Here is a 55889-nt window from a genome sequence, read left to right as displayed (position 1 = left end):
TGGACCTGGTTCTGGGCGTCGCGCTGCTCGGCGGTCTGATCGGCCGGGAAGACCGCCTCCATCGGCACGACGCTGCGGCTCGGGTCGAGCCAGGCGGACACGACCGCGAACCAGTCGGGGCGCTGCGCGGGGTTGCCGACGACGCTGACGGTGAGCATGTCGAGGCTGCCGTCGGTGGGGTACGTCGTGCGGTCGGGGATGGAGATGAGGGGGCGTTCCGTGCCCTCGTGGTCGCTCGTGCCGAGGGTGTCGAACACGGGGCCGGGCTGCTCGATGACGTACGGCGACGGCATGAGGCCGAGCGCGAGGGCGAGCACGGCGCCGACGCCGGCGAGCACGCGGCCGACGCGGCGGCGGCGCGGGGGCCGGGGTGCGCGGGGGGCGTGCTGGGCGAACAGGCTCATCCGGATGTCCTCGGTGTCGGGGCGCGTCGGGCCGGGAAGCGGCCGGGCGACGGGTGTCGGGGCGGCCCTCACGGCCGCTGTTCGCGGCGGGCGGAAGCCGCGAGGGCTCAGCCTAGGCGAATGCGGATGGGTTTCCCGTGGGCGCGGGCTAGCGTGGATCCACCGGCCGCGGCACCGCGATCCGGACCCCTCGACCCCACGGGAGACCCTCCATGGCCGACGAGCCCACCCCGAACCCCGAGGACGAGTTCCGGCGCATGCTGGAGCGGTTCCTCGGCGCCGACGGGCAGATCGACCCGGACAAGCTCGCGGGTGCCGCGGGCCTCCCGCAGGATCCGGAGATGGTGCGCCAGCTCCTCGCGCAGCTCCAGGGCGCGCTCGCCAACACCGGCGACGGCGTCGACTGGAAGGTGGCCCGCGAGGGCGCCCGACAGCTCGCCGCGGCCGAGCAGACGCAGGTCACCGCCGCCGCGTCCGCGCCCCTGGACCAGGCGTTCCAGGTCGCCGCGCTGTGGCTCGACGAGGTCACCTACGTCAGCCAGCTCACGGTCGCGCCGCGCCTCATCACGCGCGCGCAGTGGACGGAGCTCACGATGCCGGTGTGGACGCAGCTCGCCGAGCCCGTCGCGCTCAGCATCGCCGACTCGCTCACCGAGGTCCTGCAGCAGAACGCGCCCGAGGAGATGCAGGGCATGGTCGCGGGCGCCGGGCGCATGATGCGGAACCTCGGCGGCACGCTCTTCGCCATGCAGCTCGGCCAGGTGGTCGGGCAGCTGTCCACCGAGGTCGTCTCCGGCGGCGACGTCGGCATCCCGCTGCTCGACGACCAGCAGGCCGCGCTCCTGCCGCAGAACGTCCAGGCGTTCGGCGAGGGGATCGACGTCTCCGACGACCAGGTGCAGATCTACCTCGCCGTCCGCGAGCTCGCCCACGCGCGCCTGTTCCGCCACGCGCGCTGGCTGCGCCTGCAGCTCATCTCCTCCATCACGGAGTTCGCGAAGGGCGTGCACATCGACACCGACCGGCTCGAGTCGCTCGCGGAGGGCTTCGACCCGTCGAACCCCGAGGAGCTCCGCCAGGCCATGGTCGACGGATCCCTCATCCCGCCGAAGACGGACGCGCAGCTCGCCGCCCTCGCCCGCCTCGAGACCATGCTCGCGCTCATCGAGGGCTGGGTGGACGTGGTGACCGCCGCCGCGACCGTGCGGCTCCCCCGGGCGTCCGCCATCGCCGAGACGGTGCGCCGCCGGCGCGCGACGGGCGGTCCCGCCGAGTCCGCCTTCGCGACGCTCGTGGGCCTCGAGCTCCGGCCGCGCCGCCTGCGCGAGGCCGCGGCGATGTGGCAGGCGGTCACCGACGGCGTGGGCGCGGAGCAGCGCGACGCGCTGTGGTCGCACCCCGACGTCCTGCCCACCTCCGAGGACATCGACGCCCCGCACGCGCTCGTCGCGCGCCTCACGCAGGGCGAGCCCGAGCCCGACGAGGTCGACCAGGCGCTCGAGGACCTGCTCAGCGGGTCCGACGCCGGCCGGCCCGTGGAGGACGGCCAGGGCCGCGCGACCGAGCCGGGCGAGACGCCCGACGACGGTCCCGACGACGCGCCCGGCACGGATCCGCGGCCCGTCTGACGCAGGACCCGCTCCCCCGCCGGGCCGGCGTCGCCTCCGCGACGTCGGCCCGGCGCCTGTGGAGACGCCCCGCGGGCGGACGACGCGTCGGGCACTGTGCGCGCCCATGGCCATCCGACTCGATCCCCGTCTCCCGCTCGTCTGGCGCACGCCGGACTCCCTCCAGCTCGGCGTCGACCGCCCGCCCGTGGTGCTCAGCGCGGTCTCGCGCCTCGACGAACGGCTGCTCGACGCGCTCCGGCGTGGCATCAGCCGCGGCGGCCTCGACATGATCGCCGCGACGGAGGGCGCCGGCCCCGCGCACGTCACGCAGCTGCTCGACCTGGTGCGGCCGGCCCTCCTCCCGCCGCGGGACGCGGGCCCCTCGTCCGGCGCCGACGCCGACGCCGGCCTCCGCGGGCGCTCGCGTTCCCGCACCGGGCCGGTCGCCCTCGTCGGCGTCGGACCGACCGCCGACCGCATCGCGGACGCCCTGTCCCGCGCCGGACACGACGCGACGTCGCGGCCGATGTCCGCCGACGCGGATCCGCGCACGGCCCTCGCCGTCATCGTCGCGCACTTCGCCATCGCCCCCGCCGTCTACGGACGCTGGTCCCGGGAGGACGTGCCGCACCTGCCGGTGGTCATCGGCGACCGGCACGCCGTCGTCGGTCCGCTGGTCGAGCCCGGACGGACGGCGTGCTGCTACTGCCTCGACCTCGGGCGACGGGATGCGGATCCGGCCTGGCCCGCCATCGCGGCCCAGCTGCTCGGGCGCGACAGCGGATCCGAGGCCGGGCTCGTGCCCGCCGAGCTCGCGGCCCTCGCCGCGCGGCCCGTCGACCGGCTGCTCGCGACGGGCGAGAACGCGCTCGCGACCCACCAGGTGGTGCTGGACGTGCGGACGGGCCGGGTCACGCGCCGCGCTTCGCGCCCCCACCCGCGATGCGGGTGTCGAGCTCTGCCAGGAACCGCGACGGCTCCCGCTGCCCCGATCGATGCGGTCCGCTCCGGCTCCAGGAGAGCCGCAGCCCGGATCGCGCGCGCGTGATCCCGACGTAGAGGAGGCGCCGCTCCTCGTCCACCGCCTCGAGCGTCTGCGCGTAGCTGATGGGCACGAGCCCCTCGCTCAGCCCCATCAGGTAGACGTGCTCCCACTCGAGGCCCTTGGCGGAGTGCAGCGTCGCGAGCGTGACGGCGGACACCGTCGGCTCGTGCTGGCCGGCCTGGCGCTCGAGCAGCTCGTCGGTGAAGGCGCGGAAGGTGCTGCCCGCGGGCATGCGCTCGGCGAGGCCCATGATCGCGTCGAGGGACTCCCACCGGTCGCGCACGGCGCCCGGCTGCTCGGGCGGTGCCTGGCTCCAGCCGAGGCCGCGGAGCACGTCGCTCACCGACTTGAACAGCGGCTCGCCCGAGATGGAGACGGACGCACCGCGGAGCGCGAGGAGCGCCTGCTTGATCTCGGGGCGGTCGAAGAAGCGCTGGGATCCGCGCACCTGGTAGCTGACGCCCGCGTCGCCGAGCGCCTGCTCGAGCACCGCCGACTGGCCGTTCATGCGGTAGAGGACGGCGATGTCCTCGGGCGCGATGCCCGAGGCGATCTGCTGCGCGATGGCACCGGCGATCGCGCGCGCCTCGGCGCCGTCGGACGGGAACGCGCTCACCTGCGGCGCCCGGAAGCCCTCGCCGCGGCCGGGCACCGCGGCGGATCCGCGGCCCGTCGCGGCGCGGGCGGATGCGGTGCCGGTGCCGTCGCCGTCCGGATCCGCGTCCGCCGACACGAGCGTGAGCGCACCAGGGCGGCCGCGCATCAGCCGGTTCGCCGCCTCCGTGATGCCCGAGGTCGACCGGTAGTTCCGCTCGAGCCGCACGACCGTCGCCTCGGGGAAGCGCGACGCGAAGTCGAGGAGGTAGGCGCTCTTGGCGCCCGCGAACGAGTAGATGGTCTGGCTGGCGTCGCCGACCACGCAGAGGTCGCGGCGGTCGCCCATCCAGAGGTCGAGGATCGTCTGCTGCAGCGGCGAGACGTCCTGGTACTCGTCGACCACGAAGAAGCGGTACTGCTCGCGCACCTGCTGCGCGACCCACGGCTCGGCCTCGATCATGCCCGCGGTGGCGAGCAGCACGTCCTCGAAGTCGAGCTGGCGGCGCTGGTCCTTGATGTCCTCGTAGGCCTGGAGGAGCGCGACGGCCTGGTCGGCGTCGAGCTGCGGCGGCAGCGTGCGGGTGGTGCGCGCGGCGAGGCCGTACTGCTCGATCGAGATCATCGAGACCTTCCGCCACTCGACCTCGGCGGCCATGTCGCGGAGCGCGGCCGTGTCGAGGCGGAGGCGCAGCGACTCGGCGGCGTGGCCGAGCATCCGCCCCTTGCTCTCGATGAGGCGCGGCATGGTGCCGCCGACCACCTGCGGCCAGAAGAAGTTGAGCTGCTTGAGGGCAGCCGCGTGGAAGGTGCGCGCGGCCACGGGTCCGGCGCCGAGCTCGCGGAGGCGTCCGCGCAGCTCGGCCGCGGCGCGCGAGGTGAAGGTGAGCGCCATGACGCGGTTGGGCGGGTACACGCCGGCCTGGATCCCGTACGCGATGCGGTGCGTGATGGCGCGCGTCTTGCCCGTGCCCGCACCCGCCAGCACGACGACCGGGCCGAGGAGCGCCTCCGCGGCGAGGCGCTGCTGGTCGTCGAGGGCCTCGAGAAGCGACTCGGCGGTGCGGACGTCCTCCACGGGCTCGTCCGCGGTGACGGGGCCGAGGGCGACGGGTGCCGGGAGGGCGCCGGGCGCGGTGGACCCGTAGGGGTCGCGCCCGGGGGTGCCGGGGACGAGCTGGTCGGTCACGATCGGCGGATCACCACTCCCGCTCGCCGTCCTCGAGGGGGCCGCCGTACCACTCCTCGATGATGGCGCGCGCGATGGACGACGGGCCGGGGAGCGCGATCTCGCCGAGCGACGCCCGCAGCTCCTCGCGGCTGAACCAGCGCAGGTCGACGATCTCGACGCCGTCGGGCGTCGCGGGCCCGCTCGAGGCGGAGACGCGCGCGAGGAAGCCGACCATGACGGAGGCCGGGAACGGCCACGGCTGGCTGCCCAGGTAGCGGGGATCCTCGACGGTGACGCCGGACTCCTCGAGCACCTCGCGCTTCACGGCCGCCTCGAACGACTCCCCCGGCTCGACGAAGCCCGCGAGCAGCGAGTAGCGGTCGCCGCCCCACATGGCGTTGGCGCCGAGGAGCAGGCGGTCGTCCTGGTCGACGACGCCCATGATCACGGCCGCGTCGGTGCGCGGGAAGACCTGCGAGCCGTCGGAGGGGGCGCGGCGCACCCAGCCGCCCTGCTCGACGACGGTGGGCTCGCCCGTCTTGGGCGAGAACGGGTGGGAGGCGTGCCAGTTGGCGGTGGCGAGAGCGCCCGTGAAGAGCGCGGCGTCGCGGTCGTCGAGCTGCGTGGCGGTCGTGCGCAGCTCCAGCCAGCGATCGTCGCCGGGCTCGAGCTCGGCGGCCGCGGCGTCGGTGAGGACCGCGGCGACGACGGGCGTGCCGACCGGCTCGCCCTCGTGCGCGACGGTCGTGCGGCCGAGGTAGATCCGGACGGTCGCGGCGGTGACGCGGTCGACCGGCAGCAGGTCGAGGGCGGCGCGGCCGTCGGAGGCTGCCCCCAGCGCGCGGTGGCCGTGCAGCGCGAGGACGCGCGTGGCCGGATCCGCCCACAGCTCGTCGAAGAGGGCGGGTGAGTCGCGGCGCAGGCCGTCGCGGTCGACGCCCTCACGGGACAGGGGCAGGCGGGAGAGGAAGCTGTCGAGCACGGGGGACCAATCGACTTCGAGGACGGACGGGCCGAGGGGCGGGACGTCTTCCGTCGTGGTCCGCCCACGGTGCACGTGTGGGGCCGGAAGCGCGTGGCGCGGTGAGACGGAGGGCTCCCAGCGACCTAACCTGTAAGGCATGGCCAGATCCCACCTCACTCTAGCCGCGTTGGCGACCTCGGCCGTCTCGGGGCTCGACGTGGTCCGCAGCACCCCGTTCACGGCCGGCGGCGCGGGCGACTTCGACTCCGCGCTCCTCTCCACGCGGGACGGCCGCGCGCTCCTCGTGCGCGTCCCGACCACGCAGGCCGCCGAGTCCGAGCAGTCCGCCGACCTCGTGGCGCTGCGGGCGTTGAGCACCGGGATCCGCTCCCGCCTGCCGTTCCAGGTGCCCGAGTTCCTGGGGCAGGCGCCCATCAAGCCGACCCGCGGCTTCGTCTACGGGCACGTGCCCGGCCGCGTCATCTCGCTGGATGAGATCCCCGCGGGCGACGGCCTCGCGCGCTCCATCGGCGCCGCCGTCTCGGCCGTGCACAGCCTGCCGACCGGGTTCGTCGCCGACGCGGGGCTGCCCGTGCTCTCGGCCGCCGAGATCCACAGCCAGACCGCCGCGCTCATCGACCGGGCGGCGGCCACCGCGCTCGTGCCGAGCCTCCTGCTGTCGCGCTGGGAGGAGGCGCTCGACGACGCGTCGCTCTGGCAGTTCCAGCCCGCGGTCGTCAACGGCGCCGTGCAGGCGTCCTCGTTCCTCGTCGACGGCGACGACGTGACCGGGATGATCGGCTGGTCGGAGCTCCGCGTCGCCGACCCCGCGCACGACCTGCACTGGGTGCTGGGGGCGCGCGCCGAGCACGTCGCCGAGAGCGTCTTCCGCGCCTACAACCAGGCGCACCACGTGACGGTCGACCGCCAGCTCAAGCAGCGTGCGCTCCTCTACGCCGAGCTCGAGATCGCCCGCTGGCTGCTGCACGGCACGGAGACGCGCAACCCGGGCATCGTCGACGACGCCGTGAACATGCTCAGCGCGCTCGTGGACACGGTGCGCGCCGACGAGGGCCAGCGCATCGCGCACGAGACGCTGCCCGTGATGGACGTCGACCAGGTCGAGGAGATGCTCGACTCCCGGCCTCAGCCCACCGTCTCCCCCGACGGCGCGCGCGACGCGTCGGGCGTGCGCGCGCCCGACCAGAGCGCCACGAGGTCGTCCTCCGAGTAGAGCCGTTCCGGCTTCAGCGACCGGTCGTCCGCCACGAAGTAGAACTCGGCGTCGATGAGCTCGGGGGCGATGCCGCGCCACTTGGCGAACGCGAGGCGGTAGAGCGCGAGCTGGAGCTGCTTGAGCTCGAGGTCGGCGGCGTCCTTCGGGGTGCGGCCGGTCTTCCAGTCGACGACGCGGTAGCGGCCGTCGATGAGGAACACCGCGTCGATCTTGCAGATGACGACCTGGCCGGCGAGCTCCATGTGGATCTCGACCTCGACCTCCTCCGGCTTCCGGCTCGCCCACTCGCTCGCCTCGAAGATCGTCCGCAGACGGTCGAGGTCCTCTGTCTCCACGGGCGGCTCGGTCGGATCCGCATCCAGCTCCACGCCGGACGCGTCGATGACGTCGGCCGTGCCCGCGGGCCCGTAGCGCGCCTCGACCCAGCCGTGGAAGAGCGTGCCGAGGCGGGTCTGCCGGTAGGGGCGCTCCGGCATGGGGCGGCGCAGGCGCGCGGCGACGCCGGCGGGGTCGCTCACGAAGTCCTTGAAGCGCGACGCGGGGATGCGCGTGGGCAGGTCGACGAGCTCGGCGTCCCGCGCGCGGGCGTCGCGCTCGGCGAGGAGCAGGTCGATGTCGCGGGTCCAGACGGTCTCCGCGTCCGGATCCGCATCGGCCACCGCCTCGGCGGCCGCGCGCACCCGGGCCTCGCGCGGCCCGAGCGGGGGCAGCGGCCAGGCGACGCGCGCGGATCCGGGCTCGAGCGGGTTCTCCTCCAGCTCAGGGGCCTCGGGCAGGGCGTCGGGGGCGATGAGCCCCACCTGCTGGATCTCGCGGAGGAACGCCCCGGGCCCGCGCGGCTTCTGCTGCGTGGACCAGAACGAGCCGCTGAGCAGCAGATCGGATCGCGTGCGCGTGATGGCGACGTAGGCGAGGCGCCGCTGCTCGGCCGCGTTGCGCTCCTCGAGCTCCTCGCCGAACGCCTCCATCGCCTCCGCGAACTCCTTCTGCGACTCGACGCCGCGCCAGGCGAGCGACGGCAGCTCGGCGGAGTCGCCGCGGAACTCGAACGGCAGCGCGCCGAACGCGACCCATCCCCGCTTCTCCCGGAGCGTGCCGGGCAGCTCGCCGTCGACCATGCGCGGCACGGCCACGACGTCCCACTCGAGGCCCTTCGAGCCGTGGATGGTGAGGATCTGCACGGTGCCGGGCTCCGGCTCCTCCGTGCGCGGGGCGAGGTTGTCGCGTCGTTCCGCCTCCGCGAGCCAGGCGAGGAACGGTCCGAGCGTGCCCGCGGAGTCGCCCTGGAGGTAGCCGGCCACCTGCTCGGTGAAGGCCTCGAGGCTCGCGCGGCCGAGCGGATCCGTCTCGTTGGCGGCGACCTCGATGTCGAGCAGCAGCTCCTGCTGGACGACCGTGACGAGATCGACGAGGTCGAGCCCGACGCGGGAGCGCAGCACCTGCAGCTGGCGGCCGGCGGCCCGGAGGCGCGCGAGGCCCTCCGCGCTGAACCCGGCGAGCGCGGTGTGGCCCTCGCGGGCGTCGACGACGAAGTCGAGGGCGTCGACCACCGATCCCACCTCGTCCGGCACCACGGAGGCCCGGAGGCCGTCGCGCACCTCGTCGGCGAGCGGCTTCTGCGCGTGATCCCTGGACATCAGCCAGGAGGCGACGCGGGACAGCGCGTGCACGTCCTTCGTGCCGATGCGCCAGCGCGCGCCCGTGAGGAGCCGCACGAGCTCGCTGCCCGCGGTGGGGTCGTGCAGCACGCGGAGGACGCACACCAGGTCGACCACGGCGGGCTGGTCGAGGAGGCCCCCGAGGCCGAGCACGCGGAACGGCACGCCGCGGTCGGCGAGCGCCGTCGTGAACGGCTCGATGGTCTTGAGCGACCGGCAGAGCATCGCAGCCGAGCGCGGTCGACCGTCCGGCCCCCGCTGCCGCAGCCGGTCCGCGAACCACGCGGCGACGCTCGCGGCCTCGTCCGCGATGGTCTCCTCGTAGGCGACGTCGAGCCGCCCGTCGCCCGCGTCGGGGCGGGGCTCCAGGCGCGCGACGGGGATCCGCGACGCGGCGGTGAGCGGCTCGACGATGCGGTTCGCGGCGCCGAGCACCGCGCCCGGGTTCCGCCAGCTGGTGGACAGCGCGTAGACGGGCACGTCGGCGGCGGCAGCGCCGGCCGGCGCGAAGTCGGCGCCGAAGCGCGCGAGGTTCGCCGCGCTCGCGCCGCGCCAGCCGTAGATGGACTGGTGCGGGTCCCCGACCGCCATGACGGGCGTGCCGCCGAAGAGCGTGGCGAGGAGCCGGGTCTGCACCACGGAGGTGTCCTGGTACTCGTCGAGGAGAACCACGCGGAAGCGCTTCCGGTGCTCGGCGACGACCTGCGGCACCCGCTCGCAGATCGCGAGCGCGAAGGCGACCTGGTCGCTGTACTCCACGAGCCCGCGCCGGGTCTTCTCCTCCTGGAAGCGCACCGCGAGGTCGACGAGCGGCGGCAGCGCGCCGACGGCGGCGACCGCCTCGGCGGCCGGCGCCTTCCTGATGCGGGCGGATCCGAACGGCAGCTCGGCGAGGCCCGTGAACGCCCCGGCGAGGCGCACGACCTCGGCCGGGTCGGCGACGTTCTCGCTCATGGCCCGGCTGAGGGAGATGACGGCCTGCGTGATGGGATCCACCCCGCGGCCCAGCTCGAGCAGCCACGGGTCGGTGCTCTCGACCACGAGCCGGCGCGCGAGCTGCCACGCCGACGCCTCCGTGAGCACGACCGACTCCGCCTCGCGGCCGATGAGCGTGGCGCTGTCGCGGAAGATGCCGTTCGCGAACGCGTTGTAGGTCTGCACGGTGGGCGTCGCGAACGCGTCCGCGGGCACGGCCGCGAGCCCGGCCTGCTGCAGCTGCTCGATGCGCGCGCGGATCCGCACCCCGAGCTCGCCCGCGGCCTTCCGCGTGAAGGTGAGGCCGAGGATCTCCTCGACGCCCACGTGCCCGTTGGCGAGCAGCCAGACGACGCGGCTCGCCATGGTCTCGGTCTTGCCGCTGCCGGCGCCCGCCACGACGAGGCCGGGCTCGAGCGGCGACTCGATGACGCGACGCTGCTGCTCCGTGGGCCGCGGCAGGCCGAGCGTCTCCGCGATCCGCTGCGCGCTGACCATGCCGTCGGCCGCCAGACCGCTCGTCCCGACGCCGCTCACGCGGACACCGCCCGCACGAGGTGGATGCGGTACCGCCTGGCCGATCCCGGATCCCGCTCCCCCAGGTCCGGCGTGCCGTCGAAGGTCGCGCCCGCCATGCCCGTCGCGGCATCCGCGATGCGCGCGCGGAACCCGTCGAGCTCCTCGCGGGTCAGCGGCTCCTGCGGCAGCTCGCGGTAGGGCAGGCCGCGCGTGCCGCCCGAGACGTACAGCAGCTTCGCGCCGCCGGACGGGGCGCCCGCGGGCACGTCCTCGAGCGAGCCCTCCACGAAGGCGAGCTGGTAGGAGCCGAGCTGCGCGTGCCCGGGGATCTCGGCGCGGGTCGGGAAGTGCCGGCCGGTCTTGAGGTCGACGATGACCACCCGGCCCTCCTCCGTCAGCTCGATGCGGTCGATCTTCCCGCGGAGGCGGGCGACGCCCACCTCGAGCTCGAAGCCGCCCTCGGCCGCGAGCATGCGCCCGCCGTCGGCGGCGAAGTCGCGGAGGTACCCGCTGACGCCCGCGATGAGCTCGCCGGCCTGCCGCCGCTCCCGCTCGCCCACCCAGGGCGACTCGAAGGGCAGCTCGCCCCAGCGCGCGTCGAGGCGGGCCTCGAGGGCCGGCGGGCGGAGGTCGGCATCGGGATCGAGGCTCGCCTCCTCCATGACCGCGTGCACGATGGTGCCGATGCCCATGGCCGTGCTCGTGGATCCGCCGGACGCCTGGTCGATGAACCAGTTGAGCGGCGAGCGCTCGAACGCCTCGAGCCGCGACGGGGACACGGGCACGCGGGCCTCCGGGTCGGTGAGGTCGACGACGGGCTCGGTGGTGGACGGCGCGCGGAGGCCGTACCACTCGGCGGGGTCCGCGCCCGTCACGCCCTCCGCCGCGAGGCGCGCGAGGGCGGACGCGGCGGCGAGGCCGCGCTCGCGGGTGGCGTCGGCCGGCCGGCGCGCGGTGCGGTCGCCGGAGACGACGCGGCCGTCCTCCAGGAGCACCGCGTCGCGGTGCACGACCGCGAGCTCGCGGCGGAGCGCGCCGACGAGCCCGCGCAGCGACAGGGGGTGGTCCGGGCGGATCCGCAGCGCGGCGGGCGCGTCCTCCGCCACCCGGCCCGCCTCGGCGCCGGCCTCCGCCTCCGCGAGGCCGGGCGCGGGCGGCACCAGGCGCAGGAACGGCGACGGCGCCTCCTCGTCGTTGGCGGTGGCGCTGAGCACCACGACGCGCGACGCCCGGGAGACGGCGAGCGCGAGCATCCGCAGCTCGTCGCCCAGGACCTCGGCGCGCTCGTCGACGTCGGCCCGGTCGAGCCCGCGCGCCACGGCGGAGAGGCGCTGCGGGTGCAGCAGGGATCCGCGCAGCCGCAGATTCGGCCACACGCCCTCCTGGAGCGCGGCGACCGCGACGACCTCGTACCCGGCGCCCACGACGGCGGACGGCGTGGCGACGAGGACCGTGTCGGCGAGCGGCTGGGGCGAGAGCGTGTCCTCGGGCACCTCCGCGCCGAGCAGCTCCTCGACGAAGTCGGACGCGGGGCGGCCCGGGTTCCGCTCGACGAACCGCCGGGCCGCCGTGAACAGCGCGACGACGCCGTCGAGGTCGCGGTTGGCCTGGTCGGCGACGATGCCGGTCTGCAGCGCCTGCTCGAACCACGGCGTCGCCAGCTTCGAGCCCTCCCACAGGTGCCAGAGCAGCTCCTCGATCGTGCCGTCGGCGGATGACAGCTCGCGGGCCCCCTGCAGCGTGCGGGCGAGGCGGGCCAGGCGACGCGCGGGCGCGAGGTCGAGCGTCTCGAGCCGGCCGGGCGCGGCCAGCGCCTCCACCAGCAGCTCGTCGCTCGACCGGTGGCCGTCGCCCGCGAGCTCCTCCTGGCGCATCGCGAGGCGGAGGCGGCGCAGCTGGACCCCGTCGAGGCCGCCGAGCGGACCCGTGGCGAGCTGGGCCGCGATGTCCGGCGTGAGCGGGACGCGGCCGAGCACGACGTCGACGGCGCGGATGAGGGCGAGCGCGGCGAGGTCGTCGCGGAGCGCGCGCCCGGCGACGGCCGTGCGCGTGGGCACCTCGGCGGTCGCGAGGCTGCGGGCGACCTGGGGCACGAGGGATCCGGAGCGCACGAGCACGACCATGCGCGCCCACGGCACGCCGCCCAGCAGGTGCTCCTCGCGGAGCCGGCGCGCGAGGCGGGCGAGCTCCAGGGCGCGCGTCGGCGCCTCGATGACCTGGATCGGGTCGGCGTCGTCGACGAGGCCCGGCGCGGATCCCGCCTGCCGCTGCCGCCCCGCGCCGGCCGCGCCGATGCGCGCCGTGACCGCGGAGGTGAGCGCCCGGAGCGCGGGCGGCTGCCGGTGCACCCGGTCGAGCACGAGCGTGCGGAGCCCGGGCAGGCCGAGCACGGTGGAGAGGCGGCCGAGCGCGGACGCCTCCGCCCCGCGGAAGGTGGCCGCCGCGACGTCCGGGTCGCCGAACGCGATCACGTCCGCGCCGCGCGCTGCGAGCGCCCGGAGGAGCGAGAGGGTCGCCACGGTGGCCTCGTGCAGGTCGTCGGCGACGACCAGCCGGATCCCCGTGAGCGCGTCCCCCCGCGACACGAGCAGCACGGCCTCCGCGAGCAGCTCCGCGCTGTCGAGGTGGTCGCCGCGGAAGGAGTCGACGACGTCCTCGTACTCGCGGGCGAACTCCGCCACGGCGATCCACTCGGGCACGTCGTGCGCGCGGCCGAGCTCCGCCAGGGCGTCCGGCCGCACGCCCTCCTCCGTCGCGCGCATGAGCAGCTCGCGGAGCTCGGTGCGGAAGGCGCGAAGCCGCCGGACCTCGACGCCGAGCGGATCCGGCCACGCGGGCCCGGTGCCCCGCTCCTCGTGCCCGGCGAGGAGGTCGGCGATGATCTGGTCCTGCTCGGCGCCCGTGAGCAGCCGGGGCGGCTCGGTGCCCGTCTCGGCGGCGCGGCGCGCGAGCACCTCGAACGCGACGGACGTGGCGGTGCGCGCGAGGGGGCCGAGCGTGGGCACCCCGACCCGGAGCGCGAGCTCGTCGCGCAGGCGCGTGGCGGCGGCGCGGGACGGGGCGAGCACGAGCACCTGGGCGGGGTCGAGCCCCGCGGCGAGGATCCGGTCGGCGACGAGCTCCCGCAGCGTCGTGGTGCGGCCCGACCCCGGCGCGCCGATGACGGCGGCGCTCACGCCGACGGGCAGCTCCACGACGGCGCGCTGCGACGGGTCGAGCGTCACCGCGGGGGCGCCGCCGTCGGCGTCGGAGACGAGCGGCTGGCGGAATCCCCTGATGGTCACGCGCCCACGCTACCGGCGGCCCCCGACGACGGCGGATCCGCGGATCGGCCGCCGCCGCCCGCCCGTCCGTCCGCCCTCAGTGAACGCCACGGGGCCGCGCATCCGGGTGCCCTAGCCTGAGGGGGCACCGTCGCATCCGACGCATCGAAAGGCACCTCCCGTGGAAATCCGTATCGGCCTCGTCAACACCGCCCGCGAGCTCTCCTTCAGCACCAAGCAGACGCCCGAGGAGGTCCAGCGGACCGTCACGGACGCCGTCCGCGACTCCTCCCCCTTCCTCTCCTTCACGGACGACAAGGGCGCCACGCACCTCGCCGTCACCGCCCACCTCGCCTACGTGGAGCTCGGCAGCGCCGACGCCCCGCGCATCGGCTTCGTCCGCTAGCCCGACGCCCGTGGAGCTCATGTTCGTCGCGCTGTTCGGCGCCCTGATCGGCCTCGTCGCGCGCTACGCGCTCCCCCACCGCGCCACGCACGGCGCGCTGCTGATCCCGGCGGTCGGCACGACGGCCGCCATGGTCGCGTGGGTCGTCCTCACGTGGGCCGGCCTCCGCTGGGACCAGGGCGTCATCTGGATCGCGACGCTCGCGGTCTCGGCGCTCGTCGCGGCCGGGGCCGACCTGCTGGTGGGGCGTCGACGCTCCTCCGCCGACGCCCGCGACCTGGCCGCCATCGGCGGCTGACGACCCCACCCGCACGTCACGATGCCCGGTCCCGCGATGGACCGGGCATCGTCGCATCCCGGGCCGAGCCGCGGTGCGTCAGGCCGTGAGGCCGAGCGCGTCCATCCGCCGGGTGTGCGCAGTGATGATCCCGGCGAACACGGGCTCGAGGTGCACGCGCGCGTCGTCCGGGTCGGCGAGGGACGCGCGCATGGCCGTCCCCGCGACGAGCAGCGTGTCGCCGACGAGGCGGCGGCCCCACATGGCCAGGCGCGAGGCGAGGCGCGGGTCGCGGCGGATCCCGGCTCGCACGGCGTCGACGATGCCCTGCTGCCCCACGCCCGACGACAGCAGCACGACGACGCGCTGGCGCTGGTCCGACGGGAGCCCGGAGGCGAGGCGGACGAAGAAGTCGTCGAGCAGCCCCGTGGTGATGTAGGCGGAGAGCAGGCACTCGTACCAGTCGGCGCCCGCGACGGTGGCGGTGAACCGGTCGAACGCGGCGCGGTGCGGCTCCATGACGACGCTCGGGTCGCCGTCCTGGCGCTTGATCTCGGCCGCGAGCGCCTGGTGCTTGCCGAGCGCGATGCCGGCGGCCGTCGAGACGGCCTCCTTGCCGGCGAGGTCCGGCGCCTCGGCGACCGCGCGCGACAGGGTCTCGAAGACCGTCAGCTGCAGGTAGGCGACGGCGCCGAGGAAGCGGAGGGTGTCGGGCGAGAAGTCGTCCACGCTCACGGTCGTCGCCGCGGATCGCCTCTTCGACTCGCCGCGGGACCTGACCCGGGGCGCCTCGATCGTCGTCGACCGGCGTCCGAACATCTTGAGCACGTGGCCAGCGTATAGGGCGGCGGAGGCGGCCATCGGGCGCCCGCCCGCTAAACTCGCCCGTGGTCCCTCAACGGAAGGGCCCCATCGCGCCCGCAGAGCAGCAGTCCGGGCGTGGACCGCACCGCTAGACAGGGCACAACGTGACTTTCACCGAACTGAACATCGACGAGGACATGGTGCAGGCGCTCGCCGACCACGGGATCCTCGAACCCTTCCCCATCCAGGAGCAGACCATCCCCCTGGCGCTCGCCGGCCAGGACATCATCGGCCAGGCCAAGACGGGCACCGGCAAGACCTTCGGCTTCGGCCTCCCGCTCATCCAGCGGCTCGGCCTCACCCCGGAGCCCGGCGTGCAGGCGCTCGTGGTCGTCCCGACGCGCGAGCTCGCCGTCCAGGTCACCGAGGACCTCCAGATCGCCACCGCGAACCGCGCCACCACCGTCGTCTCCATCTACGGCGGCAAGGCGTACGAGGGCCAGATCGAGCAGCTCAAGGCCGGCGCGCAGATCGTCGTCGGCACCCCGGGTCGTCTCCTCGACCTCGTGGGCCAGCGCCTGCTCTCGCTCCAGAACGTGCGCGAGATGGTGCTCGACGAGGCCGACAAGATGCTCGACCTCGGCTTCCTCTCGGACATCGAGAGGCTGTTCGCGCAGACCCCCGCCGTGCGCCACACGATGCTGTTCTCGGCCACCATGCCGGGCCCGATCGTGGCGCTCGCCCGCCGCTTCATGACGAAGCCGATCCACATCCGCGCGACGGATCCGGACGAGGGCCTCATGCAGGCGAACATCCGCCACCTCGTGTACCGCGCGCACAACATGGACAAGGACGAGGTGATCGGCCGCATCCTCCAGGCCGATGGCCGCGGCAAGACCGTGATCTTCACGCGCACCAAGCGCGCCGCCGCCCGCCTCGTCGAGGAGCTCAACGACCGCGGCTTCAACGCCGCCGCCGTGCACGGCGACCTCAACCAGGAGCAGCGCGAGCGCGCGATGGCCGCGTTCAAGGCCGGCAAGAAGGACATCCTCATCGCCACCGACGTGGCGGCGCGCGGCATCGACGTGCTCGACGTCACCCACGTGATCAACCACACCATCCCCGAGGACGACAAGGCGTACCTGCACCGCGTCGGCCGCACGGGCCGCGCGGGCAAGACCGGCATCGCGGTCACGTTCGTCGACTGGGACGACCTGCACAAGTGGGCGCTCATCAACCGCGCCCTCGAGTTCGGCCAGCCGGAGCCCACCGAGACGTACTCGTCCTCGCCGCACCTCTACACCGACCTCGACATCCCGGCCGGGTCCACGGGCCGCCTCCGCGCGACCCCCACGGTGAACCCCGACGGCACCCCGCGCGAGCGTCCGGGCAGCCGCGGATCCGACTCGGGTCGCGACGGCGGCCGCGGCGGCAGCCGGGACGGCGGACGCGGCGGCGACCGCGGCGGCGACCGCTCGGGCAGCCGCACATCCTCCACCGGCGGAGACCGCGACCGGTCGCGCAGCCGCAGCACCTCGACCGCGTCCGCCACCGCCTCCGCGTCCGCGGAGGCGACCGCCAGGATCGGCAGCGAGCAGCCCAACACGGCCGGCGGCCACGACGCGCCCCACCCCGACGGCCAGACCCGTCCGCGCTCGCGCAACCGCCGTCGCCGCTCGGGGGGCGATCGCCCCACCGCGACGTCCTAGCGCCCCGCTGCACGGATCGCACGACGAGGGGCCGCATCCACCGGATGCGGCCCCTCCGTCGTGACCGGCCCGTGCGACGTCGGTCGGGCCGCCGGTCAGGCGGCGGGAACGGGCACGACGGGCGCCCATCCCGACGCGCGCTCGATGATGCGGGCGAGCACCGCGGGCTCCGTGGTGTTCTCGGCGAGCCGGTTCGGCTTGCCCGCGCCGTGGTAGTCGCTGGATCCCGTGACCTCGAGCCCGAACCGCTCCGCCAGCTCCGTGAGGCGCACGCGCGACGCGGGCGGGTTGTCGCGGTGCCGGACCTCGACGCCGAAGAGCCCGGCGGCGACGAGCGCGGTCATGCGCGAGTCCGACAGCACGCGCTCGGGCCCGCGGGCGCCCGGGTGCGCGAGCACGGCCAGGCCGCCGGCCGCCGTGATCAGCTCGACGCCGAGGATCGGATCCGGCGCGTAGTGCGGGCGGTAGTAGCCGCCCTGCCAGTGCAGGATGCTCTCGAACGCGGCCGTGCGCGTCGGCACGTGGCCGCGGGCGACGAGCGCGTCGGCGATGTGCGGCCGGCCGATGGTGCTGCCGGGCGTCGTCTGCGCCAGGACGTCGGCCCAGGTGAGGTCGTAGTCGCGGGAGATGCGGCCCACCATCGCCTCGGCGCGGGTCATGCGCTCCGAGCGGACGCGCGCGGTCATCGCCGCGAGGTCGGCGTCCTCGGGATCGAAGAGGTACGCGAGCACGTGGACGCTGGCGTACTCGAGCTGCGTGCTCATCTCCATGCCGGGGACGAGCGTGATGCCGTGCACGAGCGCGGCGGCCGAGGCGTCGGCCCAGCCCGCGGTGGAGTCGTGGTCGGTGAGCGCCACGGCCGAGAGGCCCTGCGACGCGGCCTGCGCGACGAGCTCGACGGGCGTCTCGGTGCCGTCCGAGACGGAGCTGTGCGTGTGCAGGTCGATGGGACCTGGCTGCTCCTCCGGCATCCCTCCATCCTAGGTGGCGGCCCGTGGAGGGCCGGCCGGCCGGGCCCCGCGGCGGCGCTCTCCCAGAGAGCCGCCATAGTGTGGGGGACGTCATGGGTCGGGTCGTCGGAGCAGCAGTCATCCTCGTCACGGCCGCGGGATTCCTCGTCGTCACCTGGCCGCAGCTGCTGGGGCTGGAGCAGACGTACCTCGTCGCCCACGCCGTCGCCATCCGCGGCGGCCTCGTCGCCGCGGCGGCCGCCGTGCTGGTGCTCACCCTCGTCCTCGGCCTCGTGATCCGCCCCGGCCGTCGCCTGCTCGGCAGCATCGCCGTGCTGCTCGTGCTGTTCATCGGCGCCAACTCGGCCGTGCTCGCCACGCGCGGGCTCGGCGACACGGCGTTCCAGGAGGCGCAGGCCGACGACGTCACCGTGCTGTCGTGGAACACGCTCGGCGGCGCGACGGGAGCGCGCGCGGTCGCCGACCTGGCCATCGAGTCCGGGGCCGACGTCATCACGCTCCCCGAGACCCGCGAGGAGACCGGCGCCGAGATCGCCGTCCTCATGCGCGATGCCGGCCGGCCGATGTGGGTGCGCACCGCGGCCTTCGACGACGTGGCCGCCGCCCGCTCCACCACCATCCTCATCAGCGCGGCCTACGGCGACTACCGCATGGACGAGTCGCGCGGCACCACGAGCGTGCTGCCCACCGTCATCATGGAGCCCGTCGACGGGAACGGGCCCGTCATCATGGCCGTGCACCCCGTCTCCCCCATCCCCGAGCAGATGGACAACTGGCGGGCCGACCTCGCCTGGCTGGGGAAGCGCTGCGACGAGGGCAACGTGATCATCGCGGGCGACTTCAACGCGACGCTCGACCACATGAGCCGGTACGGCGGCACGCCCACCGAGCGCGACCAGGTCACCGACCTCGGGCAGTGCGTCGACGCGGCGCGCGCCTCCGGCAACGGCGCGGTCGGCACCTGGCCCACGGGGCTCCCCGCGCTCCTCGGCACGCCCATCGACCACATCATGGCCACGCCCGGGTGGGCGGTCACGGGCTTCCGCGTCGTCGAGGACCGCGACGGCGCGGGGAGCGACCACCGGCCGGTGATCGCGCAGCTCACGCCGCTCCGCTGAGCCGCCCCCGCCCCCGCCTCCCCGCCCCGGCGCCGCGCGCAGGTGGGATGATCGTCGGATGGCCGAGAACACCGACACCGCGTCCGAGACCGTCCCCGCCGAGATCGCCGCCGATCCGGCCGCGCCCCTGGCGACGACCGAGACCGCGAGCCCCGTGACATCCGCCCCCTCCGGGACGCCCGCGCCCGGATCCGGCGACGCGCCCGTCCCGCGCGCCACCTCGAACCGCAGCACCACGCCCGCGAGCACCGCGTTCAGCGACTTCGTCTCCACGAACTGGGCTGACCGCGAGGAGGTCGACCCCCCGGCCCGCGCGCAGGCGCCCTTCGCCGCCGACCGCCGCCGCCGCCTCTCCGCCCTCCACGTCGGCGCACGCCTCGTGATCCCCGCGGGCCGCCTCGCGCAGCGCAGCAACGACACCGACTACCCGTTCCGCGCCCACTCGGCCTTCGCCCACCTCACCGGCTGGGGCGCCGACAGCGAGCCCGGCGCGGTCCTGGTGCTCGAGCCCGTGGCCGAGGGATCCGCCGCCGACGGATCCGCGCACGGGGCCACCCTCTACTTCCGCGAGCGCGCCGGCCGCGACAGCGACGAGTTCTACGCCAACGCCGAGATCGGCGAGTTCTGGATCGGCCCGCGCCCCTCCCTCCGTCAGGTCGCGGCCGACCTGGGACTGGCCACCGCGCCCCTCGCCGACGTCGACGCCGCCATCGCCGCCGGGGGTCCCGTGCGAGTGATCCGCGAGGCCGACGCCGCCCTCGCCGCGCGCGTGGACGAGGCCCGCGCCGCCGGGGACGCCGCGTCCGACGACGCGCCGGCGGACCCCGCCGACGGCGACGCCCTCCTCGCGCGCGACGTGTCCGAGCTCCGCCTCGTCAAGGACGACTACGAGATCGCCCAGATGCGCGAGGCGGTGGACACCACGGGCCGCGGGTTCTCCGACGTCATCTCCGACATGCCCGCCGTGATCGCGCACGCGCGCGGCGAGCGCGTCGTCGAGGGCGTCTTCAACGCGCGCGCCCGGGCCGACGGCAACGCGGTCGGGTACGACACGATCGCGGCGTCCGGTCCGCACGCCTGCATCCTGCACTGGACCCGCAACGACGGCCGCGTGATGCCGGGCGACCTGATCCTCATCGACGCCGGCGTGGAGCTCGACAGCTACTACACGGCCGACATCACCCGCACGCTCCCCGTCTCGGGCACCTTCACCGACGTGCAGCGCGAGGTCTACGAGGCCGTGCGCGAGGCGGCCGACGCGGCGCTCGCGATCGTCCGCCCGGGCATCCGCTTCCGCGAGGTGCACGCCGCCGCCATGCAGGTCATCGCCCGGAAGGCCGCCGACTGGGGCATGCTCCCGGTCAGCGCGGAGGAGGCGCTCGCGGCCGACAACCAGCACCACCGCCGCTACATGGTCCACGGCACGAGCCACCACCTCGGGCTGGACGTGCACGACTGCGCGCAGGCGCGCCGCGACATGTACATCGACGGGATCGTCGAGGCCGGCATGGTCTTCACGATCGAGCCGGGCCTGTACTTCCAGCCCGACGACCTCACGGTGCCGGAGCGCTTCCGCGGGATCGGCGTCCGCATCGAGGACGACATCCTCGTGACGCGGGACGGCGCCGAGAACCTGTCGGCGGGGATCCCGCGCACGGCCGACGAGGTCGAGGCCTGGATGGCCGGGCGGGCCTAGCCGCCGACGCGGGCGGGCGGGCGGGGCTCAGGCCCCGGTCGCGCCCTGCTCGCCCACGGGCCGGTCGGTCGACGTCGGGGGCGCGGTGGGCTCGGGGGCGTCGGATGCGCCCGGCTCGGGCACGCGCTCCCCGTAGGGGCCCGCGGGACCGGAGACGGGCGCCGGGGCGGGCGGCGGCGTGGTGACCACGGGCTCGCCGTAGACCGAGGTGCCGACTCCCCCGATGCCCAGCACGTTGCGCGCGCGGTGCAGGGAGTCCGGCTCGACGACCACGGAGTAGCTCGTGGCGGTGACCTGCATCACCGAGGTGAAGTCGCGGCGTCGGCGCGTGACGCTGTAGCTGACGATCCCGTAGATGGCCCCGAAGCCGACGCCGATGATGACCGCGCCGACGACGAACGAGATGTTCGGGACCGGCGAGAACAGGAACGTCACGAGGCCGAGGAAGAGGCCGAGCCAGGCGCCGCTCGCCGCGCCGGCGATCGCGGCCCGGGCGGAGGTGAGCTTCCCCGTGACCCGCTCGACGCTCGTCAGCTCGTTCCCCACGATGCTCACCTGCGTCACCGGGAAGTCGGCCTCGGCGAGCATGACGACGGCCTTCTGGGCCTCGTCGTACGTCTCGTAGGTGGCGACGGGCTCCCCCTTCGGCAGCTTCGGCATGCGGGCACGGGACGGGCGTCCGAGGAGCGGGTTGGTCACCTCGCCAGTCTTCCACGGGGTGCCGGGCGGGCGCTGGGCGAGCGACTAGATTGACTCTGTGAGCGCCTCCCGAGTCTTCGTCGCCCGGCTCGCCGGGTGCAGTGTGTTCGACCCCGCAGGAGACCGCGTCGGGCGCGTCCGCGACGTCCTCGTCGTGTACCGCAAGGACGATCCGCCGCGCGTCGTGGGCCTCATCGTCGAGATCCCCGGCAAGCGCCGCGTGTTCCTCTCCATCGGGCGCGTCACGAGCATCGGGTCGGGGCAGATCATCACCACCGGCCTCATCAACCTGCGCCGCTTCGAGCAGCGCGGCGGCGAGGTGCGCGTCATCGCCGAGATCCTCGGGCGGCGCGTGAGCATGCGCGACGGATCCGGCACAGCCGTCATCGAGGACGTCGCCATCGAGGAGTCCGGCCAGGCCGAGTGGGAGGTCTCGCAGCTCTTCTGCCGCCGTCCGCGCACGAGCCCCTCCCCGTTCGCCAAGGGCGCCACCATCTTCGCCACGTGGGAGGAGGTGGCGGAGCTCCAGGACGACGGCGTCGCCCAGTCGGCGTCCCAGTTCCTCGCCGCCTACTCCGACCTGCTGCCCGCCGACCTCGCCAACACCCTCCTCGACCTGCCGCAGGCGCGCCGCCTCGAGGTCGCCGAGGAGCTGCCGGACGCGCGGCTCGCCGACGTGCTCGAGGAGATGCCGGAGGCCGAGCAGGTCGAGATCATGGCCACGCTCGACGACGACCGCGCGGCCGACGTGCTCGACCAGATGCAGCCCGACGACGCGGCCGACCTCATCGCGCAGCTGTCGGACGAGCGCGGCGAGACCCTCCTCGAGCTCATGCAGCCGGAGGAGGCGGACGACGTCCGCATGCTCCTCAGCTACGCGCCGGACACCGCGGGCGGCCTCATGACCACGGATCCCGTCATCGTCTCGGGCGACGCCACGGTCGCGGAGGGCCTCGCGCTCATCCGCCGCCACGAGCTCGCGCCCACGTTGGGCGCCGCGGTCTGCGTCACGCTGCCGCCGTACGAGCCGCCCACGGGCCGCTTCCTCGGCATGGTGCACTTCCAGCGGATGCTGCGCTACCCGCCGCACGAGCGCCTCGGCACGCTGCTCGACCAGGGCCTGGAACCCGTGCGCGCGGACACGAGCGCGGCCGAGGTGTCGCGCATCATGGCCAGCTACAACCTGGTGTCGGTGCCCGTGGTGGACGAGAACCACCGCCTGGTCGGCGTCGTCACCATCGACGACGTCCTCGACCACCTCCTGCCCGACGACTGGCGGAGCGCCGACGCGGAGCGCGAGACCCGCAAGCGCGCCACGGCCCGCTTCCACGGCACGGCCACGGCTGCCATCCCCACCGCAGGACCCGTACGAGGACGGAGGATCCCCCGTGGCACGGCAGAGTAACCGCGATGTCCGGCTGGACGCGCCCAAGGGCCTCCGCACGACCGTCCTCCCGATGCGCAACCGCGCGAGCCGCGACCGGTTCGGCCGCTTCACCGAGTCCATCGCCCGCGGCATGGGCACGCCGTGGTTCCTGGTCGGCCTCACGCTCTTCTGCGTCGCGTGGATCGGCTACAACACCTACGGGCCCGAGTCCGCGCGCTTCGACTCCGCCGCGCTCGGCTTCACCGCGCTCACGCTGATCCTGTCGCTGCAGGCCTCGTACGCCGCCCCGCTCATCCTGCTCGCGCAGAACCGGCAGGACGACCGCGACCGGGTGCAGATCGAGCAGGACCGCCAGCGCGCGGAGCGCAACGTGGCCGACGTCGAGTACCTCGCCCGCGAGGTCGTGTCCCTGCGGCTGCAGATGAAGGACGTGGCGTCGAAGGATTTCATCCGCGCCGAGCTCCGCCAGCTCCTCGAGGAGCTGGACCGCCGCGACGACCCGGAGGCGGACGACGCCGAGGGCGCAGGTGCCGGCGGCCGCAGGACGCATGGCCGCTGAGCCCGCCGGCCCCGGGACGGTGACGGCGGACGACGTCCGGCGGGCGCTCGCGCGCGTGGTGGATCCCGAGATCCGCCGCCCGATCACCGAGCTCGACATGGTCTCCGACGTCCGCATCGCCGACGGCGGCGTGGCGCACGTGGACATCGCGCTGACGATCGTCGGCTGCCCGGCGGCGACGTCCATCGAGCGCGACGTGCGCGAGACCGTGGAGGCCGTGCCCGGGGTCGCGCGCCTCGAGCTGACGGTCGGCGTGATGAGCCCCGAGCGGCGCCGCGCGCTCACCGAACGGCTCCGCGGTCCCGCGGCGCAGCGGGGCATCCCCTTCGGCCCGGACAGCCTCACGCGCGTCTACGCCGTCACGAGCGGCAAGGGCGGTGTGGGCAAGTCCACGCTCACAGCCAACCTCGCGGTCGCCCTCGCGGCGAAGGGCCTCGCGGTGGGCCTCGTCGACGCCGACGTGCACGGCTTCTCGATCCCGGGGATCCTCGGCCTGGTCGACGCCGACGGACGCACGGCCCAGCCCACGCGCGTCGGCGACATGATCCTGCCGCCCGTCGCGCACGGCGTGAAGGTCATCTCCATCGGCATGTTCCTCGACCCCGACGCGACCGGCGGGACCGCGGTCTCCTGGCGCGGGCCGATGCTGCACCGCACCATCCAGCAGTTCCTCACCGACGTCTTCTTCGGCGACCTCGACGTGCTGCTGCTCGACCTGCCGCCCGGCACCGGCGACGTCGCGATCACGGTCGGCCAGCTGCTGCCGCACGCGGAGGTGCTCGTGGTCACGACCCCGCAGCCGGCCGCCGCCGACGTGGCCGAGCGTAGCGGCCTGGTCGCCCGGCAGACGGGCCAGCGCGTCGCCGGCGTGGTGGAGAACATGGCCGGGTTCGCCCAGCCCGACGGATCCGTGCTCGAGCTCTTCGGCGCGGGCGGCGGCGCGGAGGTCGCGCGGCGCCTGTCCGTCGGGCAGGACGCGCCCGTGCCGCTGCTCGCCAGCGTGCCCCTCAGCCTCGCGCTCCGCGAGGGCGGCGACACGGGGGCGCCGCTCGTGCTGGCCGCGCCGGAGGATCCCGCCGCGGTGCAGATCCTGCGCGTCGCGGACCACCTGTCCACGCGCGGACGGGGCCTCGCGGGCCGGCGGTTGGGGCTGTCCGTCTCCTGAGCCCCGAGCATCCGACGGACCCGCCGCTGGACCCTGCCCCTGCGTCACCCCTCACGGTGGAGGGCATGGACATCACCGTGCTCGACAGCGCCGCGGCCATGCGGCGGATCCTCGACGCCCCGCCCGCCGCCCGCGCCGACCTCGTCCGCGCGATGTGGCGGCCCCTGGCGCGCATGTACGCCTTCGTCCCCGGGCCCCTCGACCTCGCGGAGGTGCACCGCGGGTCCTCCGGGTTCGACGCGGCGGATCCGTCCGGACGGGCACGGGAGGGCCTCGACGCGCTGGTGTCCGCGGACGCCTGGTCGCGCATCCGCACGGCCCTGGTCGACGGCGCCCGGACGCTCCGAGCGGCCGATCCCGGCCTGACGCTGCCGGACCTGACGGTCCTCCTCGTGCTCGGCGACCCTGACGACCGGCACTTCGTCGAGGAGGTGCAGGGGCTCACGGCGTTCGGCGGGATCCCCGGGTACATCTCCGTCACCGTCTGGCCGTCGCCCCGCATCCTCGCGCGACTGGAGGCGATCGCCGTCCACGAGCTGCACCACAACGTGCGCTACTCCCCCGGCGGCGTGGTCTGGGATCCCGCGACCGTGACGGTCGGCGAGCACGTCGTGGCCGAGGGGCTCGCGGACGCGTTCGCCGCGGAGCTCCACGGCGAGGCCGGCTGGACGCACTTCGTCGCCGACGCGACGCGACGGGACGACGCGGTGCTGGCGAAGGTCGTCGCCGGGCTCGACCGCACGGGCATGCACGACTTCCCGGCCTGGGTGCTCGGGGACGCGACGGCCGAGCGGATGGGGATCGCGCCGGTCGGCCTGCCCACGGGCGCCGGCTACGCCGCGGGGCGGCGCATCGTGGAGCAGTACCTGGCGGACGCGGGCACGACCGCGGCGCGGAGCGTGCGCACGCCGGCAGCGGAGATCCTGGGACGCGCCCTGCGGCGCCTCGGCCTGGCGCCGACCGCGTGAGACTGGGCGCGACACCGACGGAGGAGGAGCGTGCCATGGAGTGGACCGTCACCGAGCTCGCGGACCGCGCGGGCATCAGCGGCCGGACCCTGCGGCACTACCACCGCATCGGCCTGCTCCCGCCGGACCGCATCGGGGCGAACGGGTACCGCCACTACGGACCCGAGGCGGTGGCGCGTCTGCAGCGGATCCTGCTGCTCCGGGAGACGGGCATGCCCCTCGCCGAGATCCGCGCGGTGCTCGACGCCCCGGAGACCCCCGGTGCCGAGGCCCGCGCGCTCGAAGCCCACCTCGACCGGCTGGCCGCGGAGCGCGCCATGCTCGACCGGCGCATCGCCGCGGTGGAGCACACCCTGGACATGCGGCGGCAGGGCCTCGGGCCCCGGATGGACGTGATGCTGCAGGGCTTCAACGACGCCTACGAGGACGAGGTCGTCGCGCGCTGGGGGCGTGACGCCTTCGAGGCCGCGCACGGGTGGTGGCACGGCATGGGGGTCCGTCGTCAGCGTGCGTGGAAGGCCCGGGCGGAGGGGCTGCTGACGCGCTGGCGGGAGATCCAGGAGGAGGGCCACGCCCCCGGATCCGCCGCCGCCCAGGAGCACGCGGACGCGCACCTGGCCTGGTTCGCCGAGATCCCCGGCACCCCCGCCCACGCGGGGGACGTGGCGACGACGGCGGCGATGGTGCTCGGCGTCGCGGACGGCTACGACGCGGATCCCGAGTTCCACCGCGCATTCGGGAGCGAGGCGGCGGCGCGCTTCGCCGCGTCCGCGCTCCGGGAGCGCGTGGCCCGTCGCGCCTGAGACGGGCCACGCGCACGACGAGGACGGCAGCCAGCGGGCTGCCGTCCTCCTCGTGCGCGCTGCGCGTGCGGGCTACACGTGGCTGCGGTGCGTGCGCGTCGGGACGGCGCGGTAGCCGTCGCGCGCCGTGACGACGACGGTGCCGGCGATGGCGGAGACGGAGAGGGCGGCGACGGCGATGAGGAAGACGGTCATGGTGGTGCTCCTGCGGGAAGGCGGATGGCGGCGCATTCCGCCGCACCTCCATGGGACCATCGCGGACCGTTCAGGACAAGCTCATAGTCCTTGTCTCGCTGTGTAGCCTGCCTACATGGACATACGTCGCCTCGAGCTCCTCCGCGAGCTGGCCGACCGCGGCAGCGTCGGTGCCGTCGCGCGCGCCGCCGGCCGCACCCCGTCGGCCGTCTCCCAGCAGCTCAAGGTGCTGCAGCGCGAGGCGGGAGTGCCGCTCACCGAACGCTCCGGGCGCGGCGTCGTGCTCACCGACGCGGGCCGCGCGCTCGCCCGGACGGCGACCGACATCGCCGTGGCCGTCGCCCGCGCGGAGGCCCTCTGGGAGGACTTCCGCCACCAGCCGTCCGGCGAGGTCACGCTCGCCACGTTCCCCACCGCCGCCCGCATGCTGCTGCCCGGCCTCCTCGACCGGGTCGCCGCGATCCCGGACCTCACGCTGCGGGCGAGCGACCGGGATCCGGCGTCGCGCGCCTTCGCCGACCTCACGGCGGACTTCGACGTCGTCATCGCCCACTCGCTCGCGGGGGCGGGCACCTGGCGCGGACTCGGCCTCGTGATCGTGCCGCTCATGGTGGAGCCGCTCGACGTGGCGATGCCGTCCGACCACCGCCTCGCCGGCCGGGCGTCCGTCAGCCCCGCCGACCTCAGCGGGGAGCCGTGGATCGGCGTGCCGCAGGGCCTGCCGTTCGACCGGATCCTCCTCGACATCGAGCAGGCCGTGGGCGCGCCGGCGCGCGTGGTGCAGCGGCTCAGCGACACGCGCATCACGGAGGCGCTCGTGGCATCCGGGCACGGGATCGCGCTGCTGCCCCGCTACACGGCGGACGAGCACGACGGCGTGGTGGTCAAGCGGCTGTCGGGCGTGACGTCGAAGCGGCACCTGCACGTGCTGCTGCGCCCGGATCGCGCGGAGCGGCCCTCGGTGCGGGCGGTCGTGGACGCGCTCCGCGAGGAGGCGAAGTCGGTGGACGCGCGCTTCAGCGGGAACGGCTGAGGACCCGGTTCCGGGCGACGCGCGTCAGGTCGCCTCGGCGTCGAAGGGCGCCGGCTGCGCGGACGCGGCGGCGGCCTCGCGCTCCAGCCGCTGCCGGCGGGCGATGGTGGTCTCGACGGGGACGCGCGGCTTCGTGACGACCGGCTCGTCCTCGAACAGCGCCTCCTTGATGATGCGGCGCGGGTCGTACTGACGCGGGTCGAGCTTCTTCCAGTCGACCTCGTCGAACTCCGGTCCCAGCTCGTCGCGCATGCGCTCCCGGGCACCGGAGGCCATGCGTCGCGCGGCCTTCACCAGATCCGCGAGCTTCTGGGTGTAGGCCGGCAGCCGCTCGGGGCCGAGCAGGAACACGGCGATGATGCCGATGAGCATCAGCTTCTCGAACGTCAGGCCGAACATGGTCACAGGCTAGTCGGTCGATCGGCGATCCCCGTCCGCCCGCAGCTTCCGGTCAGCGGACGGGGCGCATCGGATCCGCACCGGACACCCCCCGGTCAGGCGGGAGCCGCCGGGCCGATACCCTGGGGACCCGGAAGAGGGAGGTGCCGCGTGTCCGACCAGGAGACCGGGTGGAAGTTCGCCGAGGACGTCGTCGTCGAGGACGAGCACATCGCGCTGGCACGCCAGCACTCCCGCGAGCTGGGCATCGAGGCCGTCTCCCCCGCCGTCGGCGCGCAGCTCTCGCTCCTCGCCGCGGCCACGCGCGCCACCAGCGTCATCGAGATCGGCACGGGCGCCGGCGTCTCGGGCCTCTGCATCTTCCGCGGCGCGCCGCGCGCCGTGCTCACCAGCATCGACGTCGAGTTCGACCACCAGCAGGCGGCGCGCGAGATCCTCGCGGATGCCGAGGTGCCCGCCAACCGCGTCCGCCTCATCACGGGACGCGCGCTCGACGTGCTGCCGCGCATGAGCGACGCGAGCTACGACCTCGTGCTCGTGGACGCGGATGCGGCCCAGGTCATCGAGTACGTGGAGCACGGCCTGCGCCTCGCGCGCACGGGCGGCCTCGTGCTCGTCCCGCACGCGCTCTGGCGCGGCCGCGTGCAGAATCCGGCGGCACGGGACGCGCAGACGGCCGCGTTCCGCACGCTCGTGCAGGAGACGGCGGGCTCGGGTGCGGTGGTCGCATCGCTCTCGCCCGCGGGCGACGGCCTGCTGCAGATCGCCAAGACCGGGCGCTGAGCCGCCCGGGCCGCAGCCCGGACACAGCATCGCCCGCCCCGTCGTCGACGGGGCGGGCGATGTCGCGTGATGCGCGTTCCGACTAGCTCGCGCTGGTCACCGCGGCGAGGGCGTCGTGAAGCTCCTTCGCTTCGGCGTCGTTGACGGAGACGACGAGTCGTCCGCCTCCCTCCAAGGGCACGCGCACGATGATGAGCCTGCCCTCCTTCACGGCCTCCATCGGTCCGTCGCCGGTCCTGGGCTTCATGGCTGCCATTCGGCTCCCCTTTCGTGGATGTGCATCCATTATCCCGCATGGACACGCCCCCGGATGGACGCGCGGCGCCGTGCTACGCGCGGAACGCCCCCGTCCGGCCGTGGAGGGGGCGCGGCGAGCACCCCGGGCGGCGGCGCTCCGGCCGGATCACGGCGGCGTCCAGTCGCCGGCCGTGGCGCGCCAGAAGACGTCGATCCAGATCCACTGGCCGACGATCATGGCGGCGACGACGGCGACGCGGTAGGCGCGCGACCGGGGCACGGCGAGCGCCCCGGCCAGCGGGATCATGGGCAGCAGGAGGCGGAAGACGCTCGACTGCGGGAAGAAGACCGCGAAGAGGTACAGGCCGTAGGACGCGATCCAGATGCGGAGGTCGGGACCGAGCGCGCGCACGGAGGGGCGGACGAGGATCAGGACGAACGCCGCCATGACGAGGAGCACGGCGATCGCGCCGACGACCCCGCCGATCCAGAAGTCCCCGGCGTCGAACCACGCCTCGAAGGGCACGAGGTGGCGGTAGCCGACGTAGGCCGCGCGCCAGGAGAGCTCCGTGTCGGTGTAGGCGGAGAGGGAGCCCGTGCGGATCCACGCGATCACCGGCCACGCGGCCCCCGCGGCCACGGCGGCCGTCGTCGCCAGGACGAGCCGGGCGCGCTCCGCCACCGGGAACGGATCGCGACGGGCCGTCGCGATCCGGTGGGCGCCGTGCAGGACCAGCGTCAACGCGAAGGCGAGGCCGAGGGGTCGGGTGAACGCCATGACCACGACGACGGGCGCGAGCACCACGTACCGACGCTCGACGAGGAGCAGCAGGGCGGTGAGGAGCAGGAGCGTCTGCAGGCTCTCCGCGTACGCGATCTGGAACAGCGGCGAGACCGGGGCGACGCAGACGATGACCACCGCGGTGAGCGTGGACGACGGGGAGAGGAAGCGCGACAGCAGGCGGTGCAGCACGAGGACCGCGCCGCCTCCGGCCAGCACCGAGACGGCGACGGCCGTCACGTCGAAGGGCGCGCCCGTGGCGTCCTGGATGGCCCGCACGATCGTCGGGTACACGGGCAGGAAGGCCCACGGGTTCGACTGCACGTGGCCGGCGGTGTCGACGGGGAGCGACGTCGGGTAGCCGAAGGTCGCGATGTCGCGGTACCAGCCGGCGTCCCAGAACGTCGCGAACTGCAGGTACGAGGGGGAAGCGGGGCCCCACGGGGTGCGGATCTGGCTCCGCGCCGAGACGAGCATCAGCACGGTGGTGAGGATGCGGCTCAGGGCGTAGATCCCGAGGACGGCCGCCCACCAGGGCAGGCGGCCGGCGGGTCGGTCGTCCGGCAGGTCGAGTCGCGTCGTGCGCCCGGCCGTCCCGGTCAGCGCGCCGTCAGCCACGCCCGGAGCCCGCGCTCGCACGAGGTGATCTGGGCGACGTCGACGCGCTCGTCGTCGTGGTGGGCGAGGAGCGGATCCCCGGGGCCGTAGTTCACGGCGGGGATGCCGAGCGCGCTGAAGCGGGCGACGTCGGTCCAGCCGTACTTGGGGCGCGCCTCGCCGCCGACCGCCGCGAGGAAGGGCTGCGCGATCTCGGCGTCGAGCCCCGGGCGCGCGCCCTCCGCGAGGTCGACGACCGTGACCTCGAATCCCGGGAACAGGCTCGTGACGTGCTCGACGGCCTCGGCGCCGGATCGGCTGGGCGCGAAGCGGTAGTTGACGTGCACCATGGCCTCGTCCGGGATGACGTTGCCCGCGATGCCGCCGGAGACCCCGACGGCGTTGAGGCCCTCGCGGTAGACGAGGCCGTCGACCTCCACCTCGCGCGCCTCGTACGCGGCGAGGGTGTCGAGCACGGGGGCGATGCGGTGGATGGCGTTCTCGCCCACCCAGGAGCGGGCCGAGTGCGAGCGCTTCCCGAAGGCGCGGACCTCGACGCGGAGGTTGCCGTTGCAGCCGCCCTCGATCTCGGCCCGCGTCGGCTCGCCGAGGATCGCGAAGTCGCCCTCGAGCAGCTCGGGCCGGGTGCGGGCGAGGCGGCCGAGCCCGTTGAGGCTGTCGGAGACCTCCTCGTGGTCGTACCAGATCCAGGTGATGTCGTAGGCGGGATCGACGAGCTCGGCGGCCAGCACGAGCTGCACGGCGACGCCCGCCTTCATGTCGACGGTGCCGCGGCCCCAGAGGTACTCGACGCCGCCATCGTGCTCGGTGCGCGTGGGCAGGTTGCGGTTGAGGGGCACCGTGTCGATGTGGCCGGCGATGACGACGCGGCGGTCGCGACCGAGGTGCGTGCGGGCGACGACCGCGTCGCCGTCGCGCTCCAGCTGGAGGTGCGCGCAGCCGGCGAGCGCGCTCTCGATCGCGTCCGCGAGGGTGCCCTCGTCGCCGGAGACCGACTCGATGTCGCAGATGGCGCGGGTGACCTGCACGCTCCCCGCGGTGAGGTCGAGCTCGGGCACGGGAGGCGCGTCGGTCGGCATGCGGATCATCCTAGGTCGGCGGTCGGACGCGGTCCTGGGGAGGACCCGGGACGGCCATCGGCGATCGGTACGCTGGCCGCATGGCATCCCCCGCTTCGCCCTCGTCCACCGCGCCCGCCTCCGGATCCGCGTGGGGCTACGGGCTCGCGACGGTCGCCTCCGACGGCACCGTGCTCGACACCTGGTTCCCGGCTCCCGAGCTCGGGTCCCTCCCGGCCGGCCGCGACCGCTGGATCGCCCCGGCCTGGATCGAGGAGCTGGCAGTGGCCGACCCGCGCCGCGGCGTCACGATCGACATCGTCACGGTCGAGATCGACCTGCAGACGCCGCCCGCGTCGACCCCCGACGCGTACCTGCGGCTGCACCTGCTCAGCCACCTGCTCGTCGCGCCGAACACGATCTCCCTGGAGGGGATCTTCGCGCAGCTCCCCATCGTCGTGTGGACCAACGCCGGCCCCGTGCACCCCGACGACTTCGACCGGCTGCGCCCGTCGCTCCAGCGGGCCGGCATCGCCGCGCACGGCGTGGACAAGTTCCCGCGCCTGCTCGACTACGTCACGCCCGACCGGGTCCGCATCGCCGACGCGTCGCGCGTGCGGCTCGGCGCGCACCTCGCGCCCGGCACCACGGTCATGCACGAGGGCTTCGTCAACTTCAACGCCGGCACCCTCGGCTCCTCCATGGTCGAGGGCCGGATCACGCAGGGCGTCGTCGTGGGCGACGGCTCGGACGTCGGCGGCGGCGCGTCCATCATGGGCACGCTCTCGGGCGGCGGCACGCAGCGCGTCGAGATCGGCGAGCGGGCGCTCCTCGGCGCGAACTCGGGCGTCGGCATCTCCATCGGCGACGACAGCGTCGTGGAGGCCGGCCTCTACGTGACGGCCGGCACCAAGGTGCGCCTCGCGGGCGAGGCGCCCGGTCCGGACGGCACCGTGCCGCAGGTGAAGGCCGTCGAGCTCTCCGGGCGGCCCGGGATCCTGTTCCGCCGCAACTCGCTCACGGGCGCCGTCGAGGCGGTCCCGCGGCGCGGCGGCGGGTCGATCCTCAACGACGCGCTGCACGCGTAGCGCGGGCGACGCGGCCGGGCGCCGGGCGGCGTCAGGATCAGCGGCGCAGCCCGAACCGGCGCGGGGTCTTCGGTGCCGCGACGGCCGGGTCGATCCGCAGCACGTCGACCACGATCGCCGACACGTTGTCGCGGCCGCCGTTCTCCAACGCGTGCACCACGAGGTCGCGCACGGCGGTGGCCGCGTCGTCCGCGCGCAGCAGGTGCCCGCGGATCTCCGCGTCGGCCAGCTCCTTCGTCAGCCCGTCTGAGCAGACCAGCAGCCGCAGCCGCGCGGTGACGGGCAGGAGCCAGTAGTCCGCCTCCGCGGCGTCGCCGACGCCGACGGCCCGCGTGATGATGTTGCCGTCCGGGTGCCGGTCGGCCTGCGCGCGCGTGATGCGGCCCGCGTCCACCATCTCCTGCACGACGGAGTGGTCGACGGTGACCTGCTCGAGGACGTCGCCGCGGAGCTGGTAGACGCGCGAGTCGCCGACGTTGAAGACCGCCCAGTACGGGCGGTCGGACACGAGGGTCAGGCACGCGCCCGTGACGGTCGTGCCCGCGTGCAGCTCGAGGTCGCCCGTCTCCTCGCGGATGTCGTCGACGGCGAGGTCGAGCGCCGGCTCCAGGCCCTCGGGATCCGCGAACCCGGACTCGGCGCGCCCCTGCTCCTCGGCGAGGCGGCGGATGACGGCGTCGCTGGCCACGTCGCCGGCGGCGTGCCCGCCCATGCCGTCCGCCACGGCGAAGTACGGGACGGCCGCGAGCACGCTGTCCTCGTTGTGGTCGCGGCGGAGGCCCCGGTCGGTCATCGACGCCCACCCGAGCACGAGCGTCCGACCGTCGGGCAGCGCGAGGGAGGTCTCCGGGACGTCCGGCCCGATGGCGGTCATCGGGCGGACAGGATCTCGAGGACGACGCCGTCGCCGATGTCGATGCGCGTGCCGGGCACGACCACGAGCGACTCGCCCGGTCGGAGCACGAGGCGCTCGGCCCCGGGCGCGAGCACGGCGGTGCCGTTCGTGGAATCGAGGTCGCTGACGACGACGACGCCGGAGTCCTGCCGGAGCCCCAGGTGCGTGCCGGAGATCTCGCCGAGCGGGGAGGGCACGGCCACGAGCCGCGGCGCGACGCCCCGGACGACGCGGGGCGGTCGGGGGCGACGACCGACGATGGCGGGGGCGTCGAGCGGGATCCGCTCGGGGGCGTCCGCGTCCGCGTGCGGCACCCCGTCGCGCAGGACGCGGAACGCGTGGATGACGCGCGGGGCGGCCTCCTCCTCCGCGGGTGGCATCGCCGGCATGGCGACGGTGGGCACGCCGGCGGGGCCGGTGCGGGCGGGGACGGCGGCATCGGCCTCGCGCGGATCCGCCTGCGCCCGCGCGTGACGGGGACCGTCGTCCGCGCTCCGCGGCCGCCCGACATCCGCGGGGCCGTCGAGGACGGTGGCGACGAGCGCGGGATCCACGGGTCGCGGGGAGGCGGGGGGCGCGGACGGCTCGGCCGCGCGGGAGACCGAGGCGCCGCCCGCCGGATCACCGGGTCGCGCGCGGTCGATGCGCCACCCCACGGCGTCGGCGGCGACGACACCCGCCAGGAGCGGCAGGCCATCCGCCGGGCCCGCGGACGCGTCCGGACCGGCGTCGGCGCGCCCGGCCCGGTACGCCCGCACCCGGTCGAGCGTCGCGAGGTAGAACGGCTGGGCCCGCCGCGCGTCGACCCGACGCGGATCGGCGGCCCCGTGGACCTCCACGTCCACGACGGCATCGCCGCGCAGCACCACCTGGAGGCGTGCGCCCTCCGGACCGGTGGCCTCGTGCACGACGACGGCGAAGGAGACGACCTCGTCGGGTCCGCGGAGGGGCAGCGCCCCGACGAGCGCCTCCGCCGTGACGGCCGGATCCGCGACCGCGCGCCACAGGTCCTCCGTGATCCGCGTCGGTGCGCCCGCGGGCAGCAGGACGACGGCATGGGGCGTCACGACCGCGATGCCGGCCGACCCCGCGCCGGCGGGGGAGGATCGGTGGGAGCCCTCGCTCACGTCATCGGCTCCATCGAGGGTCGGCGCCCGGGCGGGCGGTCGGCGCCTCGCCTCGGGCGGCCGGACGCGCTGACACGGATCCTATCGCGCGGCCGCGCTCCGGCCGAGGGATGCGCCACCCGTCGGACAGCGACCGGCCGCCCGCCCGCCGAGGGGCATCCGGACCGTGCGAGCGCGCGGTGGCCGCGGATCCGGTTGCCCGGCCACCTCCGGACTGGCATGCTCGGACGATGAGCACGCCGCAGCGCCCCTCCACCCGCGGGCTCCCCGTCGACGCGATCTCCCGATCCATCGTGGAGCAGCTGCGCGAGGACGGGCGGCGCTCGTACGCCGAGATCGGCAAGGCGGTGGGCCTCAGCGAGGCCGCCGTCCGCCAGCGCGTGCAGAAGCTCACCGACGCGGGCGTGATCCGCATCGTCGCGCTCACCGACCCGCAGCAGCTGGGGCTCACCCGGCAGGCGATGATCGGCGTCACCGTGAGCGGGGACGTGCGGGTGGTCGCGGACGCCCTCGCGGACATCCCGGCCGTCGACTACGTGGTGATGACGGCCGGCACGTTCGACCTCCTGGCCGAGGTGGTCTGCGAGGACGACGAGGAGCTCGTGGAGCTGCTCAACGCCCGCATCCGGGCGCTGGAGGGCGTCGTGAGCACGGAGACGTTCGTCTACCTCAAGGTCCACACCCAGGACGGTCACGGGCGCTCCCGGTGATGGCGGTGCGCTCCGTCTCCTCCCCCGACGGCGCATCGCGCCGCCCCTCCCCCGACCGGACCGCGACCGGGCTGCGCGCGGCGTCTCGTCGTACGTTCGCCGCATGACCCCCGCCTCGGCTCCCGCCGCCGCCCTCGCGCGTCGGCCCGCTCCCCCGTCCCCCCATCGCCGTCCCGGATCCCCCGCATCCGACGCCGATCCCCGCCGTCCGCTCCCGCCCGCCGCGGGCCTCCTCCCCGCCGGCGCCGCGCTCCTGCGGATGCCGTCCCCCGTCGGCCGCCTGGAGCTCGTGGCCGAGGGCGACCGGGTCGTCGCCCTCTCGATCGCGACCGCGGGGGTCCTGCCGCTCGACCACCTGGCCGACCGGCCGAGCCCCGTGCTCACGGAGGCGGCGCGGCAGCTGGAGGAGCACTTCTCCGGTCGTCGCACGTCGTTCGACGTCCCGGTCCGGCTGACGGGGACCCCCTTCCAGGTCGCCGTCTGGCAGGCGCTCACCCGCGTCCCCCACGGCGGCGTCACGACGTACGGCGCCCTCGCGCAGGCCGCGGGTCGTCCCGGCGGGGCGCGCGCGGTCGGCGGGGCCGTCGGGGCGAACCGGCTCTGCATCCTGGTGCCCTGCCATCGCGTGCTCGGCTCCGACGGACGCGTGACCGGCTTCAGCGCGGGCGACGGGGTCGCCACCAAGGTGCGGCTGCTCGCGCTCGAGGGCTCGGTGCTGTCGTGACGGGAGCCTCGCTCGTGCGCGGCGACGACGGCCTGGCGCGCTGCGCCTGGTCCGCGGCCGACGCGGAGTACCGCAGGTACCACGACGAGGAGTGGGGCCGCCCGCTGCACGGCGACCGTCCGCTGTTCGAGAAGCTGTGCCTCGAGGGCTTCCAGGCGGGGTTGTCGTGGATCACCATCCTCCGCAAGCGCCCGCGCTTCCGCGAGGTCTTCCACGGCTTCGACGTCGACGCGGTCGCTGCCATGGACGAGGACGACGTCGAGCGGCTGATGGGCGATGCCGGCATCATCCGCAATCGCGCCAAGATCCTCGCGGCCGCCGGCAACGCGCGCGCCGTGCGGGCCCTCCTCGACGAGCACGGAGAGGGCGCGCTCGATCGCCTGATCTGGGCGCACGCCTCGGATCCCCGCGTCCGGCCCCGACCTGCCACGGCGGACGAGATCCCCGCCGTCACGCCGGAGTCCACCGCCCTCAGCCGGGAGCTCAAGGCGCACGGCCTCCGCTTCGTGGGGCCCACCACCGTCTACGCGCTCATGCAGTCCTCGGGGCTCGTGGACGACCACGTCGTCGGCTGCCATCGGGCCGCCTGACACCGGCGCCGGCGCCGGCGTCAGTGCGGCGCGGCCACCAGCACGAGCTCGCCGGAGTCGCCGCGTGACAGCTCGATGCCGGCGTCATCGGCCCAGGCGAGGAGCTCCGCCACCGAACCGAGGTCCTGCCCGGCGAGGATCAACGCCCGCAACAGCTCGCCCTTCGCCCTCTTGTTGAAGTGGTTGAGCGCACGGACGGTGCCGTCCTCCCCGCGGGCGACCACGCGCACGACGGCGGAGTCGGCGTGGCCCGGTCGCGGTCCGAGGGCGGCGTACCCCTCGGAGCGCAGGTCGAGCACGAGGCCGGGGACCCCCTCGAGCACGCGTCGCACCGAGGCCACCCAGTGCGCCTTCATCGTGAGGCCCGGCACGCGGCTGTCGTGCGAGAGCCGGTACGCGGGGATCGGGTCGGTCGCCCGGACGGGCCCGAGGAGCGCGGAGTGCACGGCCACATGGCGGCCGGCGAAGGCGAGCTGCGCGGCGTCCAGCGATTCGGCGCCGATGGGGTCGTAGAGCACACCCGTGTAGCGACGGAGCGCCGGCATGGTCGGGGAGGACTCGAGCAGGCGGTTCCGCTCCACCTCGGCCGACTGACGCGGGCCGAGCTTGAGGGCGCGTACCGCGGCCTCGGGATCCTGCGCGAGGTCGGCGACGGCGCGCACCACCGTGCGGCGCTCTGCCGTCAGCTCCGGGAAGGCGAGGAGGTCGAGGTCGAGACGCGACCCCTCCGTCCCGCCGTCGCGCTTCGTCTCGGACGGGGGCAGCAGGACGAGCACGGGACCTCCGGGATCGGGTGACGCACGGGGTGGGCGGGACGAGACGCGACGAGCAGCGCGCGCCGGGACGCAGGAAGGCGGACGGCCCCCGAGGGGACCGTCCGCCGTCGGACCGGGGTGATGCTACGCGACCAGTGCGGCCTTGCGCGCGACCACGGTCACGTTGTCGTTCTCCACCGAGAGGAAGCCCTCGTCGGCGTCGGCCGTGATCACGGCGCCGCCGTCCTGCGTGATGCGGACGTTGCCGGTCTCGAGGATCGCGAGCAGGGGCTCGTGACCGGCCAGGATGCCGATCTCGCCCTCGCTCGTGCGCGCGACGACCATGGACGCCTGGCCCGACCACACCTGCTGGTCGGCCGAGACCACGGTCACCGTGAGATCAGCGCGGGCCATGTCAGCCGTTCTCCTTCTGGATCTCGGACCAGCGGCGCTCGACGTCGTCGAGGTCGCCGACGTTGAAGAACGCCTGCTCGGCGACGTGGTCGTAGTCGCCGTCGGCGATCTTCGAGAACGACTCGATGGTGTTCTTCAGCGGCACCGTGGAGCCCTCGACGCCCGTGAACTTCTTCGCCATGTACGTGTTCTGCGAGAGGAACTGCTGGATGCGGCGCGCACGCGACACCGTGACCTTGTCCTCCTCGGAGAGCTCGTCGACGCCGAGGATCGCGATGATCTCCTGCAGCTCCTTGTTCTTCTGCAGGATCGCCTTGACGCGGGTGGCCGTGTCGTAGTGCGCCTGGCCCAGGTACCGCGGGTCGAGGATGCGGCTCGTGGACGTCAGCGGGTCGACGGCCGGGTAGAGACCGCGCGAGGCGATCTCGCGGCTGAGCTCCGTGGTCGCGTCGAGGTGCGCGAACGTGGTGGCCGGCGCCGGGTCGGTGTAGTCGTCCGCGGGGACGTAGATGGCCTGCAGCGACGTGATGCTGTGGCCGCGGGTCGACGTGATGCGCTCCTGGAGCACACCCATCTCGTCCGCGAGGTTCGGCTGGTAGCCCACCGCGGACGGCATGCGGCCGAGCAGCGTGGAGACCTCGGAGCCGGCCTGCGTGAAGCGGAAGATGTTGTCGATGAAGAGCAGCACGTCCTGGTTCTTCACGTCGCGGAAGTACTCCGCCATCGTGAGCGCGGACAGCGCCACGCGGAGGCGCGTTCCCGGCGGCTCGTCCATCTGGCCGAAGACCAACGCGGTCTTGTCGAAGACGCCGGCCTCCTCCATCTCCATGATGAGGTCGTTGCCCTCGCGGGTGCGCTCGCCGACGCCGGCGAACACGGACACGCCGCCGTGGTCCTGCGCGACGCGCTGGATCATCTCCTGGATGAGGACGGTCTTGCCGACGCCCGCGCCGCCGAACAGGCCGATCTTGCCGCCCTGCACGTACGGGGTGAGGAGGTCGATGACCTTGATGCCGGTCTCGAACAGCTGCGTCTTGGACTCGAGCTGGTCGAACATCGGGGGCTTGCGGTGGATGGGCCAGCGCTCGGTGATCTCGATCGGCTCGCCACCCTCGTTGTTGAGGATGTCGCCGGTGACGTTGAAGACCTTGCCCTTGGTGATGTCGCCGACGGGCACGGAGATGGCGGCACCCGTGTCGCGCACCTCCTGGCCGCGGACGAGGCCGTCCGTGGGCTTCAGGGCGATGGCGCGCACGACGTCGTCGCCGAGGTGCAGCGCGATCTCGAGCGTGATCTCCGTCGACTCCTCGCCGATGGTGATCGTGGTCTTGAGGGCGTTGTAGACCGGGGGGATCGAGTCGTGCGGGAACTCGATGTCCACGACCGGGCCGGTGACGCGGACGATGCGTCCGACGCCGGCCACGCTGTCGCTGGCGACCGGCGCAGTGGCGGTGTCAGTCATTGATGTCTCTCTTCTTCATTCGTGGAGCAGGAGTGTTACTTGCTGGAGGCGAGCGCGTCCGCGCCGCCGACGATCTCGGAGATCTGCTGCGTGATCTCGGTCTGGCGCGCGTTGTTCCGCAGCCGCGTGTAGGTGGTCACGAGCTTGTCGGCGTTGTCGCTCGCCGACTTCATGGCCTTCTGGCGCGCGGCGTGCTCGGAGGCGGCCGACTGCAGCATCGCGTTGAAGATGCGGCTCTCGATGTAGACGGGCAGCAGCGCGTCGAGCACGTCGCCCACCTCGGGCTCGAACTCGTAGAGCGGCAGGACGGCGCCCTCGCCGGGTGCCTCGACCCCCTCGACGACCTCGAGCGGCAGCAGCCGCACCACCTCGGGCTTCTGCGTCGCGATCGACACGAAGCGGTTGAAGACGATGTGGATCTCGTCCACCCCGCCCTCGGACGCCGGCGTCACGAACTTCTCCACGAGCGCGTCGCCGATCGACTTCGCGGTCTCGAACTCGGGCTTCTCGGTGCTGCCGGTCCAGATGCGCTCCGAATCCCGCTTGCGGAACTTGAAGTACCCGACGGCCTTGCGGCCCACCAGGTAGTAGACGATCTCCTTGCCCTGCGAGCGGAGGAGCTCGGCGAGCTGCTCCGACTCCTTCAGGACGCTGGAGCTGAACGCGCCGGCGAGGCCGCGGTCGGAGGCGAAGATGACGATCGCCGCCCGCTCCACCTTCTCGGGCTCGGTCGTGAGGATGTGGTCGACGTTGGAGAACGTCGCCACCGCCGAGACCGCGCGCGTGACGGCGCGGGAGTACGGCGCGGACGCCGCCATCCGCTGCTGCGCCTTCTGGATGCGCGACGCGGAGATCAGCTCCATCGCGCGGGTGATCTTCTTCGTCGTCTGCGCGGACTTGATCTTCTGCGTGTAGACCCGGAGTTGCGCTCCCATGAGTCTCCCTATCGGTCTCGGTCGGTGGCGGATCGGTGGGGCGAGCGCGTCAGCGCTTGCCCTTGACGATCTGCTCCTGGTTGACGTCCTCGGCCTTGGCGGGCTCGAACTTCTCGGATCCCACCGAGGCGAGCGGCTTGCCCTCGCCCGTCTGGAACTCGAGCTTGAACGCGTCCACGGCCTTGTCCATCGCGTCGACGATGTCGTCGGTGAGGACGTTCTTCTCCTTGAGCTGCGACAGCACCTCCGTGTTGCGGTGGAGGTGGTCGAGCAGCTCTCGCTCGAAGCGGAGGATGTCCTCGACGGGGACCTCGTCGAGCTTGCCCTTCGTGCCCGCCCAGATCGAGACGACCTGCTCCTCGATGGGGAACGGCGAGTACTGGGGCTGCTTGAGCAGCTCGGTGAGGCGCGCGCCGCGGGCGAGCTGGCGACGGCTGGCCGCGTCGAGGTCGGACGCGAAGATCGCGAACGCCTCGAGGGAGCGGTACTGCGCGAGCTCGAGCTTGAGCGTGCCGGAGACCTTCTTGATGCTCTTCACCTGGGCGTCGCCGCCGACGCGGGACACCGAGATGCCGACGTCCACCGCGGGGCGCTGGTTCGCGTTGAACAGATCCGACTGGAGGAAGATCTGGCCGTCGGTGATCGAGATCACGTTGGTGGGGATGTACGCCGAGACGTCGTTCGCCTTCGTCTCGATGATGGGCAGGCCCGTCATCGAACCGGCACCCAGCTCGTCCGAGAGCTTGGCGCAGCGCTCGAGCAGGCGGGAGTGCAGGTAGAACACGTCGCCGGGGTACGCCTCGCGGCCCGGCGGGCGGCGGAGGAGCAGCGAGACGGCGCGGTAGGCCTCGGCCTGCTTGGACAGGTCGTCGAAGATGATGAGGACGTGCTTGCCGCCGTACATCCAGTGCTGGCCGATGGCCGAGCCGGTGTAGGGCGCGAGGTACTTGAAGCCGGCGGGGTCGGACGCGGGGGACGCGACGATGGTCGTGTACTCCATGGCGCCGGCCTCCTCGAGGGCGCCCTTCACCGAGGCGATGGTCGAGCCCTTCTGGCCGATGGCGACGTAGATGCAGCGCACCTGCTTGTTCGTGTCGCCGGACTCCCAGTTGGCCTTCTGGTTGATGATCGTGTCGATCGCGATGGCCGTCTTGCCGGTCTGGCGGTCGCCGATGATGAGCTGGCGCTGGCCGCGGCCGATCGGGATCATGGCGTCGATGGCCTTGATGCCGGTCTGCATGGGCTCGTGCACGCTCTTGCGCTGCATGACGCCGGGGGCCTGGAGCTCGAGGGCGCGGCGGCCCTCGGTCGCGATCTCGCCCTGGCCGTCGATGGGGTTGCCCAGCGGGTCCACGACGCGGCCGAGGTAGCCGTCGCCGACGGGGACGGAGAGCACCTCGCCGGTGCGGCGCACCTCCATGCCCTCCTCGATGCCGGCGAACTCGCCGAGCACGATGACGCCGATCTCGCTCTCCTCGAGGTTCTGGGCGAGGCCCAGGGTCCCGTCGGCGAACGTGATGAGCTCGTTGGCCATGACGCCGGGCAGGCCCTGCACGTGGGCGATTCCGTCGCCCGCGTCGAGCACGTAGCCGACCTCGGTGGTCGAGGCCTTGCCGGGCTCGTAGGACTGCACGAAGTCCTTGAGCGCGTCCCGGATCTCGTCGGGGCTGATCGAAAGTTCTGCCATCTTCTTTCCCTTTGCATTCACGAGAGCGGACGGCTCCCGAGGTGACGCCCGCCGGTCAGGCGAACTGGAGTCTCAAATCGTTGATCCTGGTGGCGACGCTGCCGTCGATGACGTCGTCGCCGATCTGGACGCGGAGGCCGCCGACGAGGTCGCGGTCCACGACCTGGTTCAGCTCGATCCGCCGGGAGTACCGGCGGCTCAGCGCCTGCGCCAGGCGCTCCGACTGCTCGGGCGACAGGGGCGAGGCGACGCTGACCGTGGCGATGGTGAGGCCCGCCTGGTCGGCCACGAGGGTGGCGGCGTGACGGACGAGCTCGCCGATGCGGCGGCCGCGGGGCTGCTGCACCAGCTGCTCGACGATGACGACCGTCTGCTCCGACGCGCGACCGTCGAGGAGACGGTGGACGAGCGTGGACTTGGCCTCGGGGTCGCCCAGCTTGTCGCCGAACGCCAGCTCGAGGCCGGCGTCGGTGGACACGGCGCGGCCGAACGTGAACAGCTCGGACTCGACGGGCGTGCCCTCGGGCGCCGAGATCGCCACGGCGCGGATGCCGAGCTCCTCGATGCCCGCCAGCAGCTCGTCGTGCGACGACCAGCGGCCGTCGACGACCGCGCGGAGGACGCGGAGCGCCGGCTCCTGCACGGTGGCGCCGAAGACCCGGTCCACGATGCTGTGCTTGACCTCCGGCGCGATGCCGGTGTCCGCCAGCGCGGAGAGCAGGTGCGTGGATCCGCCGATGGCGCGGCCGGCTCCGAGGAGCTGACCGGCCGTCGACAGGTCGACGCCCCCGAGCTCCGCGAGGACGCGGCGTGCCGAGTCCAGCGATGCGCGCGATGCACTGCCCATCAGCTGGCGGATCCCGTCCTGCCGGCGGTCTCGCTGGCCTCCAGGTCGGCGAGGAAGCGGTCGACGAGCGCCGTGGAGCGCTGGTCGTCCGTGAGGCTCTGGCCGATGACGCCCGACGCGAGGTCGATCGCGAGCGATCCGACCTCGGAGCGGAGCGACACGACCGCCTGCTGGCGCTCGGCCTCGATCTGCTGCTGCGCGCTGGCGGTGATCCGGGCGGCGTCGGCCGTGGCCTGCTCCTTGATCTCCGCGGCGATCGCCGTGGCGTCGACCCGGGCCTGCTCGCGGATGCGGCCGGCCTCGACGCGTGCCTCGGCGAGCTGCGCGGTGAGCTCGGCCTTCGCGGCGTCGGCTTCCGCCTGCGCGCGCTCGGCCTTCTCGATGCCGCCGGCGATGGCCTCGGTGCGCGCGTCGAGCATCGTGTAGACCCGCGGGAGCACGAGCTTCCACACGACGAGGAGGAGGACGGCGAACACCACCGCCGACCAGACGATGTCATAGACCTCGGGGATGAGGATCTGGGGCATCTTCTCGCCTTCGGCCGCCATCACGTTGTGGGGCGTGAGCATCTGGGTTCCTTTACTGGAAGATGTAGAACGTCGCGATGCCGATGAGCGCGAGCGCCTCGGTGAACGCGATGCCCAGGAACATCGTGGTGCGGAGGCTGCCGGCCATCTCGGGCTGGCGGGCCATGGCCTCGACCGTCTTGCCCGCGACGATGCCGACGCCGATGCCGGGGCCGACCGCCGCGAGGCCGTATCCGACGGTCGCGATGTTGCCGTTGATCTCGGCGAGAATGATGGGGTCCACTGGGGTTTCCTTCCGGTTGGGTGATCTCGTGGGTGGACGAGATCGCTTAGTGCTCCTCCGCCACGGCCATCTGGATGTAGACGGCGGTGAGGAGGGCGAAGATGTAGGCCTGCAGCACGGTCACGAGCAGCTCGAAGAGCGTGAACCCGAAGCCGAGGACGAGCGTCCCGGCACCGAGGAAGCGCAGCGCGCCCTGCGACTCGACGAGGAAGAACCACGTCGCGGAGAAGCAGAGGACCAGGAGGAGGTGCCCGACGACCATGTTCATGAGCAGTCGGAGCGTGAGCGCGACCGGCCGGATGATGAACGTCGACAGGAACTCGATGGGCGTCAGGAGGATGTAGATCGGCCACGGGGCACCGGGCGGGAAGAGCGTGTTCTTGAAGAACCCGATGCCCCGGTCCTTGATGCCCGCGTAGATGAAGGTGACGTAGGCCACCAGGGCGAGCACCAGCGGCATGCCGATGACGGAGGTGCCGGCGATGTTGAGGAACGGGATGACTCCCGTGATGTTCATGCCGAGGACCAGGAAGAAGATGGTCATGATGATCGGCAGGAACCGACGACCGTCCTTCTTGCCGAGGATGTCCTCCGCGATGTTGACGCGGACGAAGTCGACGCCCATCTCGAGGAGGTTCTGGCCGCGGCCCGGGACGAGCGCGAGCTTCCGCGTGCCGAGGACGAACAGGACCACCAGGACCGCCATCACCAGGAGCCTGATGATCATGATGCGGTTGAGGTCGAAGCCCGTGCCCTCGAAGAAGGCGATCGGCGGGAAGAACTCCGAGATGTCCGGAGCGTGGAACCCCTCACCCGAGTCTTCAGCGGCGAGGGTGATGATGCTGGGTGCAGCGGTGGCTAACAGCGCTATCTCCTGTTTCGGGGCGTGGAGCACGAGCTCTCGCGGCGACGAACGGATGGGGTGAGAAGACGCCGGCGTGAGGTGGATCTGGGCACGGCCCGACGGGAATCGTCTTGAGGCAGACTATCAACAATGAGGGTGCCCTGACTAATCGCGTCCACTCGGGATCCTCACGGCCGGGACCTCAGCCGCGATGCGGGCGTACGTCGCTGACGTAGCCCACGCGGGCGCGGGAGATCACGACGAGGTCGAGCGCGAGGGCGCCGACGACGCCGACGACGATCGTCACGTAGAGCACCACGAGGTTGATCCACGGCTGCTCCTTCAGGAGGAACAGGGCGGCCAGGAACACCACGAACTTCACCAGCCACGCCCCGAGGATGGTCCCGAAGAACAGCGTCGGGTAGATCGGCGACGACTGGAAGCGGTTGGTGAACAGGATGCTGCCCGCGGTGAGCCCGAGGAAGAAGAGCGTCAGCGCGCTGCCGATCACGGCACTGAGGAGCCCGCGTCCGCCGTCGACCGCGAAGCCGACGATGCCGCCGACGACGGCGATGGCGAGGGCGAGCACCGCTCCCCCGATGAGGATGCGGGTGAAGACGTCCTTCTTCGCGGGGCGCTCCGAGGGGGCGGGCGCGCTCGGGCTGTCGGTCATGTCGTCTCCTTGGCTGTCCCCGGATGCGGGGCGTCGGTGGGGCGGGTCGCGATGGCTCCCGTGGCGAGCTCCGCGTGCTCGCGCTCCACGGTCTCGAGCTCGGACTCCGTGAGGCGCGCGAGCGGACGGTCGACGGCCGCCTCGTCGAGCGGGTCGAACGCGGCCGCGTCCTCGGACTCCGCGTCGGCGGGCACGAGCTGCGCGGCGGCCTCGAGGCGCTTGCGGCGGCTGAGGGGGGCGAGGGTGACGACGGCGCAGGCGATCATGCCGACCGCGATGAACGCCACGCCCCAGGCGTACGGCTGCACCACGAACATCAGCAGGCAGCCGACGGACACGACGCCGGTCCAGGCGTAGAAGATCAGCGTGGCGTGCAGCCGGGAGTGGCCCATGTCGAGGAGCCGGTGGTGCAGGTGCTTGCGGTCGGCGCTGAAGGGCGACTTCCCGGCCTTCAGCCGCCGGAACACCGCGAGGGCGAAGTCGAGCAGCGGCACGATGAGGATCGCGAACGGCAGGAGGATCGGCAGGAACGCGGGCAGCAGCTGCGAGCGCCCGAAGGTCTCCGGGTTCGGGTCGATCTCGCCCGTGACCGCGATGGCGCTCGTGGCCATGAGCAGCCCGACGAGCAGCGCGCCCGCGTCGCCCATGAACAGCTTGGCCGGGTGCCAGTTGAACGGGAGGAAGCCGAGGCACGCGCCGATGAGGATCGCGCTGATGAGGGACGCGAGGTTGAAGCGCTCGGTCTGGCCGGTGGCCGTGTCCGAGAGCAGGAAGCTGTAGAGGAAGAAGGCGCCGTTCGCGATGATGGCGACCCCGGCGACCAGGCCGTCGAGCCCGTCGATGAAGTTGACGGCGTTCATCACGAGCACGATGGCGAAGATCGTCAGCATGATCGACATCTGCGAGGAGCCGACCGTGAGGCCGCCGATCGGGAGCGAGGAGATCGCGACGCCCTGCCAGGCGAGGAGGCCCGCGGCGAGGATCTGGCCGGCGAGCTTGATCATCCAGTCGAGGTCGTAGATGTCGTCGAGGACGCCGATGACCACGATCATGAGCGCGGCGCCGAGGATCGCGAACACCGGTCCCGGGCGGTCGAAGACGAGGCTGAACCAGGAGACCTGCGAGGCCACGGCGAACGCCACGAGGATGCCCGCGAACATGGCGACGCCGCCGAGCCGCGGCGTCGGGCGCGTGTGCACGTCGCGCGCGCGGATGGCCGGGTAGAGCCGGTAGCGGTAGCCGAGCTTCATGACCACCATCGACAGGACGAGCGTGATGACCGCCGAGACGACCGCCATCGCGGCGTAGTAGGTCACCGGGGGTGCGCGGGAGGATCCGCGGGGGGCTCGGTCGCGGCCGGGCCGGCGGGCGACGGGTCGACCGGCTCGACGAACTCGGGGTACGTCGGGCCGGCCTCGGTCGGCGCGTCGGCGGGTGCGGGCGCCTCGGCGGACGGGGTCGCCCGGTGCGGGTCGGCGGATCCGTCGACGCGCTCGGCGCCGCTCGCCGTGCCGCGCGGGGCCTCGGGCTCGTCGGGGACGGGCGCCGGCTCCGGCTCCGGCTCGGCGGGCGCCGCGACGACGGGCTCGAGCTCGTCGCCGATGAGCTGCTGGATCTGCGCGCGCGTGACGGCGCCCTCGCGCACGATGCGGACGCGGCCGCCGGCCTCGGTGACGCGCGAGGCGTCGACGATGGTGGACGCGGCTCCCCCGGCGGCGCCGCCGTCGAGGAAGACGTCGACCGACTCCCCCAGCTGGTCCACGGCCTCCTGGGCGGTCGCGGCGGCGGGCTGTCCGGTCTTGTTCGCGGAGGAGACCGCGAGCGGTCCGGTCTCGGCGAGGAGCTCGAGCGCGTACGAGTTGGCGGGCATGCGCAGCGCGACGGTGCCGCGGGTCTCGCCGAGGTCCCAGACGAGGGAGGGCTGCGCCACGAGGATCACCGTGAGGCCGCCCGGCCAGAACTCGTCCACCAGGCGGCGGACGACGTCGGGGACGAAGTCGGCGAGGGCGTCGAGCGTGGACTGCCCGGGGATGAGCACGGGCGGCGGGGCGTCGCGCCCGCGGCCCTTCGCGTCGAGCAGCCGCTGGACGGCGTCGGGGTTGAAGGCGTCGGCGGCGATGCCGTAGACCGTGTCCGTGGGGATGACGACGACCTCGCCGCGACCCACCGCCTGTCGGGCGAGTCTCATGCCGGAGAGGAGGTCGGTGTCGACTGAGCAGTCGTAGATGCGCGCCATGTCGTCGCTCATCGTAGCCGAGCGCGGGCCCCGGGCCCTGAGCGGAGGATCCGCGTGGCGCCCGCGCCCGCATACTGGGCGTGATGACCTCCGCGCCCCGCTCCCCCGGCCCCCACGGGCTCCTGTTCGTGTTCGACATGGACGACGTGCTGTACGACCACGACTGGCGGGGGCCCGCCGACCGCATCACCGCCGCGACCGGGCACGACCTGCCGGAGCTGCGCCGCCGCTGGTACAACGACGAGGGCGAGTGGGCGGCGGAGGCCGGCCGCTTCGACGCCGACGCGTACCTCCCCGCGTTCTGCGCCGCGGTAGGCGTCGAGATGGACGAGGACGAGTGGGTGCGCCGCCGCCGCGCGTCGATGGTCGTCCGGCCGTCGGCGCTCGCGGCCGTGGCGCGGGCGCGGGAGGCCGGCCGGATCACGCTGCTGACCAACAACAACGCGCTCGCGGCCCGGCACCTCCCGGAGCTGGCGCCCGAGCTGGTGCCGCTGTTCGGCGTCGAGCACCTGCGGACGTCGAGCGCGTACGGCGCCCGGAAGCCGGATCCGGCCGTGTTCCGCGGGGTGCTCGCCGCGTACGGGCACCCGGCCGAGCGGACGTTCTTCGCGGACGACCGGGCGGACAACGTCGCGTCGGCGCGCGCGCTCGGCATCACCGGGCACCACGTGCGCGGCGACGGGGACCTGCTGCCCGCGGTCGAGGCGTTCATCCGGGCGCACGCGCACGCGGGCTGAGCCGCGGCGACGGTCGCGCCGGATCGCGCGGATCCGCGTCAGCGCAGCGCGGTCGTCGCGCGGTCGCGGCGGGTGAGGTCCTGGTGCGTCGCGGTCGCGCGCCAGCCGTCGGCGTCGAGCAGGGCGCGGATCGCGTCCCCCTGCAGCTCGCCGTGCTCGATGACGAGCGCGCCGCCCGGGTGGAGAAGCCGCCGGGCGGTCGTCGAGACGAGCCGCACGACGTCGAGGCCGTCTGCGCCGCCGTAGAGCGCGAGCGCGGGATCGTGCAGCCGCACCTCGGGGTCGCGCGGCACGGCGTCCACCGGGATGTAGGGCGGGTTCGAGACGACGACGGAGACGGTGCCGTCGAGCTCGGGGAACGCGTCGGCGAGGTCGCCGAGCACGAGGTCCACGTGCGGCGCGAGGCGCTCGACGTTGCGGGCCGTCCACGCGTGCGCCTCGGGTGACACCTCGATGGCGTGCACGCGGGCGTGCGGCACCTCGGTCGCGAGCGCGAGCGCGAGCGCGCCGGATCCCGTGCCGAGGTCGACCGCGACGGGGGCCTCCCCGGACGCGGCCGACAGCGCGTCGATCGCGAGCTGCGCCACGTGCTCCGTCTCGGGCCGCGGCACGAAGACACCGGGTCCGACCAGGAGCTCGAGCGAGCGGAAGTGCGCGACGCCCGTGATGTGCTGGAGCGGCTCGCGACGGGCGCGGCGGGCGGTCAGCGCGAGGACGCGCGCGGCGTCCGGGGCGTCGACGGCCGCGCGCGTGATGGCGCGCGACTGCACCTGCCCGCGCGAGAGGCCGAGGACGTGGCCGACGAGGAGCTCGGCGTCGACCGCGGGATCCTCGATCCCGGCGGCCGCGAGCGCCTGGCCGACCCGCATGCGGAGGGCGTCCACCGTGGCGGGGACGCCCTCCCCGTCAGCCATGGGCGAGCGGGACGCGCGCGTGCGTCACGCGTCCGTCCCGAGCGCGTCGAGACGCGCCTCCTCGTCGGCCTGGATGCAGGACTCCACGACCGGGTCGAGGGCGCCGTCCATCACGGCGTCGAGGTTGTACGCCTTGTACCCCGTGCGGTGGTCCGCGATGCGGTTCTCCGGGAAGTTGTACGTGCGGATGCGCTCGGACCGGTCCATCGTGCGGATCTGGCTGCGGCGCACGGCCGAGGCCTCCGCGTCGATCTCCTCCTGCTGCTTCGCGAGGACGCGCGCGCGCAGCACGCGCATCCCGGCCTCGCGGTTCTGCAGCTGGCTCTTCTCGTTCTGCATCGCGACCACGATGCCCGTGGGCAGGTGGGTGATGCGGACGGCGGAGTCGGTCGTGTTGACCGACTGGCCGCCGGGGCCGGACGAGCGGTACACGTCGATCTTGAGGTCGTTGGGGTCGATCGCGACCTCCTCGACCTCCTCGACCTCGGGGATCACGAGCACGCCCGCGGCCGAGGTGTGGATGCGCCCCTGCGACTCGGTCGCCGGCACGCGCTGCACGCGGTGCACGCCGCCCTCGTACTTGAGGTGCGCCCACACGCCGAGCGCGGGGTCGTCCGAGGTGCCCTTGATGGCGACCTGCACGTCCTTGTAGCCGCCGAGGTCGCTCTGCGTCTGGCTGAGGACCTCGGTCTTCCAGCGGCGCGACTCGGCGTAGTGCAGGTACATGCGGAGCAGGTCGGCGGCGAACAGCGCGCTCTCGGCGCCGCCCTCCCCCATCTTGATCTCCATGATCACGTCGCGCGCGTCGTCGGGGTCGCGCGGGATCAGGAGCCGCCGGAGCTTCTCCTGCGCCTGATCCAGCGCCTGCTCGAGGCCGGGGATCTCGTCGGCGAACGCCGCGTCCTCCTCGGCCAGCTCGCGCGCGGCCGCCAGGTCGTCGCCCAGCTGGGTCCACTCCGCGTGCGCGGCGACGATCCGGCTCAGCTCCGCGTAGCGGCGGTTGACCTTGCGCGAGCGCGCCGCGTCGGCGTGCAGCTCGGGGTCGCCCAGCTGCTGCTGGAGCTCCTCGTGCTCCTCCAGCAGCTGGACGACGGACTCGAACACGGGCGTCAGCCCTTCTCGTGCGCGCCGTGCCCGTGGCTCTGGTGGGACACGCCGTTGCCGGTGTTGGGCATGGAGGCCTGGACCTTCATGAGGAACTCGACGTTGGACGTCGTCTCCTTCAGGCGGCTGAGGACGATCTCGAGGGCCTGCTGCTGCTCGAGCCCGGCGAGGGCGCGGCGCAGCTTCCAGGTGACCTTGACCTCGTCGGCGCCCATGAGCATCTCCTCGCGGCGCGTGCCGGAGGCGTTGACGTCGACCGCGGGGAAGATCCGCTTGTCGGCGAGGGCGCGCGAGAGGCGGAGCTCCATGTTGCCGGTGCCCTTGAACTCCTCGAAGATGACCTCGTCCATCTTGGATCCGGTCTCCACGAGCGCCGTGGCGAGGATCGTGAGCGATCCGCCGTGCTCGATGTTGCGCGCCGCGCCGAAGAAGCGCTTCGGCGGGTAGAGCGCCGACGAGTCGACGCCGCCCGAGAGGATCCGGCCCGACGCGGGAGCGGCGAGGTTGTACGCGCGGCCGAGGCGGGTGATGGAGTCGAGCAGCACGACCACGTCGTGGCCGAGCTCCACGAGGCGCTTGGCGCGCTCGATGGCGAGCTCGGCGACCGTGGTGTGGTCCTCGGCGGGGCGGTCGAAGGTCGAGGCGATGACCTCGCCCTTCACCGTGCGCTGCATGTCGGTGACCTCCTCGGGACGCTCGTCGACCAGCACGACCATGAGGTGGACCTCGGGGTTGTTGGTGGCGATGGCGTTCGCGATGGCCTGGAGCACGAGGGTCTTGCCGGCCTTGGGCGGCGAGACGATGAGGCCGCGCTGGCCCTTGCCGATCGGCGACACGAGGTCGATGATCCGCGTCGTGAGCTTGTTGGGCTCGGTCTCGAGGCTGAGGCGGTCCTGCGGGTAGAGCGGCGTGAGCTTGCCGAACTCGACGCGGTTCGCGGCCTCCTCGGGCGGCAGGCCGTTGACCGAGTCGATCTTCACGATGGCGTTGTACTTCTGGCGGCTCTGGCTGTCGTTCTCGCGCGGCTGGCGGATGGCGCCGACGATGGCGTCGCCCTTGCGCAGCGAGTGCTTCTTGACCTGGCCGAGCGAGACGTAGACGTCGTTCGTGCCGGGCAGGTAGCCGCTCGTGCGCACGAACGCGTAGTTGTCGAGGACGTCGAGGATGCCGGCGACGGGCAGGAGGACGTCGTCCTCGGTGACCTCGGGCTCGAAGTCGTCGCCGCCCTGGCCGCGGCCGCGCTTGCGGTCGCGGTACCGGCTGCGGCCGCCGCGGTCGTCGTCGCGACCGAGGTCGGCGCGGGCCTGGTCGGCGCGCACGTCCTGCGTCCGGTCGCCCTGGCCACGGCCGTTCTGGCGCTGGCGCCCGGTGCGGGCCTCCTCCTGCGCCTCGTCGTCGGCGTCGGGCTCGCGGGGGGCCTGCTGCGGCTGGCCCTGGTCGCGGCCGTTCTGCTGCTGGTCGTCCTGGTCGCGTCCGCGGTCGCGGTTGCGGCGGTTGCGGCTGCGGTTGCGACCGCCCTCGCGACCCTCGCGGCCCTGGTCGTCGCGGCGTCCGCCCTGGTCGTCGGCGTCGCGGTCGTCGCGCTGGCGGTCGCCCTGCTCCGCGGCGGGGGCCTCGTCGGATGCGTCCTGGGCGGGAGCGTCCTGCGCGGCGCCGCGGTCGGCGCCGTCCTGGGCGTCGCGTCCGCCACGGCGGCGGCCGCGGCCGGAGCGCTGGGTCGGGGCCTGCTCCTCGGCGGGCGCATCGGCGGCGGGCGCCTGTGCGTCGGCCTGCGCGTCAGCGGGGACGAGCTGGTCGGCGGTCTGGCCGCTGTTCACGTGCTGCGCGGCCTGGCGCGGGGCCTCGGTCGCGGGGTCGACGACGCCGGAGCTCGTGGCCCGACGGGATCCGCGGCCGGAGCGCACGGGCGCCTCGGTGCGGGGGGCCTCGGTGCGGGGCTCCTGCGTGCGGCCGCCCGTGGCCTCGGCGATGCGCGCCTCGAGCCCGGTGCCCGCGGGCTCGGCCGCGGGCACCTCGACGGTCTCGGCGATGCGCTCGGGCACGATGCGGGCGGTGCTGGCACGGCGGGATCCGCGGCCGGAGCGCGCGGGCTGCTCGGCCGGCGCCTCGGCGGCGGGCGCCTCGGCGGGCTCGGAGGCGGCGGGCACCTCGGCAGGGGTCGTGTCCGCGGTCGGGGCGGCGTCGGCGGCCGGGGCGGCGTCGGCGACGACGGGCTCCGCGGCGGGAGTCTCCTCGACGGCGGCGGGCACGGCGGCCTCGGGAGCCGCCTCGCTCGTCTCGGCGGGCGCGGCGGCCGCGGGAGCCGCCTGGTCGGCGGGGGCGGTGAGCCCCCGGGCTGCCTGGAGCTCGGAGATCGCGGTCACGAGCTCGCCCTTCCGGAGCTTGGAGCCGCCCGGGATCCCGAGCTCGGAGGCGATCGCCTGGAGCTGGGAGACGCGGAGCGCGCTCAGGTCCGCGGTGGTGGCGCGGGTGTCGACATCGGTCATGTGCGTGGGTCCTTTCCCCGATCCGGCGGGACGAAGCCCGTGCGGAGGAGAGCCGATCGCGTGTGTCTCTGCGAAAGCGGCGGACGGTCTGATTCCGTCCGGAGCTGCTGTCGGGCACGGAGGCACGGGATCTTGCAGAGACGACAGCGGGTGAGTGGTGAGGAACGACCACCGGGACCGGATCTCCGACGCGCATGCGTGGATCCGTTGATTCCGGGGTCGAGCAGAGCCTAGCACCCGGCGCCCCGCCCGCGGAGGGATCGGCGCGCCGGGTGCGCGGGAGCCGCGCGATCCGGCTAGGCGGCGGGAGCGGATCCCTCGGCGACGACCTGGACGGTCGAGCCCTTGACGTCCACCGCGAGCATGAGCGCGGTCCACGGGTTCGTGCTGCGCTCGGCGACGAGCTCGGCCGCCGTGAGGCGCTGGCCCGGGTCGCTGCCGAGGACGAGGAGCGAGGGCCCCGCGCCCGAGACGACGGCCGCGTAGCCGCGCTCGCGCAGCAGGTGCACGAGCTCGTTGGTCTCGGGCATCGCGGCGGCGCGGTAGTCCTGGTGCAGCCGGTCCTCGGTGGCGGCGAGCAGCAGCTCGGGGCTCTGGATCAGCGCCGCGATGAGCAGGGCCGAGCGCGACACGTTGAAGATCGCGTCCTCGTGCGGCACCGACTCCGGCTGCAGGCTGCGGGCGAGCGCCGTGGACATGGTCGCGACGGGCACGAGCACGAGCGGCGAGACGCCGCGGTGCACGGCGAGCTTCTTGTGCTGCGGGCCCTGGCCGTCGACCCACGCGATGGTGAGGCCGCCGAAGAGCGCGGGCGCGACGTTGTCGGGGTGGCCCTCCATCTCGGTGGCGAGGCGGAGGAGCGCGTCGGCGTCGATCTCGACCGTGCCGGCGAGCAGGCCCTGGGCCGCCATGATGCCGGACACGATGGCGGCGCCCGAGGACCCGAGGCCGCGGCCGTGCGGGATCCGGTTCTCCGCCACGAGGTCGAGGCCCGGCATGGGCTGGTCGAACGCGGCGAACGTGTGGGCGATGGCCGTGACCACGAGGTTCGTCTCGTCGGTCGGCACCTCGCCCGCGCCGACGCCGCGCACGTCGACCGTGGCGCCGGGCGCGTCGCGCACCGTCACCGTGAGGTCGTCGTACAGCGCGAGCGCGAGGCCGAGCGTGTCGAAGCCGGGCCCGAGGTTGGCGCTCGTCGCGGGCACGCGCACCTGCACGCGGCGCCCGATCGCGAGCGCCGAGGTCATCGGACCGTCGGTCACGACGCGACCAGGTCGAGCACGCCCGCGATCTCGGCGATGTCGACGCCCACGCTCGTGGGGGCGACGTCCGAGCCGTCCGCGGTGCGGAGCGCCCACTGCGGGTCCTTGAGGCCGTGGCCCGTGACCGTGAGGACGACCGTGGCGCCCTTCGGGATCTGCCCGGCCTCGGCGCGCTCGAGGAGCCCGGCGACGCTGATGGCCGACGCGGGCTCGACGAAGATGCCGACCTCGGCCGAGAGGATGCGGTGCGCCTCGAGGATCTTCGCGTCCGAGATCGCGCCGAAGTACCCGTCGGTGAGCAGCTGCGCCTCGAGGGCGAGCTTCCACGACGCGGGGTTGCCGATGCGGATCGCGCTGGCGATCGTGTCGGGGTCCCTCACGATGGCGCCGTCGACGATGGGCGCGCTGCCCGCGGCCTGGAAGCCGAACATGCGCGGGAGCTTCGTGGCGTTGCCCGCCTCGAGGTCCTCGCGGTAGCCGCGCGTGTACGCCGTGTAGTTGCCCGCGTTGCCGACGGGGATGAGGTGGAAGTCGGGCGCGTCGCCCAGCACCTCGACGACCTCGAACGCGCCCGTCTTCTGGCCCTCGATGCGGTCGTTGTTGACGCTGTTGACGAGGTGCACGGGGTAGTTCGCGCTGAGCTCGCGCGCGATGTCGAGGCAGTCGTCGAAGTTGCCGCGCACCTGGAGGAGCTGCGCGTCGTGGGCGACGGCCTGGCTGAGCTTGCCCATCGCGATCTTGCCCTCGGGCACGAGGACCGCGGCCGTGATCCCCGCGTGGGTCGCGTACGCCGCGGCCGACGCCGAGGTGTTGCCGGTGGACGCGCAGATGACGGCCTTCGCGCCGTGCTCGACGGCCTTCGAGATCGCCATGGTCATGCCGCGGTCCTTGAACGATCCCGTCGGGTTCATGCCCTCGTACTTGACCCAGACCTGCGCGCCCGTGCGGGCGGACAGGGCGGGCGCGGGGATGAGCGGCGTGCCGCCCTCCCCGAGCGTGATGATGGGGGTCGCGTCGGTGACGTCGAGGCGGTCGGCGTATTCGCGGAGCAGTCCGCGCCATTGGTGGGCCATCAGGCTCCTTCTACTCGGAGGACGCTCGCGACTGCCGTCACGGCGTCGAGGTCCGCGACCGCGTCGACGGTGGCCCGGAGGGCCGCGTCGGTCGCGCGGTGCGTGCCGATCACCAGGCTAGCGGTGGGCCGGGCGCCCGCCCCTCCCGCCACGGGGGCCTGGTGCGTGGTCTGCTCGAGCGTCTCCACGGAGACGCCGTGCTCGCTGAACAGCTGCGCGATCCGGGCGAGCACGCCCGGCTCGTCCGCCACCTGCAGCGTGATCTGGTACTGGGTCGTGATCGCGCCGACGGGCAGCGTCTCGAGGTCGGCGTGCGTCGACTCGGCGACGCCCGGACCGCCCACGACGTGCCGGCGCGCAGCCGAGACGACGTCCCCGAGGACGGCGGACGCGGTCTGCACTCCCCCGGCGCCCGCGCCGTAGAACATGAGGTCGCCCGCGGCCTCGGCCTCGACGAAGACGGCGTTGTTCGCGCCGTGCACGGCGGCGAGCGGGTGGTCGCGCGGCACGAGCGCCGGGTAGACGCGGGCCGAGACGGCGTCGCGGCCGGTGGCGGGATCCGTGAGGCGCTCGCAGATGGCGAGCAGCTTGATCACGTAGCCGGCCTTGCGGGCGGAGTCGAACTGCGCGGCGGTGAGGCCCGTGATCCCCTCGCGGTGCACGGCCTCGACGGGCACGCGCGTGTGGAAGGCGAGGCTCGCGAGGATGGCGGCCTTCTGCGCCGCGTCGTGGCCCTCGATGTCGGCCGTGGGATCCGCCTCCGCGTAGCCGAGCTCGGTGGCCGTCGCGAGGGCCTCGTCGAAGCCGAGCCCGTGGGTGTCCATCTCGTCGAGGATGTAGTTCGTGGTCCCGTTGACGATGCCGAGGATCCGCTCGACCCGGTCGCCCGCGAGGCTGTCGCGCAGGGGCCGGATGATGGGGATCGCCCCTGCCACCGCCGCCTCGTAGTAGAGCTGCGCGCCCACCTGCTCGGCCGCCTCGAAGAGCTCGGGTCCGTGCGTCGCCAGGAGCGCCTTGTTGGCGGTCACGACGTCCGCGCCGGAGGAGATGGCCGCGAGGATGTGGGTGCGCGCCGGCTCCATGCCGCCCATGAGCTCGATGACGATGTCGGCCCCGAGGATGAGCGACTCGGCGTCGGTGGTGAGGAGCTCCCGGGGCACCGACGGGTCGCGCGGCGCGTCCTGGTCGCGGACCGCGATGCCCACGAGCTCCAGCCGCGCGCCCACGCGCTGGGCCAGCTCCTCGCCGTGCTCCCGCATGAGGCGCGCCACCTGGGTGCCGACCGAGCCGCAGCCCAGCAGGGCGACGCGCAGGTTCCGGTACTCGATCATCGTGCTCCGTTCACGTCGGGGGAAGCGGCCGCGGGCGTGCCCGCGTCGCGCGCCAGCAGGTCGGCCTCGGTCTCGCCGC

Annotated in this window: 53 protein-coding genes and 1 pseudogene (2 of these 54 running past the window's edge); 20 read left to right on the top strand and 34 right to left on the bottom strand. The window is 73.9% G+C overall.

Annotated features, from left to right (window positions below; genetic code table 11):
- Window positions 1-404 carry the 5' portion of a PDZ domain-containing protein gene (locus ITJ40_RS05950; protein WP_194666176.1) on the bottom strand. It extends 688 nt beyond the left edge of the window, so only the first 404 of its 1092 coding nucleotides appear in the window; it begins with the start codon at window positions 402-404; its stop codon lies beyond the left edge, outside the window.
- Between the two features lie 212 nt (window positions 405-616).
- Here ITJ40_RS05950 and ITJ40_RS05945 point away from each other — a divergent pair, with 212 nt between their 5' ends.
- Both ITJ40_RS05945 and ITJ40_RS17415 read left to right on the top strand, forming a co-directional pair.
- Window positions 617-2032 (top strand): zinc-dependent metalloprotease, encoded by a 1416-nt coding sequence (locus ITJ40_RS05945; RefSeq protein ID WP_194666175.1) that lies wholly within the window; start codon window positions 617-619, stop codon window positions 2030-2032.
- Window positions 2033-2138: 106 nt separating this feature from the next.
- A pseudogene (locus tag ITJ40_RS17415) lies at window positions 2139-2951 on the top strand (TOMM precursor leader peptide-binding protein); the annotation flags it as partial.
- Here the strand turns inward: ITJ40_RS17415 and ITJ40_RS05940 are convergent.
- Together ITJ40_RS05940 and nudC are read right to left on the bottom strand one after the other, a co-directional pair.
- Complete coding sequence (locus tag ITJ40_RS05940) at window positions 2926-4842, bottom strand: ATP-dependent helicase (protein ID WP_194666174.1); 1917 nt, start codon at window positions 4840-4842, stop codon at window positions 2926-2928. The pseudogene ITJ40_RS17415 and the gene ITJ40_RS05940 sit on opposite strands and share 26 nt — an antisense overlap.
- Window positions 4843-4852: 10 nt before the next feature.
- Window positions 4853-5806, bottom strand: a complete 954-nt coding sequence (gene nudC / locus ITJ40_RS05935; protein WP_194666173.1) for an NAD(+) diphosphatase — start codon at window positions 5804-5806, stop codon at window positions 4853-4855.
- A gap of 139 nt (window positions 5807-5945) precedes the next feature.
- On the opposite strand from nudC, the gene ITJ40_RS05930 reads away from it, so the two are divergent.
- Complete coding sequence (locus tag ITJ40_RS05930) at window positions 5946-7022, top strand: phosphotransferase (RefSeq protein ID WP_194666172.1); 1077 nt, start codon at window positions 5946-5948, stop codon at window positions 7020-7022.
- Here the strand turns inward: ITJ40_RS05930 and ITJ40_RS05925 are convergent.
- Both ITJ40_RS05925 and ITJ40_RS17410 read right to left on the bottom strand, forming a co-directional pair.
- Entirely contained in the window at window positions 6935-10195 is a 3261-nt protein-coding gene (locus tag ITJ40_RS05925) for an ATP-dependent helicase (RefSeq protein ID WP_370531998.1), read from the bottom strand. The two genes, ITJ40_RS05930 and ITJ40_RS05925, sit on opposite strands and share 88 nt — an antisense overlap.
- The gene (locus ITJ40_RS17410) at window positions 10192-13461 is read right to left on the bottom strand and encodes an ATP-dependent DNA helicase (protein WP_194666171.1); all 3270 of its coding nucleotides are present in this window, start codon (window positions 13459-13461) and stop codon (window positions 10192-10194) included. Before ITJ40_RS17410 ends, ITJ40_RS05925 begins: the two co-directional genes overlap by 4 nt.
- A gap of 160 nt (window positions 13462-13621) precedes the next feature.
- Between ITJ40_RS17410 and ITJ40_RS05915 the strand changes: the two genes are divergently transcribed.
- Together ITJ40_RS05915 and ITJ40_RS05910 are read left to right on the top strand one after the other, a co-directional pair.
- Complete coding sequence (locus ITJ40_RS05915; RefSeq protein ID WP_194666170.1) at window positions 13622-13846, top strand: DUF3107 domain-containing protein; 225 nt, start codon at window positions 13622-13624, stop codon at window positions 13844-13846.
- Between the two features lie 19 nt (window positions 13847-13865).
- Window positions 13866-14144: a hypothetical protein gene (locus tag ITJ40_RS05910; RefSeq protein WP_228512160.1), complete on the top strand. Its 279-nt coding sequence runs from the start codon at window positions 13866-13868 to the stop codon at window positions 14142-14144.
- Window positions 14145-14222: 78 nt separating this feature from the next.
- On the opposite strand, the gene ITJ40_RS05905 is transcribed toward ITJ40_RS05910, so the two are convergent.
- On the bottom strand, window positions 14223-14942 hold the full coding sequence (locus tag ITJ40_RS05905) for a ferritin-like fold-containing protein (RefSeq protein WP_228512159.1): 720 nt from the start codon (window positions 14940-14942) through the stop codon (window positions 14223-14225).
- Window positions 14943-15091: 149 nt separating this feature from the next.
- Here ITJ40_RS05905 and ITJ40_RS05900 point away from each other — a divergent pair, with 149 nt between their 5' ends.
- The gene (locus ITJ40_RS05900) at window positions 15092-16636 is read left to right on the top strand and encodes a DEAD/DEAH box helicase (RefSeq protein ID WP_194666167.1); all 1545 of its coding nucleotides are present in this window, start codon (window positions 15092-15094) and stop codon (window positions 16634-16636) included.
- Between the two features lie 95 nt (window positions 16637-16731).
- Here the strand turns inward: ITJ40_RS05900 and ITJ40_RS05895 are convergent, their stop codons facing one another.
- Window positions 16732-17607: a PHP domain-containing protein gene (locus ITJ40_RS05895; protein ID WP_194666166.1), complete on the bottom strand. Its 876-nt coding sequence runs from the start codon at window positions 17605-17607 to the stop codon at window positions 16732-16734.
- A 92-nt stretch (window positions 17608-17699) separates the two neighbouring features.
- Between ITJ40_RS05895 and ITJ40_RS05890 the strand changes: the two genes are divergently transcribed.
- The gene (locus ITJ40_RS05890; protein ID WP_194666165.1) at window positions 17700-18725 is read left to right on the top strand and encodes an endonuclease/exonuclease/phosphatase family protein; all 1026 of its coding nucleotides are present in this window, start codon (window positions 17700-17702) and stop codon (window positions 18723-18725) included.
- Window positions 18726-18783: 58 nt separating this feature from the next.
- The gene (locus ITJ40_RS05885) at window positions 18784-20421 is read left to right on the top strand and encodes an aminopeptidase P family protein (protein ID WP_194666164.1); all 1638 of its coding nucleotides are present in this window, start codon (window positions 18784-18786) and stop codon (window positions 20419-20421) included.
- Between the two features lie 27 nt (window positions 20422-20448).
- Here the strand turns inward: ITJ40_RS05885 and ITJ40_RS05880 are convergent, their stop codons facing one another.
- A complete protein-coding gene (locus tag ITJ40_RS05880) occupies window positions 20449-21120 on the bottom strand; it encodes a general stress protein (RefSeq protein ID WP_194666163.1) in 672 nt (223 codons plus the stop codon).
- A gap of 58 nt (window positions 21121-21178) precedes the next feature.
- On the opposite strand from ITJ40_RS05880, the gene ITJ40_RS05875 reads away from it, so the two are divergent.
- The 5 genes from ITJ40_RS05875 (at window position 21179) to ITJ40_RS05855 (ending at window position 26002) form a co-directional block, all read left to right on the top strand.
- Window positions 21179-22525 carry a magnesium transporter MgtE N-terminal domain-containing protein gene (locus ITJ40_RS05875; RefSeq protein ID WP_045527244.1) on the top strand — a complete coding sequence of 449 codons (1347 nt, stop codon included), beginning with the start codon at window positions 21179-21181 and terminating at the stop codon, window positions 22523-22525.
- On the top strand, window positions 22509-23066 hold the full coding sequence (locus ITJ40_RS05870) for a DUF1003 domain-containing protein (protein ID WP_194666162.1): 558 nt from the start codon (window positions 22509-22511) through the stop codon (window positions 23064-23066). The genes ITJ40_RS05875 and ITJ40_RS05870 overlap by 17 nt, the downstream gene beginning before the upstream one ends.
- The gene (locus ITJ40_RS05865) at window positions 23056-24231 is read left to right on the top strand and encodes an Mrp/NBP35 family ATP-binding protein (RefSeq protein WP_194666161.1); all 1176 of its coding nucleotides are present in this window, start codon (window positions 23056-23058) and stop codon (window positions 24229-24231) included. The genes ITJ40_RS05870 and ITJ40_RS05865 overlap by 11 nt, the downstream gene beginning before the upstream one ends.
- Window positions 24232-24296: 65 nt before the next feature.
- The gene (locus tag ITJ40_RS05860) at window positions 24297-25199 is read left to right on the top strand and encodes a DUF2268 domain-containing protein (RefSeq protein ID WP_194666160.1); all 903 of its coding nucleotides are present in this window, start codon (window positions 24297-24299) and stop codon (window positions 25197-25199) included.
- A gap of 35 nt (window positions 25200-25234) precedes the next feature.
- Window positions 25235-26002: a MerR family transcriptional regulator gene (locus tag ITJ40_RS05855; protein WP_194666159.1), complete on the top strand. Its 768-nt coding sequence runs from the start codon at window positions 25235-25237 to the stop codon at window positions 26000-26002.
- Window positions 26003-26074: 72 nt separating this feature from the next.
- Here the strand turns inward: ITJ40_RS05855 and ITJ40_RS17225 are convergent, their stop codons facing one another.
- Window positions 26075-26197 carry a hypothetical protein gene (locus ITJ40_RS17225; protein WP_255414062.1) on the bottom strand — a complete coding sequence of 41 codons (123 nt, stop codon included), beginning with the start codon at window positions 26195-26197 and terminating at the stop codon, window positions 26075-26077.
- Window positions 26198-26312: 115 nt separating this feature from the next.
- Between ITJ40_RS17225 and ITJ40_RS05850 the strand changes: the two genes are divergently transcribed.
- Entirely contained in the window at window positions 26313-27230 is a 918-nt protein-coding gene (locus ITJ40_RS05850; protein ID WP_194666158.1) for a LysR family transcriptional regulator, read from the top strand.
- Window positions 27231-27254: 24 nt separating this feature from the next.
- On the opposite strand, the gene ITJ40_RS05845 is transcribed toward ITJ40_RS05850, so the two are convergent.
- Window positions 27255-27629, bottom strand: a complete 375-nt coding sequence (locus ITJ40_RS05845) for a Sec-independent protein translocase TatB (RefSeq protein ID WP_194666157.1) — start codon at window positions 27627-27629, stop codon at window positions 27255-27257.
- Window positions 27630-27779: 150 nt separating this feature from the next.
- Between ITJ40_RS05845 and ITJ40_RS05840 the strand changes: the two genes are divergently transcribed.
- Complete coding sequence (locus tag ITJ40_RS05840; protein ID WP_086513678.1) at window positions 27780-28412, top strand: O-methyltransferase; 633 nt, start codon at window positions 27780-27782, stop codon at window positions 28410-28412.
- An 82-nt stretch (window positions 28413-28494) separates the two neighbouring features.
- Here the strand turns inward: ITJ40_RS05840 and ITJ40_RS05835 are convergent, their stop codons facing one another.
- The 3 genes from ITJ40_RS05835 to dapE form a co-directional block, all read right to left on the bottom strand.
- Window positions 28495-28668, bottom strand: coding sequence for a DUF3117 domain-containing protein (locus ITJ40_RS05835; protein WP_012037866.1), 174 nt, complete (start codon window positions 28666-28668; stop codon window positions 28495-28497).
- Window positions 28669-28815: 147 nt separating this feature from the next.
- Window positions 28816-30048, bottom strand: a complete 1233-nt coding sequence (locus tag ITJ40_RS05830; protein WP_194666156.1) for a hypothetical protein — start codon at window positions 30046-30048, stop codon at window positions 28816-28818.
- Window positions 30030-31127, bottom strand: coding sequence for a succinyl-diaminopimelate desuccinylase (gene dapE, locus ITJ40_RS05825; protein ID WP_194666155.1), 1098 nt, complete (start codon window positions 31125-31127; stop codon window positions 30030-30032). The genes ITJ40_RS05830 and dapE overlap by 19 nt, the downstream gene beginning before the upstream one ends.
- 80 nt (window positions 31128-31207) lie before the next feature.
- Here dapE and dapD point away from each other — a divergent pair, with 80 nt between their 5' ends.
- Window positions 31208-32194, top strand: a complete 987-nt coding sequence (gene dapD / locus ITJ40_RS05820) for a 2,3,4,5-tetrahydropyridine-2,6-dicarboxylate N-succinyltransferase (protein ID WP_194666154.1) — start codon at window positions 31208-31210, stop codon at window positions 32192-32194.
- Window positions 32195-32231: 37 nt separating this feature from the next.
- Here the strand turns inward: dapD and ITJ40_RS05815 are convergent, their stop codons facing one another.
- Entirely contained in the window at window positions 32232-33068 is an 837-nt protein-coding gene (locus tag ITJ40_RS05815) for a PP2C family serine/threonine-protein phosphatase (RefSeq protein WP_194666153.1), read from the bottom strand.
- Window positions 33065-34216, bottom strand: a complete 1152-nt coding sequence (locus tag ITJ40_RS05810; protein WP_194666152.1) for an FHA domain-containing protein — start codon at window positions 34214-34216, stop codon at window positions 33065-33067. Before ITJ40_RS05810 ends, ITJ40_RS05815 begins: the two co-directional genes overlap by 4 nt.
- A gap of 230 nt (window positions 34217-34446) precedes the next feature.
- On the opposite strand from ITJ40_RS05810, the gene ITJ40_RS05805 reads away from it, so the two are divergent.
- The 3 genes from ITJ40_RS05805 (at window position 34447) to ITJ40_RS05795 (ending at window position 36240) form a co-directional block, all read left to right on the top strand.
- The gene (locus tag ITJ40_RS05805; RefSeq protein WP_194666151.1) at window positions 34447-34926 is read left to right on the top strand and encodes an Lrp/AsnC family transcriptional regulator; all 480 of its coding nucleotides are present in this window, start codon (window positions 34447-34449) and stop codon (window positions 34924-34926) included.
- 103 nt (window positions 34927-35029) lie between these two features.
- Entirely contained in the window at window positions 35030-35650 is a 621-nt protein-coding gene (locus ITJ40_RS05800) for a methylated-DNA--[protein]-cysteine S-methyltransferase (protein ID WP_194666150.1), read from the top strand.
- A complete protein-coding gene (locus ITJ40_RS05795; RefSeq protein WP_370531997.1) occupies window positions 35647-36240 on the top strand; it encodes a DNA-3-methyladenine glycosylase I in 594 nt (197 codons plus the stop codon). Before ITJ40_RS05800 ends, ITJ40_RS05795 begins: the two co-directional genes overlap by 4 nt.
- A 20-nt stretch (window positions 36241-36260) precedes the next feature.
- Here ITJ40_RS05795 and yaaA read toward each other — a convergent pair whose 3' ends face one another.
- The 12 genes from yaaA to ITJ40_RS05735 form a co-directional block, all read right to left on the bottom strand.
- A complete protein-coding gene (gene yaaA, locus ITJ40_RS05790) occupies window positions 36261-37016 on the bottom strand; it encodes a peroxide stress protein YaaA (protein WP_194666149.1) in 756 nt (251 codons plus the stop codon).
- Between the two features lie 123 nt (window positions 37017-37139).
- Window positions 37140-37409 (bottom strand): F0F1 ATP synthase subunit epsilon, encoded by a 270-nt coding sequence (locus tag ITJ40_RS05785; protein ID WP_194666148.1) that lies wholly within the window; start codon window positions 37407-37409, stop codon window positions 37140-37142.
- A 1-nt stretch (window position 37410) separates the two neighbouring features.
- Window positions 37411-38871 (bottom strand): F0F1 ATP synthase subunit beta, encoded by a 1461-nt coding sequence (gene atpD / locus ITJ40_RS05780; RefSeq protein ID WP_012037855.1) that lies wholly within the window; start codon window positions 38869-38871, stop codon window positions 37411-37413.
- Window positions 38872-38906: 35 nt separating this feature from the next.
- Window positions 38907-39806: a F0F1 ATP synthase subunit gamma gene (locus tag ITJ40_RS05775; RefSeq protein ID WP_104236113.1), complete on the bottom strand. Its 900-nt coding sequence runs from the start codon at window positions 39804-39806 to the stop codon at window positions 38907-38909.
- Between the two features lie 49 nt (window positions 39807-39855).
- Window positions 39856-41493, bottom strand: a complete 1638-nt coding sequence (atpA, locus tag ITJ40_RS05770; RefSeq protein WP_043587603.1) for a F0F1 ATP synthase subunit alpha — start codon at window positions 41491-41493, stop codon at window positions 39856-39858.
- 55 nt (window positions 41494-41548) lie between these two features.
- Complete coding sequence (locus tag ITJ40_RS05765) at window positions 41549-42340, bottom strand: F0F1 ATP synthase subunit delta (RefSeq protein WP_194666147.1); 792 nt, start codon at window positions 42338-42340, stop codon at window positions 41549-41551.
- Window positions 42340-42909, bottom strand: coding sequence for a F0F1 ATP synthase subunit B (locus ITJ40_RS05760; RefSeq protein WP_194666146.1), 570 nt, complete (start codon window positions 42907-42909; stop codon window positions 42340-42342). Before ITJ40_RS05760 ends, ITJ40_RS05765 begins: the two co-directional genes overlap by 1 nt.
- Before the next feature lie 10 nt (window positions 42910-42919).
- Window positions 42920-43150, bottom strand: coding sequence for an ATP synthase F0 subunit C (locus ITJ40_RS05755; protein WP_194633361.1), 231 nt, complete (start codon window positions 43148-43150; stop codon window positions 42920-42922).
- A 46-nt stretch (window positions 43151-43196) separates the two neighbouring features.
- Window positions 43197-44045: a F0F1 ATP synthase subunit A gene (gene atpB / locus ITJ40_RS05750; RefSeq protein WP_370531996.1), complete on the bottom strand. Its 849-nt coding sequence runs from the start codon at window positions 44043-44045 to the stop codon at window positions 43197-43199.
- A gap of 151 nt (window positions 44046-44196) precedes the next feature.
- On the bottom strand, window positions 44197-44667 hold the full coding sequence (locus ITJ40_RS05745) for a hypothetical protein (RefSeq protein ID WP_194666145.1): 471 nt from the start codon (window positions 44665-44667) through the stop codon (window positions 44197-44199).
- The gene (locus ITJ40_RS05740; protein WP_194666144.1) at window positions 44664-45983 is read right to left on the bottom strand and encodes an MraY family glycosyltransferase; all 1320 of its coding nucleotides are present in this window, start codon (window positions 45981-45983) and stop codon (window positions 44664-44666) included. The genes ITJ40_RS05745 and ITJ40_RS05740 overlap by 4 nt, the downstream gene beginning before the upstream one ends.
- Window positions 45980-46915 (bottom strand): L-threonylcarbamoyladenylate synthase, encoded by a 936-nt coding sequence (locus tag ITJ40_RS05735; RefSeq protein WP_228511826.1) that lies wholly within the window; start codon window positions 46913-46915, stop codon window positions 45980-45982. Before ITJ40_RS05735 ends, ITJ40_RS05740 begins: the two co-directional genes overlap by 4 nt.
- A gap of 71 nt (window positions 46916-46986) precedes the next feature.
- On the opposite strand from ITJ40_RS05735, the gene ITJ40_RS05730 reads away from it, so the two are divergent.
- Window positions 46987-47640 (top strand): HAD family phosphatase, encoded by a 654-nt coding sequence (locus ITJ40_RS05730; protein WP_194666143.1) that lies wholly within the window; start codon window positions 46987-46989, stop codon window positions 47638-47640.
- A 38-nt stretch (window positions 47641-47678) separates the two neighbouring features.
- Here ITJ40_RS05730 and prmC read toward each other — a convergent pair whose 3' ends face one another.
- From prmC to ITJ40_RS05695, 7 genes are all read right to left on the bottom strand, one after another.
- Window positions 47679-48554 carry a peptide chain release factor N(5)-glutamine methyltransferase gene (gene prmC / locus ITJ40_RS05725; RefSeq protein ID WP_194666142.1) on the bottom strand — a complete coding sequence of 292 codons (876 nt, stop codon included), beginning with the start codon at window positions 48552-48554 and terminating at the stop codon, window positions 47679-47681.
- Between the two features lie 24 nt (window positions 48555-48578).
- Entirely contained in the window at window positions 48579-49658 is a 1080-nt protein-coding gene (gene prfA / locus ITJ40_RS05720; RefSeq protein ID WP_194666141.1) for a peptide chain release factor 1, read from the bottom strand.
- A 5-nt stretch (window positions 49659-49663) separates the two neighbouring features.
- Window positions 49664-52144, bottom strand: a complete 2481-nt coding sequence (gene rho, locus ITJ40_RS05715) for a transcription termination factor Rho (protein WP_194666140.1) — start codon at window positions 52142-52144, stop codon at window positions 49664-49666.
- A 296-nt stretch (window positions 52145-52440) separates the two neighbouring features.
- Window positions 52441-53391: a homoserine kinase gene (gene thrB, locus ITJ40_RS05710; RefSeq protein WP_194666956.1), complete on the bottom strand. Its 951-nt coding sequence runs from the start codon at window positions 53389-53391 to the stop codon at window positions 52441-52443.
- Between the two features lie 11 nt (window positions 53392-53402).
- A complete protein-coding gene (gene thrC, locus ITJ40_RS05705; RefSeq protein WP_194666139.1) occupies window positions 53403-54479 on the bottom strand; it encodes a threonine synthase in 1077 nt (358 codons plus the stop codon).
- Entirely contained in the window at window positions 54479-55810 is a 1332-nt protein-coding gene (locus ITJ40_RS05700; RefSeq protein WP_194666138.1) for a homoserine dehydrogenase, read from the bottom strand. Before ITJ40_RS05700 ends, thrC begins: the two co-directional genes overlap by 1 nt.
- Window positions 55807-55889 carry the end of a diaminopimelate decarboxylase gene (locus tag ITJ40_RS05695; RefSeq protein WP_194666137.1) on the bottom strand. The gene runs 1417 nt beyond the window's last position, so only the last 83 of its 1500 coding nucleotides appear in the window; its start codon lies off the right edge, out of view; its stop codon occupies window positions 55807-55809. The genes ITJ40_RS05700 and ITJ40_RS05695 overlap by 4 nt, the downstream gene beginning before the upstream one ends.

This window comes from Clavibacter sp. VKM Ac-2872 (genome assembly GCF_015351105.1).
In the GTDB taxonomy this organism is placed as follows: domain Bacteria; phylum Actinomycetota; class Actinomycetes; order Actinomycetales; family Microbacteriaceae; genus Clavibacter.
The sequence above is the reverse complement of the archived record's forward strand: the minus strand, read 5'-3'. Positions and strand labels throughout refer to the sequence as shown.

What these genes read in the sequence shown, in the direction of transcription:
- ITJ40_RS05760 (WP_194666146.1), bottom strand. Translation starts at nt 42,909, where the DNA reads ATGCTCACGCCCCACAACGTGATGGCGGCCGAAGGCGAGAAGATGCCC.
- ITJ40_RS05765 (WP_194666147.1), bottom strand. Translation starts at nt 42,340, where the DNA reads ATGGGCAGTGCATCGCGCGCATCGCTGGACTCGGCACGCCGCGTCCTC.
- atpD (WP_012037855.1), bottom strand. Translation starts at nt 38,871, where the DNA reads ATGACTGACACCGCCACTGCGCCGGTCGCCAGCGACAGCGTGGCCGGC.
- ITJ40_RS05805 (WP_194666151.1), top strand. Translation starts at nt 34,447, where the DNA reads ATGAGCACGCCGCAGCGCCCCTCCACCCGCGGGCTCCCCGTCGACGCG.
- ITJ40_RS05800 (WP_194666150.1), top strand. Translation starts at nt 35,030, where the DNA reads ATGACCCCCGCCTCGGCTCCCGCCGCCGCCCTCGCGCGTCGGCCCGCT.
- ITJ40_RS05890 (WP_194666165.1), top strand. Translation starts at nt 17,700, where the DNA reads ATGGGTCGGGTCGTCGGAGCAGCAGTCATCCTCGTCACGGCCGCGGGA.
- atpA (WP_043587603.1), bottom strand. Translation starts at nt 41,493, where the DNA reads ATGGCAGAACTTTCGATCAGCCCCGACGAGATCCGGGACGCGCTCAAG.
- thrB (WP_194666956.1), bottom strand. Translation starts at nt 53,391, where the DNA reads ATGACCTCGGCGCTCGCGATCGGGCGCCGCGTGCAGGTGCGCGTGCCC.
- thrC (WP_194666139.1), bottom strand. Translation starts at nt 54,479, where the DNA reads ATGGCCCACCAATGGCGCGGACTGCTCCGCGAATACGCCGACCGCCTC.
- dapD (WP_194666154.1), top strand. Translation starts at nt 31,208, where the DNA reads ATGGCATCCCCCGCTTCGCCCTCGTCCACCGCGCCCGCCTCCGGATCC.
- ITJ40_RS05945 (WP_194666175.1), top strand. Translation starts at nt 617, where the DNA reads ATGGCCGACGAGCCCACCCCGAACCCCGAGGACGAGTTCCGGCGCATG.
- ITJ40_RS05860 (WP_194666160.1), top strand. Translation starts at nt 24,297, where the DNA reads ATGGACATCACCGTGCTCGACAGCGCCGCGGCCATGCGGCGGATCCTC.
- ITJ40_RS05735 (WP_228511826.1), bottom strand. Translation starts at nt 46,915, where the DNA reads ATGAGCGACGACATGGCGCGCATCTACGACTGCTCAGTCGACACCGAC.
- ITJ40_RS05785 (WP_194666148.1), bottom strand. Translation starts at nt 37,409, where the DNA reads ATGGCCCGCGCTGATCTCACGGTGACCGTGGTCTCGGCCGACCAGCAG.
- ITJ40_RS05905 (WP_228512159.1), bottom strand. Translation starts at nt 14,942, where the DNA reads ATGTTCGGACGCCGGTCGACGACGATCGAGGCGCCCCGGGTCAGGTCC.
- ITJ40_RS05745 (WP_194666145.1), bottom strand. Translation starts at nt 44,667, where the DNA reads ATGACCGACAGCCCGAGCGCGCCCGCCCCCTCGGAGCGCCCCGCGAAG.
- prmC (WP_194666142.1), bottom strand. Translation starts at nt 48,554, where the DNA reads ATGGCTGACGGGGAGGGCGTCCCCGCCACGGTGGACGCCCTCCGCATG.
- ITJ40_RS17225 (WP_255414062.1), bottom strand. Translation starts at nt 26,197, where the DNA reads ATGACCGTCTTCCTCATCGCCGTCGCCGCCCTCTCCGTCTCCGCCATC.
- ITJ40_RS05845 (WP_194666157.1), bottom strand. Translation starts at nt 27,629, where the DNA reads ATGTTCGGCCTGACGTTCGAGAAGCTGATGCTCATCGGCATCATCGCC.
- rho (WP_194666140.1), bottom strand. Translation starts at nt 52,144, where the DNA reads ATGACCGATGTCGACACCCGCGCCACCACCGCGGACCTGAGCGCGCTC.
- ITJ40_RS05885 (WP_194666164.1), top strand. Translation starts at nt 18,784, where the DNA reads ATGGCCGAGAACACCGACACCGCGTCCGAGACCGTCCCCGCCGAGATC.
- ITJ40_RS05895 (WP_194666166.1), bottom strand. Translation starts at nt 17,607, where the DNA reads ATGCCGGAGGAGCAGCCAGGTCCCATCGACCTGCACACGCACAGCTCC.
- ITJ40_RS05910 (WP_228512160.1), top strand. Translation starts at nt 13,866, where the DNA reads ATGTTCGTCGCGCTGTTCGGCGCCCTGATCGGCCTCGTCGCGCGCTAC.
- ITJ40_RS05815 (WP_194666153.1), bottom strand. Translation starts at nt 33,068, where the DNA reads ATGACCGCCATCGGGCCGGACGTCCCGGAGACCTCCCTCGCGCTGCCC.
- ITJ40_RS05730 (WP_194666143.1), top strand. Translation starts at nt 46,987, where the DNA reads ATGACCTCCGCGCCCCGCTCCCCCGGCCCCCACGGGCTCCTGTTCGTG.
- ITJ40_RS05850 (WP_194666158.1), top strand. Translation starts at nt 26,313, where the DNA reads ATGGACATACGTCGCCTCGAGCTCCTCCGCGAGCTGGCCGACCGCGGC.
- ITJ40_RS05930 (WP_194666172.1), top strand. Translation starts at nt 5,946, where the DNA reads ATGGCCAGATCCCACCTCACTCTAGCCGCGTTGGCGACCTCGGCCGTC.
- dapE (WP_194666155.1), bottom strand. Translation starts at nt 31,127, where the DNA reads ATGCCGACCGACGCGCCTCCCGTGCCCGAGCTCGACCTCACCGCGGGG.
- ITJ40_RS05775 (WP_104236113.1), bottom strand. Translation starts at nt 39,806, where the DNA reads ATGGGAGCGCAACTCCGGGTCTACACGCAGAAGATCAAGTCCGCGCAG.
- ITJ40_RS05855 (WP_194666159.1), top strand. Translation starts at nt 25,235, where the DNA reads ATGGAGTGGACCGTCACCGAGCTCGCGGACCGCGCGGGCATCAGCGGC.
- ITJ40_RS05835 (WP_012037866.1), bottom strand. Translation starts at nt 28,668, where the DNA reads ATGGCAGCCATGAAGCCCAGGACCGGCGACGGACCGATGGAGGCCGTG.
- ITJ40_RS05700 (WP_194666138.1), bottom strand. Translation starts at nt 55,810, where the DNA reads ATGATCGAGTACCGGAACCTGCGCGTCGCCCTGCTGGGCTGCGGCTCG.
- ITJ40_RS05865 (WP_194666161.1), top strand. Translation starts at nt 23,056, where the DNA reads ATGGCCGCTGAGCCCGCCGGCCCCGGGACGGTGACGGCGGACGACGTC.